We start from the raw sequence: 46,718 nt of genomic DNA on the forward strand, positions 1-46,718 counted from the left end.
CGCGCCGGCGCGGTGCGGTGAGGATCACCGGCTTGCCGTCGAGCAAATACCCAGGGCCAAGCGGGAATCCGCGGGTTCGGCCGTGCCGGTCTTCGAGATCGATACGGCCGTATTCGACTCGGACCACTGCACCGACGTATCCGGTCTGGGCGTCTTCGACGACCATCCCGATCTCGACCGGATGCTCGACCGAGCGGGGTTTGCGCCGCGTTCCGCCGGCGAGCACATCGGTCCCATAGCGATCGTCCACGCGGGCAGTTTAGAAAGTGACTCCCTGGATAAGGGTGGCGGCGCGCCGTCTTGTTATCGAGAATGGTTGCGCCGGTGTTATTTCGGCACGTATTCGTGATCGCTGCCGACACCACCGCGGCCCGCTTCCGGCTCGATGTCGATACCGCCAAGACCCGGCAACGGAATGTCGATGTGGGGGACCTCGACCCTGCCGAGCCCGGGAATGTTGACCAGGCTTGGCGTCGTCAGATGCGGCAGGTGCCGGCCTTCGGCGATCAGGTTGTCCTCGATGAGGCGGCCCGGGTTCCCGCTGACGATCTCGGTCATGCTGCGCAACGATTCGCTACCGACGGTGTAGTAATACGAATGGTCGCTGGGATTCAGACCGTCGGCGCCAGGAACTTCGGCGTGAAAGCGGATCGACCCGAAGCTGTCTGCCGCCGGGTCAGAACCCAGTCCTGCCGAGGCACCCACCAGGTTGCCGAGCTCGTCGTTGAGATAGTTCTGCAGTGTCGAGCCCAGCTCGGGCACCCAGCTGATGGGATCGGTGGAGGCTGCACCCACGTAGACGTGTCCGCCTTCGGAAAGGTGGAAATCGGCTGCGCTGCGGGCCAGATCGGTTCCAGGGCAGCCCAGCAAGATCGCGTTGCTGGCGTGCATGCCGCTGTTGGCGAATGCGTCAGCCACCGTGGTGGATCCGTACGAGTGCCCGATCACGGTGATGTTGGCCGGACCGTTGTGGGTAACTGTCAAACCGTTGACATCTGCGGCCAATAGGTTGCCGCCCTGGCGCGCCAACGTCGTGTTGCCGATGTCGGGGTCGCCAAAGCTGTCCGGTGTTTCATAGCCCATCCAGGCGATCACCGACATGCTGTCCGGGTCAGCCAGTCGGGATTGGTCGTAGAGCACGGCGGCGTCGTTGCGCCCTCCGGCCAGCCAACCGGCCTTCACACTGCTACCGGTACCTGGCACGATCACCGCCGTGTTGCGGGCCCAGTCGGGGTTGCCGATGGCGATGGCGGCCTTGCCGCTGCCCTGAAATGCCAGGGGATCATAGGCCCACAACATGACCGGCCGATCGCCGTTGTTCTGGCCGTCCGCGGTCCAGGTACGGTCGTGTTCCAGACCGTTCCTGGTTTGAATCGCGTTGGTGTATCTGGTGATATCGTCTCCGGTCAACCCGTACTTGCCCGGGTCACCGACGAGGGCGCTGGGGTCGACACCGTGGAGCTTGGCCAGGTCCTGCACCCGGTGCAGGTCGTCGTTGAGCACCGCACGGTTGACCGGATCGCGCACGGCCGCCGGAATACCGTTCAGATTCCCCAGCTTTTGCGGGTGCGCAGCGATGAGCCGTTCCTTGTCCTCCTGAGTTAACGAGTTCCACCAGTGTTCGACGTCTTGGGCACTTGCGCCGTCCGGCGGCAGTTGCGGCATCTCCAGGCGCGCCGTCTTGCCCTGGCCGGCAGTGAGCGGAAAGTCATCGGAGATGGCGTTGAGTTGCTGTGCGGCCCGGGCGAATTCGTGCATGGCATCGCGGATCACGCCACCGGCCTCGCCCAGTCTGATCTGGCCGGCGGCCAGCAGTGCCTGTTGACCCGCGGGTGTATTCGCCAGCCCGCTGAGACTGAACTTGTCGGCCTGCCAGGCCGCAATGACTGCGTCGAGCTGCTTGCGCGCGTGGGTAAGGGTCTGCCCGGCAGCGGTGATGACGGGAAACGCGTTTACCTGCTGGGTGTACAGGCGCTTGCGCTGGCCGTCCAGGTCGGCGCTGCTGATCTGGGCCGCGTCGGACAGATCGCCGGTCCATGGGGGCCAGGGCGGCGGCTCTGCCGGCAGATTAGGGACGCGCGGAGCCACCGGATCACCGGATCCCAGCAAAGCTTTCAACGCCGCCAGAGCGGCATCGATGGAAGTCCCCACTTTGCCAACCTAACCAAGCCCCGCAGCAGCGACAAGGCAGGTAATGTTGGGGAAGCGTTTATGGTGCGAATCAGGGGGCGCGAAGGCATATGACGCAAGCAATGTCCATGGACCCGGCCAAAGTGACGGCCTTCGGCGATGCAAATGACAGCCTCGCGGCCGAGGTGATGACAGCATGCGAACCCGATCCGGCACTGGTGGCCTCGATCCCGGCGTACGGGGCGGCCGGCGCGGTCTTCAGCGTTGCCCTCAGCCAGTACCTGGCAAAGCTGCAGATGAGCGGTGAGCAACTCGCGCAGCGCTACCACACCCATGCAGCAGCGATCCGCGTGGCGGCCCAGGCGGTCGTTACCACCGACCTCAACAACGCCCAACGCGTCCCCCACCGGTAGTCGCTAACGAATCGGCAACAACGGGCTGCTCACTGTGTGGCGCTGCCCTCCCGGTGCTCGCGCCGCTGTTAGGTTGCTTGCCTGCGCCAGAACCCCAGCCGATACTTGGCGCTCCGTTAGCGAGGTGGTCCCATGGCTCTGGCCGACTGGGTGTCCAAGATCGTCGCCTACTTTCGAGCCGGCTACCCCAGCGGCATGCCCCTCACGGGCTATGTGCCCATTGTCGCCCTGTCCCGGCGCCGCTTGGCCGACGCCGAAATCGTCAGTGTCACAGAGCAACTCATTGCGCAAGGCTGCTGGGTGATAGGCAACGCCGATGTCGGGGTCGCCATCAGCCGGTTGACGCAGGAAATGCCCGCCCTGGACGACATCGAACGTGTTCACGATCGCCTCGACACGCTCGGGTGCACACGCGGTCGTCGATGTTAGGCATTGATCGGGCGCATTCGTAAGTCTAGACTTACGGTTCGTGCCCACTTACCAAGGTACGGGTGCGGCGTGGCAGGCCCTGGCTGACGGGACTCGGCGGGCCATTATGGAACGTTTGGCGCATGGGCCGTTGGCGGTCGGCGAATTGGCGCGCGAGCTGCCTGTCAGCCGACCCGCAGTGTCTCAGCATCTGAAGGTGCTCAAGTCCGCGGGGCTCGTCTGCGATCGTTCAGCCGGCACGCGGCGCGTCTACCAGCTTGACCCGGCGGGCCTTCAGGCATTGCGGGCCGATCTCGACCGGTTCTGGACACAAGCGCTGAGCGCCTACGCACAGATCATCGATACAGAAGGAGACGGCGCATGACACAACTACAACCCGAAGCAATCCGGCACCACATTGTGGTCAACGCCCCCATCGAACGCGCCTTCGCCGTATTCACAGCTCGCTTCGGCGATTTCAAGCCTCGCGAACACAATCTGCTCGCAGCGCCGATCGCCGAGACGATATTCGAATGCCACCCCGGGGGGTACATCTACGACCGCGGCGTGGACGGCAGCGTGTGCCGGTGGGCACGCGTCCTGGTTTATGAACCACCGAGTCGAGTCGTGTTCACCTGGGACATCGGCCCAACCTGGCAACCCGAAACCGATCTATCCAAGACCAGTGAAGTCGAAGTCCGCTTCACCGCGGAATCCGCCGACACGACACGCCTCGACCTCGAACACCGCCATCTCCACCGGCACGGCCCGGGCTGGGAGTCCGTTGCCAAGGGTGTCGACAACCAGGCCGGGTGGCCGCTCTACCTACGCCGCTACGCCGACCTGTTCGGCGCCGAGGTGCGACCATGAGCCCGCCAGATTCGACACCGGGAACCACGATGGAGATGGCCCGTACCGAGCGGGCCGAACTCGCGGAATTTCTGTCGACCCTGACTCCGCAGCAGTGGGAGGCCCCCAGCCTCTGCGCCGGATGGAGTGTCAAAGACGTTGTCGCCCACATGTTCAGCTATGAAGAGCTGGACACCAAAGGGCTGGTCATGCGGTTTTTGAAAGGACGCGTAGTGCGGGCCAACGAGGTCGGCGTTGCCGAGTTCGCCGGGCTGAGCCCGCAACAGCTGCTTGATTACGTGGATAAGCATCTCCAACCCCGCGGCCTCACCGCGGGTTTCGGTGGCACGATCGCATTGGTCGACGGCGTGGTCCACCACCAAGACATCCGGCGCGCGCTCGGCCAGCCTCGCACCATCCCCGCCGAACGACTCAAACGCGTTCTCGGGGTGGTACCGGGTAACCCCCGGTTAGGGGCCGGCCGACGCATACGGGGATTGCGACTGCGCGCAACCGACATCGACTGGACACACGGCAAGGGGCCCGAGGTGACCGGCACGGGCGAGGCCCTCCTCATGGCGATGACCGGTAGGCCGGCGGCGATCGACGACCTGTCCGGTCCCGGAAAGCCAACGCTGGCAAAGCGAATCACGTAGCGGACCTTACTCCGGCAGGAAATCGCGAGGTGAGACCCCGAACAGCCGGGCAAGCTCCCAGACCACGTCGAGCCTGGGCGCCGCCTCGCCGTGGTAGTAGCGGTACATCTGCGTTTGGGAGACCGGCAGGTCCGGCGCCTGTTCTTTGAGCAGCTTCTGCAAACGCAGGGGGGTCAACCGGCGCACCCGCGCACTGGCATCGAGCGTGCGAACGTTGGTGGTCGCGGCCAATTCCTGTAAGCGCTGGGCGAAATACGTCGTGGCCGGATGTGGCGGGTCCACCCGCGACCCGTCGTGCAACCGGTAACGCTCGGCTCCATCAGTCATGGCCGACAACCTCGCTCCCGCATGGTCTTCGGGCTCCCCTGCATCCCATTCCCCCATCACTTGTGCGGCATCTATTCGCGCCCCCGCCATCGAACCCGGCGTTCCGGATTGGCCTGTGTCGTGTCGGACTGCCCGTCGGCCGGCGCCGCGGGTGGATCCTGCGGCAGCGTGAACTGGCGGCGTGGCCGCTGCGGGCGTGGCTCGGTCTGCTCAGGTTGAGTACCCGACTCGGATCGTGGGACGCGCGTAACACGTTGTGGCCCAGCAATATTACGCTGTCGCGAAGGCCCGCCGGCAGCGGCCAGCGCCCCGGTCTGCGCGGCTGCCTCCGGTGGTGCGGGCGTGCGGACCGGCGCCGGTTCAGGAGTTTGCGGTTGCGGTTGGCGGGCCGTGCGGGTCAAGGTGGGCTCGGTGGAAACCGAGCGGCGCGGAATGGCTTCGGGCTCACCGTGTGCCAGGTAGCGGTCTTCTTCGCGGCTTCGGATAATGCGCACCAGCTCGGGCTCAGCGGATCCGACGCTGATCTGCAAGGCCTGGCCGTCGACCTCGACCATCGTGACATCGGCGCCACCGACTGCCGGTGCGGCGGGCTCGAGCAGGCGCATCACCGTGCGCGCCGGAACGGTCGTAACCGGGCGTCCGTCGAAAACGGCGATGTCACAAGCGAATGCGCCCGCGGTGGCATAGAACAACCGTGACGTGTCCCCCACCGCGGCCACCAAGTTGTCCCAGTGCGGACGCGAATTGGTGTGAATGCCAACGACCGCGCCCGTCACGATCGCCCGCAATACCAGCTGGTGTGCCAGCGCGACGCTGACCTTCGCGTCGATCCGGCGCCGCTGCGGCTGGCCGCTTTGGTCCCACATCGCCAGGGCAACCATCGTGCCGTCGTCAGATTGGCCCAGGAGTTGCCCCGATGGCCCCACCGGGATACGGAGTTCACTGGGTTGCGAAACACTGATTGAAGGCAGCGCGACTTCGAGACTGCGGTCGCCGGCCGGAATTGGGGCCATCAGCATCAGTCGTTGCACACCGGTGGGCAGCGCGAGGTTCGACCCGGCCAGCGGCCGGTAGGCCTTACCGTGGGTCACATATCGCACCACCGACCCAACTTTGACCGTGCCGGTGCCCATGCCCGACAGCCGAAGCATGACGACCGCATCTTCGGTGCGCCATGACCACCAGCGGTCCAGTTGTTCGGCGCTGAGGGTGGCCGGGTCTCCCACGTAGCTGCTGATGTAGTTGGGACCGGATTCCACTGTGCCCCAACGTTCCCGGTTGCCCGTGGGCCCGATGGGTTGGAGCAGAATCGCGCCGAGATCGTCGAGTTCGGTTGCGGACAGCGCATATGCGCGAATCCGTTCCTGCTGCAAGCGCTGCACCACGCGATGGGTGGCCGACACCAAAGCCTTGGGTGCTGCACTACCCGAGGGCCCGCGGGTGACGATGTCAGCCAGGTTGTCCTTGGCGTCCAGGCGCAGGATGAGCCAGGTACGTCGCTGCCCGACTATCGGTCGCGGACCGACGATTTCGGAGTACACGGTGCGATAGGCCGATCCCGACGGCACATGGCGTCCCGCCGACACGATGTCGATATCGAGGTTGAGATCGTAGTGGCGCATCAGCGACACCACCAGACCCAATGGCAGCGCACTGTCGGTGACCGCGCGGCCGCCGGCTTCGTGAGTCAGCGCCGGCGCGGGAACGATCTCCACAGCCGACACCACGCTGTAGCCGTCCCACCGCACACCGGCACTACCGGCGATGGCATTGACGTCGGTGGCTGTCGGCAATTCGCCGACCAGCGGGCGGTTGCGGCGCCGCCAGAACGCCAGCACCACCGCGATCCACTCGACCAGCAGCACCCGGCCCCGGATCGGCACGAACAATGCCACGAACGCTGCCAGCGCGATGAGCGCCGACGACCATACGAGTAGCCCGTCGCCGTGCGGCCCGGTCGTGGTGGGCACCAGGGCGCAGATCACGAGGGTGAACACCAGCGCCGAGGGCAGGCCGAAGCGCAGCCACCCGGTGCGGTGCGCCTGCACCCGGGCGCGCCGGCTCATCGCGGCCGCCCCGGCCGGCGCACACCGGTCGCCGCGACCAGCACGCCAACGACAACGAGCACCGCCACAACGGTTCCCATCACGATGGCCGCGCCGTACTTGGGCTTGAGGTCGGGGGGGCGAGGTGGCGGCGGCACGGCCAATTGAGCCGCCTGAACCGTCGCGGCGGGCCGGCCCTCAATCGGCATCTCATACGTCAGAGCCGCTACCGGGTCGATCATTCCGCGCCCGACCACGTTGTCCACCCCGCGCGCCGGCGCGTGGGCGGTGGTGATGATGCGGGTAATGACCTGGTGGGCCGTCAGCGTCGGGAAGCGCGACCGCAGCAGGGCGGCCAGGCCCGACACGTAGGCCGCTGCGAACGAGGTCCCGGCGATGGGCACCAGCGGCCCTTCGCTGCCGGGTACTCCGTTGATGACGGTCTCCCCGGCAGAGCTCAGCGACACGATGCCCGAGCCCGGTGCCGCCACGTCTACCCAGGGACCCGACATCGAGTTCTGCGCCCGCACTCCGTCCGGCGATACGAATCCCACCGAGAGTACCTGGTCGTCGAACCACGACGGCGTCGAAATCGACGTCACACCACCCCAATTGCGGGGGTCCTCGGGATGGGCGGGATCGACATCCGGGTTGGCGCGGCAGTTGTTCTGTTGACCGGCCCCGGCGTCGACGCCGTTGATGTTGCCCGCCGCGGCGACCACGACCGCGTCCTTGACGTCGACGGCGTATTTCAGCGCCCCGCCCAAAGTTGCCTGATCGATCGGGGTGGTGGCTTTCACGCAGGACACCACGGACACGTTGATCACCCGCGCACCGAGGTTGGCGGCGTGCACGATCGCGCGCGCCAGCGTGCGGATGTCGCCGGCGGTGCGCGACGCGGTGGGATCGTCAGGGTTGGCCGAGCCGGTTTCGGGAATGTAGGCGGCCGAGGTCTGCCGGATCGCCAGAATCTGTGCGTTGGGTGCCACACCGACCAGTCCGTCGGTGGAAGCCGGTGCGGCGCCGATGATTCCGGCCACGATGGTGCCGTGCCCGTCGCAGTCGTCGAAGCCGTTGCCGGCTGGGTCGACGTAGTCGCCGCCGGGGATCATGCCCGGCAGCCGGGGCTGCGGCCGCACGCCGGTATCGATGACGGCCACCACCACGCCGGCTCCGGTGGAGAACGTGTGCGCCTTATCCAGCTGCAGCGACACCGACGGCGGCGGTGGCTTGGACAGATCGGAATTGGGTAGCACGCCGCCGACGACGCAGGCGCCGTTCTTGCGCATGGACACGTCGGGGCTGGGCGGACCGTCCGGCGGGGCGGCACCGATATCGGGATTCGGTGGGTTCACCGCGACGGCGACGCCGGCCGGCGTCACCGCAACGAGAGCCGCGACGGTGACCAGCAGTGCCAGCCCGCGCGCCAACGTGAGAGTTCTCATTGCGTCAGAACAGATTACGCAGGGCTGCGAAGGTGCCGGTTATCCAGACCACCAACGGCGGCCCGGCCAAAATGAGGAGGAATTCCAGGTTTTCGGTGCGGCGCGCGGTCAACTCGGAGACCTTGGCTCCGGGCAGCCGCAACGCCGCCAGCGCCGCCAGCAGGACGGCGAGGGCGGTCCCAGCCACGACGCTGAGCTGGGCCACCGGATTGGGTGTCCCCAGCACCACCGTGATGGCCAGCCCGGCGGCAACGGCAAACGCGCCAAGGAAAAACGTGACCGCCTGCAGACGGTCGGTCAACGAGCGGCCACGCAGCCCCAGCACCAGCGTGGTGATGATCGCCAGGGCGACTTCGCCGTAGAAGTAGTGGGTTTGCGGGTGCACGGCGGCCACCGCCCCGACGGCGGTGGTGATCACCGCCGCAATGAACAGGCCCGTCAGGTATTTGTTGGAAGCCCTTGAGCGCCGCTCCAATTGGGCGTCTTCGCTTTCGGCCAGCGCCACCGATCGGACCCCGCTGGGGTCATCGAACACCTCGACCACCAGCGCCGCTTCCTCGAGTTCGCTGCGGTCGATGTCCTCCCCCGGCGGCGGCAAGCTCGGAGGCCGCACCCGCGCCAAACCCAATGCCAGCGCCTGAGCGCAGCTGATCAGAACCGCACCGACGAGCACGGCTACCGCCGCGATCTGGCGTCCGTCGAAGCCGGTGTAAACGCGGACCGCGGCGGCGATGGCGCCGGCAACGGACAGGGTGATCACCGCGGTATGGGCGGTGACGCCAAGCCCGGTCAACCACAACACAATCAGCGATACACCACCGACGGTGAAGATGCCGGCGCAAATGTTGGCTGCCGTCCAGTGCCCGGCGACACCGTCATAGGCGGGCACGGCCACCCAACCCGCGGCCAGCGCCAGCGGCAGCGCGGCCAGCCCCAGCATGTAGCTGATCTGGGACGCCCCACGTCGTGCGGCGATGACCGCGCCCGTCACCGTGATCAAAGTCAGCGCCGCGCTCGGCGGCAGCCACCACACGATGCTCGAATTCGCCCACCACGCCCCGATGCTAAGCACCGCCAGCAGCACCGAGCCGGCGATCAACGCAACCAGGCCCAGTGTCCGTGCGGTGGCGGCGCTGAACGACGCGAACTTGGCCGCGTTGAATTCGGCCATGGCATCGGCCGAGTCCTCGATGATCGGCCGGAATACCTCGTTGGAGTGCACCTCCCGCAGGATCAGCCGGGCACCGTCGAGCACACCGGCGTCGGCCAGCGTCGTCGTGCGCGGAAACGCCGTCGCGCCCTCTGCGGCCAGCGAGTAGACCGCCGCGCGATCGAAATCGATTGTCAGGCCTTCATTGCGGAGTGTCTCCACCAGGAATGGCACCAGCCCTTCCATCACTACCGACAACGGCGCGTGCGCCGACACCGATGTGTCGACGAAGTAGTTCCCGACATGGATGCACAGCCGCAGCTGCTCGGGCACCGCGGCCACCGGCCCGTTCCCAGAGCCGCGGTCTGGGGCCGGCTCGGCCGGCAGCGGGGCGGCGGGCAATACGACTGACATCGGTTGTCCCTCTTCCGATTAGCTCAAGCTGGTACCGAGACGGGCGGTTGCGGGACGGTGAAGTCGTCGGCCAGCATGGCCGCAAGTTCTTCGAAGGCCCGCAGTGTCTTCTTGCGCAGTTTGGCCAGGTCCACGGCCAGACCCTCGTCGAGGTGCTTGTCGAACGGAATGCGGTGAATCTTGAGTTGCTGTCGCCGCAGCACGGTCAACAGCGAATTCATGTTGACCCGCGTATTGGCGGTGGACTCGTTGACCACCAGCACCGTGCGGGCCAGCAGGCCCTCGAAGCCATGGAAGCGCAGCCAGTCGATGGCGTTGCCGGCGGCCACCGCCCCCTGTGGCGATGCCTGGACCAGCAGCGCCACCGCATCCGACTTAGACAGCACCTCGCGCACCAACGGCGAGTGCAAGTTGGTGTCCCCGTCCCACAGCAGCAAACTGTAGTAATGCGAGGCGATTTCGTGGACGTCGCGGATGTCCTCGGGTTCGAGTACCCGGTCGTCGTCGGCGCGCCAGCCGTTGGCCAGTACTTGCAGGTCGGTGTCGGTGGTCGACAGGAACCGCATGACGAAGTCGCGCTGGGTGAGATCTTCTTCCTGGATCAGATCGACCATCGACAGGTTCTCGGGGTGCGGCGCGGTGCGCATCGGCAGATCCCCGGAGGACGGGTCGGCGTCGACGGCCATGACCCCGTCGCCGCGGACTGAGGCGAACACCTGCCCCAGCGCCGAGGTCACCGTGGTCTTGCCGGCGCCGCCCTTAAGGGTCAGGACCGCAATGGAATACATCTTCTGCTTGCTGGCCCGGATGCGGCGCAGCACGTCGCGGTGCGCCTGTTCCTTAGCGCTCGGCGGCAGCGTCAAGCCCAGGTTGTTGAGCGCTCCGCGTACGCCGGTGTTGGCCCGCGGGGAACGCTCTTCGGTGGCAACTTGGATGAGTTCCTGACGAATACCTGTGGCAGCGGCCTGAATTGGGGCCGCCGGACGGCGGTATTGATCGTTGTCGGGCGCGGCATCGGGCCGGGGCCCGGGCGCGGGGACCTGCATGCGGGTGTCGACGGCCGCGTTCCTTGGGGGTGCGGGGTGCTGCGCGATCGGGCCGGACGGCGGACCCCACTGCGACGGCTGGTGTTGCGGATTGCCCCACAAGGCACCGGGAGGCGGCGGCGGAATTCGCTGGGCCACCGTCTCGCGCTGCCCGGGCGGCGGAGCCGCCGCGGTCAGCGGCCCCGGCGGCGGGCCCGGCAGCGGTGATGGTGGCTGCACCGGCTGATCGACCGGGACCAGCGACGGCGGTGGCGCACTGTCTTGGCCGTCCTGCACCTGGGACTCATCTGGTCTGGCCAGCTGATGTCGTCCATTCGCAATCTCGAGATCGTCACTCACCAGGACTTATCCTCCTTGTTAGCTGCGCGAGCATACCCCTCATCAGTTCGACCTCGAAGTCGCAGCGAACCAATTCTTAGCCGGAGTCAATTCAACTAAATCGGCCATCGCGGCACGAAACCGCGCGTACGTGCCGGGCCCGAATGTCACATAGAACTGACTGCCTTGACGCCGTACCGCCGATACGACCCTGCCCGCAGCCGTGTCGGCCACACCGACACCGGCCGGCGCCTGGAACGAGGTGATCCCCCGGTCTTGCCGGATGACGAGTTCGGCGCGCTGGCCCGAATACGTCGACATGTCATTGAGGATCTTTGCCGACGCCGCATCCACCCCGTGGTCGCGCAGCCACCGCAGGTTTTTGCCGGGCTCCCCCGCAGCCAGTTCTTTCACCTCCGCCCAGGGCAACGTCACCGATTCCATGTCCGCGGGCGGCGGGGCGAGCTCCTCCTGGCTGACCCGCATCGCCGCCCATAGTGGCGCGCACAGCACGTCGTCTACCGACTGTCCGTGCGACCACACGCCCTGGATGACCACTTCGTCGTTGCGCCGCAACGCCAGGACGTTGTCTTCTCCGCTGCGGGCCAGGACCGCCCGGCGCATCCGTTCGCCGTCCACCGCCCGCAACGACACGTCGATGTCGGGCCGTTCGAGCACCCGCAGCCACCTCAGTAGCGAGGGCTCCACCGCGCCGTCGATGGACAACAGTCCGCTGCCGACTAGCACCGGGACCGTTTGGTCATCGACCACGGCCTGATCGGCGGCGTAGTAGACGTTGTCGAGCAGGGCCAGCACCGCTGGCAGGCTTTCGATGCCCAGCAGCCGTTTGAGGAACAACGCCCCGTCGACGCTGAGGTGCGCCGCCGCCAGCAGCTGCGATCGCTTTGCCATGCGTTGGGATCCTACCGTCGGGTCCGCGTCCAGATGGCCTGCGCGACTTGGCTTTTGGACAGCTTAGGCTCCGGAGAAGTTCCCGCAGGCCTGGATTTCGGTGCTCTGCATGTCCATGGTGCCCGTGGTGAGAGCGTGGATGACGCGTTGCGTGGCGTGCTCGAGGTTCTCGTTGACCCGGAGAAACGCGTTGTATGCGTCGTCGAATGAACCCTGCGTGGTACCCGTCCAGCTTGCGGCCAGCGCCTGGCGGTGCCCTATGCCGGCCATCTTCAGTGCGATAGCGGTGGCGTGGATCTGGCTCATCTCGCCAATGCACGCGTGCATCGCGGGGTAGTTGTACAGAACATCGGCCATGATGTGTTGCTCCTTCAGACTTGGGGGTGATTACGAGTAGATCGAGCCGCCGGCGTGCAGCACCGCGGAGGCGTTGGTCGCTTCCTGGCCGTCAAACTGGCTGTGCGTGGTGGTCAGACCGGTGGTGATGCTGTCGAGGACCTGGTTGTTCTGGTTTGCCGTCGAGTACAAGTCGGCGAGCACCGATTGCGCGACGCTGCCCATCTGCCCGCGGTTGGCTTGCTCGAAGTTGCCGGCCGCGGTCAGCAGGTGCTGGTTGTTGGTGCGGGTCTCCTCGACGAGGCTCATGAGCCCTTTCGTCTGAGCGAGGTAATTGGCGGTATCCACCGACAAGGGGGCTGACATCAGCATCTCCAATCTTGTGATTCCAGGGGTGTATCGCCATTCCTGCTATCTCCGTGCCAACTGGCATGGCGCACTCCGAATAGCGTTGAGTGCAAGCGTGTGATCATCGGGTCATACCGCCTCTTGCCGTTGTTCGACCAGTTCGCCGGCCGAAACGGTTTGCAGTTCAATAGGTTCGGTGCCCCACACCGGAACGAGTTCGGGCGTCGGCCGGGTCGCCTTCGCCTCCTCCTCGTCGTCGCCCCGGTTGTGCAGAGCGTGCAGCGGGGCGATGCCGGAAGTCAGCGGCCGGCCGGTCATCGGCGGTTCGCCCACCGCCGACGCCGGCAACGCGCTGTCCCAGCCGCTGGGGAAGCGGAAGCCGGTCGAGGCGGCCGAGAGACCGCCGAGGCTGGGGACCCGCACCGCGGCCGTCATCGCCGGGACGCCGATGTTGCTGCCGGCCAGCCGGTCCAGTGTCGGCGACGACGGCTGGGTGTCGAAGAAGCCGGGAGAATCGACGCGATGCTCCGGGTTCACCTGCGACATCAGGTTGCCGATTTGGGAGCCGAACTGCTGGACCTGTTGCAGGGGCTGCGTGACCAGTTGCATCGCCTGTTGGGGAATCTGCGCCGCCTGCGACACCCCCTGGGCAAGCTGCTGTGGCACCTGCTGCATCAGCTGATTGCCCATTTTGTCGGCCATGTTCTGCTGCCGGGATTGGGCGTCGCGGTAGCGGTCCAGGGCGTCGCGGGGATCGGCTTGCTGCGCGGCGCCTCTGGCCCATTGGGCTGCCGCGGTGCCTACCGATGCGCCTTGGCCGAACGTCTGGGCCATCAACTGCGCGGTCGACTCGGCCTTGGCCGCTGCCAGCATTAGGGTGTCCCCCGCGCGCTCGGCCGCGACGACGGCTTGTTCGATCACCGGCGGGAGGACGGGCATTCCCACCACGATCGGAACCGCCGGCACGAAGGCCTCGAATGTGGTGTTAGCCATGCTGGCCGCCAGGTAGGTCTCCTGCACGGTGATGTCCTGAATGGTCATCTCGACGTACTGACCCTCCCGGACACCGATCGGAATCGTGTTGATGCCAAGGAAATTGGTGGCGTGCAAGATCGCGGTGGTGACCCGGTTGTCGACGATCTCAACCATTTGGGCCATGGTGGCGTAGGCCGTGGCGAAAGCAGCTGCCTGATCGGCAGTTCGGGCGGCGGATGCAACCAGCTGCACCTGCACCACGCGCAGCCAGACGACATAGCGCGTCACCGCCGAAAGCACCGCCAGCGCCGTCGGCGACTGCCAGGCGTTCATCAGCCAGGCCAGGTGTGCCTCGAGTCGGTCGGCGGCCGCTTCGTAGGCCGCCGCAGCGGCGGTGAACGACGCAGAAGCGTCCAGCATGGGGCCGGCGCCGGCGCCCGACATCAGTCGGCCGGTGATTACCTCAGGCGGAGCGGCGACCATCAGCGGGTCTAAGCCAGCATTGCGGCATTGCCGTCATCGACCACTTCGTAGCCGAGGCCGGTAATCCCCAAGGTGCCCGCATAGTGCCCGAGCAGGAAAGTGCCTTGTGCGGCGGTGGCAAGAAACTCCGCGGTGTGCACGCTGGTGTTCACCGACGCCAGTGCTGACGCCTCGTCGGCCCCTGCGGGCACCGGAGCGATGCCGGCCGGTGCAGCACCAGCAACCACCGATGCCGTGGTGGCAGCGTTGCTGACCACGTCTACGACCCCAGCCAGCAAAGCCTCTGTCTCAACTTGAGTAATCACCAGCAAACCCCCTCGCCCCTCAGCGCATCGACTGTTATTACACAGCTTAGCGGCGATTTTTACCCCTGGTGGTAAATATTGCCTTCTTGATGCTGGCAGCCGCAACTCACCTCGCTGCGCAGCGCTGTTGCTCTGCGGTTGAGCGGTAACCCACTCAAATCAATTAGCTAACATATGTTGAATAACTTAGCTAACGCGTGTTGAATAGCGTCGGCTGACGCATGTTGAATAACCGCCGCGCGCCACGAACGCGAGCCTGTACTTAGCGCGCAAAAGTGCGAGTGGGCGGCACGGTAACGACAGCCTCGCGGAATCCTAGTCCTCGAAGTCGGTGTCCCGGCTCTCCCGAACGCCGGACCACGCGGCCTGAATGCGGTTCTTGCGCCCTAGCGACGCCTCGAGATACCGCGCGCGCCCCGGGAAGGGGAACCGCTCGAACTTCGTCTCACCGATCTGGCCGTCGAACTTGTCGGCCGACAGCAACACCGTGGGCGCGCGATCCTGCAGCATCCGTTTGATCAGCGGGTCCCGATTGCTCGCCAGGTAGAGCTCCTCGGAGCCGCGGGCGATGACGAAGTGGAAGCCCCGGGCCAACGGCTCGTTCTGCAGCCAGGGCGCCATCGCGTGCAAGACGGGTTTCTCTATGGCGCGCGGGTCCACGATCAGGTGGTAGTCGTCGACGACGAAGAAGATCTCCGGCCCGCTCCACCAGGCGCGCGCGGCGCGGGTCTCGGCGTCCAAATCCGGGGGCACGCTGCGGGATGCCAAATTCAGCTCGTGATAAAGCGCCTCGTTGACACCCTGGATGTCTTCTTCTCGATGAACGTGGCCGAACACGTTCTTCATATCGACCCTGCCCAGGTGGCGCCGCCGCGGATCGATCAGGACGATCACCGCATCGTCCTTGGTGGCGAAACGACGGCCGATGCTGTCGCAGACGGTGCCGATGAGCTCGCTCTTGCCGCTCTTCGCCTCGCCGAGGATCAGCAGGTGCGGTTCCCGGTACATCTCTGCGTATGCGGGTCCCAGCGTGTCCTCCCGCACGCCCAGTGCGATCCGCAGCCGGCGCTTGTCGGCCAGCTGAACCTGGCGCGGGTCGGCGGCCGCGGCTTCGTCGGCGGCACCGACCATGGCGGCCAACTGATCTCGGGTCAGCGAAGTCGGCAGAGTCTTGAGTCGTTCGGCTCCGCGGGCCTCGAACCGCTCGGCGACCATCTGCACCAGCGCGGTCATCCCGGACGGGACGGTGGCGGGCTCGGCGATGGAATCCACCCGCGGCAGACTGACCAGGCCCTGCAATTGCGAGTCGGTGGTGATCGCGTGGCCGGGGGCTTTGCGGCGCTGCTTGGCCAACTGAGAACCCACCCGGGACAGCTCCGTTTCATTGTGCAGCTCGACGACGGTGTTCAGGTTCGGCTCGATACCGCGCATCTCGACCACTCGCGCCGTGGTGAGCACGAAGTGCAGCCCGTAGTTGCGGGCACCGACGATCAGCGCCTCGACTTCGCCGCCGCGGAACTGCAACACCTGGTCCTGGGCGACCGCGGCATCCCATCCGTCGATGATGACGAAGACGTCGCCGTACGGATCCTGTTCCAGGAACGGGCAATCGGGGTCGGTGCGCGCCTGCCGATACTCGTCGATCGTAATGCGGTTCTCCCGGAACAGCCGCTCGCGGGCCGTCAACAGGGTGCCCATCTGCATCAAGATCCGGTTGATCGCATCTGGATCGGCGCGCGTCACCACCGCCCCCACGTGGGGCAGATCGGCGAGCGGACTCAAGCCGCCACCGGCGTAATCGACGATGTACATCTGGATCTGCTCCGGAGTATTGGCGAGCGCCAGCGAACACACCAGAGACTTGACGGCGGTGGACTTGCCTGCGCCGCTGCCGCCGAGAATGAGCAGATTCTTCTCGGCGTCCAGCAGCCATTCGGGCTGTTCGTGTCTGAGCGGATTGTCGAACATCCCGAACGGCACCACAAGATTGGCGATCGTCTCGTTCGTCGGAACCTGCCAATCCCGCAGCCGCGGTTCGATGATGTCCAGCGTGGTGGCCTCCAACGGGGGCAGCCACATCCGATACGGCGGCGGGAAGCTGGCGCTCTTCAAGCGGCCGATCATCGTAGTGAACACGGTTGGCGCGCTCTCGATTTCCTCTTCGGTGTGCTCCGGCTCGACGAACTCCGGCTCAGCCAGACCGACGTCGGGCAGCGGCTGGGGGGCGGCGGTGAAGGCTCGCGGTTCCACCAGATTGGGGTCCGTGGTGCTACCGATGCCGCGGTGACCGTTTGAGCCCGCCGTCGGGACTACCGGCGGGAAGTACGCCGCGCCGGTCCAGCCGGCGTAGAAGCTGATCAGATCCCCGCCGGTGGGGCGCAGCACTCCGTGCCCGGGGCTGCCCGAGAGCCGGTAGGCCGCATCCGAACCGTCAAGCAGCGCACGCGAATCCGACGCGGTTTGGGTCTTGAGTCCGATCTTGTAGCCGATGTTGGTTTCCAGACCACTGGCACGCCCGGAATTGTCGAGGTTCTGCGACGCGTAGAGCAGGTGCAGGGCCACCGATCGCCCGACCCGGCCGATGCGCCGGAACAGCTCTCCGTAGTCGGGGTGCATCTGCAGCAGCTCGGCCCATTCGTCGATCACGATGAAAAGCGATGGCAACGGGGGCAAGTCGACCCCGCGCTCTCGTAGCTTCTCGTAGTCGCGCAGATCCTTGACGTCGTAGCGCGCGTTGAGTTCCTTGGCCTCGCGGAAGATGCGGTAGCGGCGGTCGATCTCGCCGTTGATCATCTCCTTCATCCGCGACACCAGGTGAGCCTCCTGCTCCATGTTGGTGATCACCGCGCTCACGTGCGGCAGCTCATCGAGACCGTTAAAAGTGGCGCCGCCCTTGAAGTCGACGAGCAGCCAGTTGAGCACATCCGGAGAATGGGTGACACAGCCGTTGATCACCAGGTTGCGCAGGAATTCCGACTTTCCCGAACCAGTAGTGCCCAACAGCTGTCCGTGTGGCCCGGTGCCGCCTTCGGCGGCCTGCTTGATGTCCAGTTCGAGACGGTCGCCGTTCTGCAGGAACCCGATCGGGATCTTCAGCCGCCGCTTGTCGTCGTAGCGGTTGATGACCGACCACAAGTCCAGTGGGTCCAAGGTGCCCGGGTCGCGTACCCGCATCAGCGTCTGCCAGTCCCGGCCGCGTTCGGCTTGCTTAGCCTGGCGGCCCATGTTGGCCAGGGTGGCGACTTCGTAGCGGGCCAACTGCCGGCCAACGGTCCGCGCGTCGATCAACGAAACATTGTCGGCGACGGCGACTTTCACCGGAGTGGCCAGCGGCCGATCCGCCTCGCTGCGCCACACGCTGCCGTCGGGATCGCAGCGCAATGTAATGCCTTCTTCGGCGTTGAGGGCGTTCTCGGGTGGGCCGATGAGCAGCCAGGTTACGCCGGCGCGGGGGGCGATCACCGAGTCGACGAGTTTGTCGGTGACGGCAGAATCCACCACCACCAGCACGTGGCGGTAGTTGTCGGTGCTGAATTCCGGGTCGGGGTTGAAGTTCATCGTGAAGTCGATGACTTTGTTGGGGTCGTCGGGGTCGGCGTCGTCGCCGCCGAGACTGGCCTGCAGGGTGGACCAGTCGCGGTACATCATCCGGGCGCTGCCCAGCCGATCCAGCTCATAGGGATGCTGGGTGTGGGGCAGCCACTTCATCCAGCTCCACTCCGGCGCATCGGGGTTGTCGGTGAGCACCACCATGGCCAGGTTGTCGGGGCCGTGCGTAACCGCCGCCTGCAACAGCATTGACCGGACCATGCCCAGCGTCGTGTCGCGGTCGCCGGTGAAGCCGATAACCGGAAAGCGGGCCGCCGTCACCACCACGGGCATCGACGACACGGTGGAGTGGTGGCGCAGGAAGCGCACCGTGGACACCCAGCTGACCGGTTCTAGGAACTCCCCCGGCGGCGCTTCGGGCGCGACGATGCGCGCGGCCAACTCGACGTCGCCCAGTCCGTAGCGCAGCGCGGTGAACCCGTCACCGGTCGGCACCACTTCCCACATCCGTTCGCCGCCAATGCGACTGGCCAGCATCTGCGGGTCTGGGTAGGAGCTTTGCAGCCCGGCGTGCATGCTCAGGCCACGGTCGAATACCTTCTCCCGGATCATTCCCAGCCCGCGGGTGGCGGCCTTGCGGTCCTCGAGTACCTGGGCGCGCGAAGTGCCGGTGCCGCCGCGCTGACCGAACGCCATGCCGCCCACTCCCCCGAGCATCATCAGCGGGAAGAGGATCATCAGCGGGCTGAAGGCGCGCCCCGATCGGATCATCAACGCGACCATGCCGACGATGAGAACGATCAGCAGAATGGGCAGACCGACCGTGCGGATTCGCGAGGCCGGCTCGCCCTGCTCGATCTCTTTAGGTGGCGGAACCTCGATTTCATCGCGGATGATCCGGGGCGGCGGCACCGGGTTGGCCGGTCGCAAGAAGCTGATGCGCACTACTTCATCTCCTTGTCATCGATCTTGGAGACCACCCGATCTGCGGGCACGCCGTCGTGTTTGATTCGCGCGTCGCGCTGCGAGAGCGTCGGCCCCGGAGCGAACAGCGAGACCACCACCCACGGCGCAGGCACCGGGTGGCGCAGATTCAGCGCCGACAGCGTCGTGTCCCCGCTTTTGGAGTCGGTGGTGTCCAGGCCGAACCGCACCCCATTGTCGGCGACCCAGAAGTAACTTTCCCGATTCTTGGAATCGGTTGCCGCACCGGTGATCTGAACGAATCGTCCGCCGCCTGAGGGCATATAGACCCGATCGGCGGTCATCCCTTTCGAACTGGCCGCCGAGACCAGCGGCGTCAGCGCGGCGTTCTGTTTGTCGGTCAAGGGCAGCGTCCGGCCCACCATGACCTCGGTGCGGGCGGTCGGTTCCTCACCGATGCGCGACCACGACCAGCAGGTCACCGGTTCGTGGGCAGCCGACACCAACTGGACTTGGGCGGCTGGATAGTAGGACACCTCGAGTTGGTGAGATTTGGGCAGCGACGCCAACTCGTCGGGCCCGATTTCCACCGGCTTGGTGCCCACCTGGGTGTTGGCGGCCCGGATCATGGTTGCGGGCACCAGCCCGACTTCCTGCACACCGTCGGACAACGCCACGTAATACTTTGTGCCGCCAGATAATTCACGTACGTTCAGGATGGTTCCGACGGTCAGCGCGCGGTTGACCGGGAACTTGGGCGGGGCGCCGACTTCGGCGATAGGTGGCGCCACCAACGGTGGCTCGGCCGGGATCGCATTGAACAAGCCCTGCGAGATCGGCAGGATCAGGTCGTTCGCCCGCAGCCCGAGCGCGTCGGCAACGACCGAATTGGTGAGTTCGACGGTAGAGCGGACCACTTCGCCGTCGGGGCGCGCATAGATCAGCCAGGTTCGCTTGTCGTAGCTGACCAATCGGGCCTGGTTATCCGAAAGCTTATTGATGTCATTGCTTTTGGCGAGCTTCCCACCGATCGCGGTGGTGGTGACGGGCGACATCGCCGTCGTCGGCAGACCCGACACCGGGTCCAACGGGACTGCTGCGCCGGTCATGGTCGTGTCACATACCGTCCAGATCGACGATGGGTCGGTGCTGTCGCGGATGTCGGTGGGCGCCCCGACGATGCCAACCAGTGAGCCGTGCGGATATTTCGCGATCTCGGCACCGCTGGCCCGCACCGGATTTTCGGGAGAACCCAGGATGAGCCGGGCGGAGGTGAGATTGGTGACCGGGTCCAGCCGAGGACCGATACGGACATACATCGCGCCGGTGTCGCGGTCGACCACGATGCGCGCGTTGCTGACCAGCCCGGCCGGCGAGAACAGGCCCCAAACGATGGTTCCGACGGCCAGGATGACCGCCAGCAACAGGCCAAGGATCAGCGGAGCGGCCTGGGCCCGCTGCGGATCGTCGATCATTCGGGTGTCGCGACGGACCAGCGCGTGCGCCATTCGCCGGTAGAGAAAGCGCAGACCGGAGACCTGATACTTCGCTGTCATCCGGAATCCGCGCCGGCGCCGCCGGTGCTCAGGCCCTGCTAACTCTGCCATTACCCCCAACCCCCATTACTTCATTCGAACGAAATCCGTTGAGTGGCACAGACTTCACGGAACGCTTCGTCGACGTCGCTGGGCTCCAGCGTTACCAGCGCCTCTTTGGTGGGCGCCGCCCCGGACGTGTTGAGGCGATAGTCGCGGTATTCGGCGGCCTTTTCGGTGATGGTGCGGACGAAGCGGGCATTGCCGGCTTTGTCCAGGGCGGGAACCATCCGGGGCCGTCCGTCGGAGTCGGTGTCGGCGATTTGGATCTCGGCCAGCTTGGATAGGTGGCCCAGCAACAGATCCTGGGCCGGCGCCGAATACAGCGCGTCTTCTTCGATGGCGATCAAATCGGCGATCTTGACCAGATCCGCGGGGCTGTAGGACTCGAACCTGATCCGGGTGGTGAACCGGCCCGCAAGACCTTCGTTCATCGACAGCAGCCGGTCGATGTCCGGTTCGTATCCCGCGATCACGATGGCCAGCTTCTTGTTGGGATCGGCGGCCTTGCGCTCGTTCTCCAGCCGAGCCAACAACGTGTTGACCGCCTCCTCGCCATAGGCATCACCGTCGGAATAGCCACGCGCATAGAGCGAATACGCCTCATCGATGAACAACAAACCACCCAGCGCCTTGTCGAGGACGGCGTTGGTCTTCTGCGCGGTCTTACCCAGGTATTCGTCGACGAACTGCGGGCGTGATGCCTCGATGACGTCGGGTCTCGCAATCAGGCCGAGCCCGAAGAATAGCTTCGCCAGTACTCGCGCCATCGTGGTCTTGCCGGTGCCCGGCGGCCCGACGAAGACGTAGGACAGCGCCAACTCCTTCTTGCTGCCCACACCCATCTCGGCGCGCTTTTGATCCATCGCCACTTTGGCTTCCAGGCGCCGGATCTGGTTCTTGACGCCTTCCATGCCAATCTGCTTGCCCAGCAATGCCATTGCTTCTTGGCGCACCGCGTCTCGGCTGCGGTCACGTTCCGCGGTTTCCAGCGCGGCAGCGGTTTCGCCGGACTCGGGGTCCCAGATGTCGGTGCGGGTAGCCAATGATTCGGCCGTGACGAGGTCGACCACCTTGTCCGGGTCGGCGATGGCGGCGTCGACCTCCGGTGAGGCGATCCAGGCTTTGAGTTCGCGAAACGCCGTCATCGCCTCTTCGCGCTGACCTTGTGCGCGCAGCGCATAGCCACGGGCCAGGCGGAGTTTGGCGTGCATATCCGTTGGCAGGCCTTGTGATTCGAGACCGCTTTCGGCAAAGCGCTGCGCCTCCACCGGATTTCCCATGCCGATCAGCGCCCAGACCTTCCAGACCAGCATTCCGGCGTTGAGGAACTTGACCAGGTCCGGGCGATCCGAGCGCCACTGCTGCGAGTTTTCGAAACTGAGCACATCCGGCCAGCGCCGCGCCAAACCAAGCAAACCCAGGCGCACGTAGTCGAGCATGTCGAGCTCGAAGGCCGTCGAGGTAGAGCGGCGCAGCTGACGCTCGACGACCTCGTTGGCCGCGCTTAGGCGCGGCGGGTTACTTTCGGCCAGCGCGACGGCATAGGCAATGGCGAGATCAGAGTCCCCGTTGAGCGGCAGCCGCAAGGCGATGGTGCCCAGGGTCAGGGTTATCTGGACGCCCAACTGGTCGACCCGCATCTGCGCGTGCCGAAGTGCGGCGCCGAGGTTGCCGCGGTTGTTGTAGGCGCCGGCAGTGACCTCCACGGTTTGCTCACCGGCGGCCATCCGGCCCAGCCAGGCGTCGCACATGGTCGGGTCGCCCTCGGTCGCGTGCGCGAAGGCCGCCCGGGCCTGCTGCGTCTCACGGTTACGCAGGTGCCGCAGCCCGATCGTGAACACGTCGAGCGGCCGGGCGACACCTGTGGACATACCTCACCAATCCTCTGTCCGATCCTTTGCTGGCAGCCGGGATCGTGCGCGCACGCTGGGGCGCAGCTATGTTGCGATACTAGCTGGCCTCCGCGGTGGGGGCCGACGGCGTGAATGGCGCGGGGCGCGGGAACTGTGGCGCACTGATCCACACAACTCCACTAGAGTGTCCGCATGGGCCTGAGATTTGAGCCTGCCGGCGTAGCCACGTTCGCGCAAAATCACGATGCTGTAGCTGGGCGGATTGCAGCCGCGGCCACGCCTGATTCCACGTCGATTTCCGCGACGTCAACGGCATTCGGTCCGGTCGGGGCCGCGCTCACCAATGCTGTGGCCGCGTTCGATGCCGCTCTGCTTGTTGCAGGAACCGACCTATCGAGGGCCTACCACGAATTTGCCGATACGACCCGATCTGCCCTCACCAGCTTTCTTCGTACCGATCAGGTTTCCGGTAATCGGGCCGCCGCAGCCGCCAGAACTCTCATCTAACAGCCGGTGTCGCCATGGCTGCAGTAGATATCGATGGGACGCTTCAGCGATTGCGCGCGTTGCTGGGTTCTGGTGTGCCTCCTGACCGCGAGCCGCGCACGTTTGGTGGTCCAGTTCCTCCCCCAGCAGAGTGGGCCGGTATGGCCAGCACCGCCGCTCGCTCGGCCAGCGACGACCTCGACGCCCGGCGGCAAGTGCTAGCCACCGCCTCAGCGTCAGTGGATCCGATCATCCGAGGCGGCAGAGATATCTCGCTCAGGGCGCGATCGCGGCTCGACGCGATCTATAGCCAATGGCTCGCCGATAAGGCTGCGCTTGCTCCCGTCGGCGCCACGCCCGCCGGCAAGACCGCCCTCCTTCGCACGGGCGCACTGCGAATCAGCGAGGCTCAAGCAGTTGTCAAAGGCGCCCAAGCCCGGTTCGCAAGTCTGGCCGGACAAGTTGACGCCATCACGGCCGGCCTTCCTACCGCCCGGGGCAGCAAATTCGGGAAGGGCGACATTCATGCGGTCGACTACACTCAATTACCCGAGTCCCCGCGTGTCCCCCCTCCGGAGTCACCGTGGGAATACAACCTCGATTTTACTAGTGACGTCGAAGCGGGGAGTTTCAAATACCCTGGCATAACAAGTGCTGGCAAGGTCACCTCCATTGATGACGTGTGGAACGAACTCAACCGATGCTTCAACTGCAATTTTCCCATGGGCGGCGCGCCCAAGAATCTTCCGAAGGTTGGCGACGAACTTCCCCTGGAAATCAGAATGGCTGGTCAAAAACTTCCCGTAAATTTCCCTGTCAGAGTGACTCAAATACAACGAAGCGCGAACGATATCAACATTGAATTCGTCACACTTCCCGGCCACGTAGACGGTCCCGACAGCACAATCCATTTCAGGTTTTACCAAAGCGGTGGACAACTCCATCTGGGCATACGGGGATACATCACGCAAGGTCCCGGGTCAGAAGATTGGCCGATATTCAGTCCGGGCCTACGTGCCGGTTATACATGCGTAGCAATGGGTGTGTGGCAACCTTACATCGACAGGATCACGCGACACGTCGCCGAGGCCAAAGGTCTTATGACCTATGGTGGACGATAAGTCCGCATCTGCCATGGTTAAGGCTGGAACCTTGTACCTTATTTCAGCGGCACTGGGGTGTATTGCAGCGATTGTCGTTTGGGTCCTGTCGGGCTTCGTATTGTTCGTAGCGGGATTAGCGTTTTACGCACCGTCGACCGGGCTCTTCTTGGGTCTAGGGATCGCAATAGCGGGAACGCCGCTAGTGTATCTTCGAACGCGACGATTCCGGCCTAAGGCCACCAAACTCGTCGTGGCCTTCCTGGCTGGAATTCTAGGTTTTCTTCTCTATGGGTGCATCGGCATAGCGATTCGATCCCCCCATACTGTGATCTTCTTGCAGTGACGCGAGGGAATTTCATTGTTCCTCCGCTTGGCCGGGGCTGATGGAAATCGCGGCGATCGCTCAACAGGCAGCGTCGGCTTTGCCAAGATCCGAATCCCCGTCCAGTGGCAGCCGCAAGGCGATGGTGCCCCGGGGTCAGGGTGATCTCGACGCCCAACTGGCCGACCCACACCTGTGCGTGCCGAAGTGCGGCGCCGAGGTTGCCGCGGTTGTTGTAGGCGCCGGCAGTGACCTCCACGGTTTGCTCACCGGCGGCCATCCGGCCCAGCCAGGCGTCGCACATGGTTGGGTCGCCCTCGGTCGCGTGCGCGAAGGCTGCCCGGGCCTGCTGCGTCTCGCGGTTACGCAGGTGCCGCAGCCCGATCGTGAAGACGTCGAGCGGAGGGCGACACCTGTGGACATACCTCACCAATCCTCTGTCCGATCCTTTGCTGGCAGCCGGGATCGTGCGCGCACGCTGGGGCGCAGCTATGTTGCGATACGAGCTGGCCTGCGCGGTGGGGGCCGACGGCGTGAATGGCGGCCGGCTTGGGGTCGGTTCTAAGCTCGTGGTCACAGCAGTTAGCAGGGGGTTGCTCATGACGAAGCCGCTCAGGGTCGATCTGGCGGATCTAACCGCTTCGGCGGGGCTTGTTCGAGATCAGGCGGCCGCCTTTGGCGCCGCACACACGTCCGCTTTAGCCCGAATGGAAGCGTCGCAATCGGGATGGATTGGCACTTCGGCCGCCGCGCTCGTTGCGCTGATCCAGGGATGGGATGCCGAAGCCGCAATGCTCAGCGCTCGGCTTGCCTCGGATGGGACGGGACTGGATGCCACCGGCCGGGCGTATGCGAGCACCGACGCCAAGAATGCCGTTCCGCTGACGACCATCACGGTGTAGCCATGGCGGTGAGCTCGATCGCGGAGATCGACCGGTGGTCGTCCGGAGCTGTGCGCCAAGTCGCGGCCGCAGCACGCGACCGCGCTTCGGCCGCTCAAACCAGCGCCGACACCCTGGGTGCGCTGCCCGCATTTTTCAGCTGGCACGGCGTCGTGCGCGACGCCGCCCACACATCGATCAGCCAGACCCAAGCCGCCTTGCTGCAGCACTACCAGCAAGCACTTAACGTCGCCGCAGCCACTGAAACGGCGGCCGGTCAAATTGACCGGATCAAACAGCGCGTCGCCGATTTGCGCAGCGCCGCAGCCCAGTTAGGGCTGATGATCAATCCAGTCTTCAACCACGTCACATTGCCGCCCGGGGGTACGAGGTCCCCGTTGCTAATGGCGGCCGCCCTGCGCCTGCAGACCCAGCTGATCGCCGCCATTGCCGACGCCAACCGTGTTGACGGCGCACTCACCGAGGCGCTGACCACAAACACCCCGGCGAAGCGCAGCGGCATCCAGTTGGTCGACCATCACTGGAAGCAAGACCCGACGACCACGACGACAACCACAACCACGCCGCCGCCCGAATGCAAATCTGAAGACGTAGCAAAGTTGATGAACAAGATAGAGGAGTGGAATCGCCGGGACGAGGACCTCACCCGCCGGATAATCGAACACAACCGCAAGAAACGTGATTTCGACCTTAACGATCCTGTGCAGGTTCGTCAGGCAGCCGAGTATCAAGCGGAAGAAGACCGCCTTCAGGTGGAAAGCGACAAATTGAAAGATGACCGAAGGAAACTCATTAATGACGCGGTGCAGTGCGGAGCGAAACTATCGGGAAGCAAACTTGATTTTCCGGACGGTACGACTACCCCGACGCCAACCCCTAGCCCGAGCCCAACCCCGTCCCGCTGAGCGCGCGCTGGCGGCAGTAGCTGCTGTCGCCGTCATTGGCCTCGCCGCTCTCGGCGCCGCAGGCTGCGGATCCAAAGCCTCAGAAAGGGCTACCGGAACAGCAACTTCGCACAGCTCGGCAGTCCTCACTTTCGCTCCGCTGCCACCCACGATCGCTGGACCCACCTATGTGTCAGGCCCGGTGAGCAAACTACAGCCCGGATCTCCAATCATGGTTGGCGACGGGCCCGCCACGACGGTTTGCAAAGCTGGCTTTTACATCGATTACCCAGACCCCAACCTTGCCGGCCAGCGATTACCTGGCTTTGTGACCGCGGCGCAATGCGCTCAAGGCGGAATGCACGCACCAGTCGCCGTGATGAAAGGCGAAGGCGGCCAACAGAACCCGACGCGAATAAAGATCGGCGAAATAACTTACCTCGCTCCTGGCGACACTCGTCCCGCAATTGCCGGTGAACCATGGACCGCACCGAACTCATCTCTCGCGGTGTTCAGTTCAGGGCGAGTTGACTGGGCGATGCCGGTCGGCTTCATGGTCAACGACCAGCAACCGACGAACGAGATCACACAGTCGGCACGGCCAGTAGAGCAACTCAAAGCTGCCGCCCAATGGAGCAACGCGTTCGGGGTCGTCACGACTGGGCGCGTGCTCGACCCGGCATCCACCCCGGAGCTGAAGGACATACCGTCGTCGGTGAGCCGGGCCGTCGTGGCTGCCGACGATAAGACTCAACCCATTGAAGAGTGGGTTCGTGGCTCTCCCGTGACAGTGGAGATCAACGGGGCTACCTACAACCTCGGCATCATTACGTCCATCGATGAGTCCAGGCACTGGATCGTGGTCGACCTACTTGCACCCATGCTTGCTGATCAAGGCGCGCGTCTTATCACGACGAGCTGATCCGAATGTTCGCCGGTCCTCGCAGTTGTCAAAACGGCGGCCAAGCAGCCTAGGCTTTGGCGGTACCGAAAGGTGGTTCCTCAGCTTCGATTTCGGGGTTAGCTCCGAAATTCTGCTCGGTGCCTTTCGGCGGATCGTAGATCTTGCTCTCCGGAAAGATCTTTGGATCGCGCTTGACCGATGCGCCGCCCTCACCGGATCCGCGGTGCGCCATCGGCATCATTGGCATCATCGGCATACCTGCGCGGCTTGCCCCGGCCGTGGACGTCGACGCCCCCGCCGCCGCAGCCGGAATTGCACTGGGCGCCAACGCACTTGAGGTTGTCATCGGAGTGACCGGCTCGTCCAGACCCGCTGGCACGGTCACACCCAGGCCGCCACCACCAGCACCCACAGCGCCAGCGGCATCTAGCCCCGCCGCAGCGGCCCCTGCCATGGGCTCGATGCCGCTGGCGCCTGCCTTGCCGGCCTGTGAGAATAGCTGACTCACCTGCTGTGTGGCCTGACCGAACAACTGGCTGAACTGCTGACTGAGCTGACCAAATTGCTGACCGAACTGTCCGCCCATTTGAGCAGCCATCTGCAGCATCTGCTGCAACATCTGCTGCATCATTTGCTCGGGCTTTTCGGCGCCCTGCTTGGCCTTGTCCTGGGCCTGTTGCTCAAGCGACTCCGGGTCACCTGGATTCTTGGCGAGGCGAGCTCGCCCGGCGTTGGTCAGATCCTGACCCTCGATGTTCGACAAACCCGTTTGGACGTCTTGGTCGGTCTGAGTGGCTCCTCCGGTGAGCTGTGGGGGCGTGAGCGCGAGCCCACCGTGCAGACCCGTCAGTAGCGATCCAAGCGCACCTCCGAACGGACTATCGCCCGGCACTGGCGCAAATCCGAAGGTGACTTCCTCGGCTAAGTTGCCCGCCCCAAACCCGTTCTCAGCCAACTGGCCGGATAAATCTCGAAACATCGGGATATCAAAATGCATTGGCTGGTTCACGCGGGTACCGCCTCCCTTCGGTATCGATAAGTTCCAGCAGCATCGACCACGAATACAAGGCGTCAAGTAACGCCTGCCGCGGTGATGCGTTACGCAAAGCCAACACCGTCTCGGTTGCATACGACTGGACCAAGAACGGCCGACTTGCTCCTCCCCCGGTATCTAACCGGCCGATATCGACATTGCGCACATCGATTCTCGCAGCAAAGTCCCTTTCCCACAAAACTTCGTTCTCGTTCGTCAACGCAACCCAGCCAAGACGATCGATCTTTTTAGGTTCCAACAGGTTTGGGTCCGCATTCAGGGCCGCCAGGATCGACCGTCGGACCGAGCTCGCGTCGTCGGCTTTCTCCACCGCATCGTGTGCAATCCACAACGCCTGCCGCCGCTGGTCGTGGGGATCTGTGATTGCGTCGGCCGCTACCAGCCGGGCGGCCGACACTGCAAACGTCTCCCGCCCGGCCGTCGGGACGCCCAACAAATCCGGTCTCGGCCGCTGCACCGCGTCCGCGAACGCGAACGGCACGCCCGCCGCCACACCGGGCGCGCTACTGTGCGTCGATGCCAGCGCCGTGAGCGTCCCCGACGCGGCGGCAGCCGCGTACTCGACTATCACTCGAGCCGGATCCAACAAACCTTCCCAGCGCGCGGAATCCTCGTGTTTCCAAGGTAATACGGCATTCTCTGGCAACAACACGTTCGGCGGAAACCAGCTACGGCCGCGATCGGTGGTCACGACTACCTGGCGCCGCCCCCCCGTCACAACCATTCCCGCGGCCCACCTCACGGTGGATCCTCCGCCGGCGGTCTCCAGCACTGTGCGCACCATCGCCAGATCCATGTCGACCACCTGCCGTTGCGGATCCTCTGCGCCCCGAAATATCAGCGGTACTGGGACAATTGCGGCGTCGTCAACGGGCGCCAAGTGCGGCACGGGGCCCGCTGCCCCTTCCTCGTCAGCGGCCCCATGGGTCTCGTGCGACCCCGGCGAAACACTCGACGATGTCGACGAATGCTGCCCTGAGGGCGAATGCGGCCCGGGCGTGGCGGGTACGGCAGCCGGCGCACCCGATGACGCGGACGCAGGCATATGCATCACGGACTGAGCCGGTGCAGCAGCCGCCATCGGCGGCGGCGCAACGGCCGGCGCGGTCGGCGCCACCGGTGTAAGCGGGGGAACCGCGGCAATAGGCGAACTTGTCGGAGCGACCGCAGCAGCGGCCGTCGTACCTGCCAGCGGCGCTGCGCTCATCGGTGCACCCGCAAGCGGAGTGGCAGCAGCCGCCGCGGCAGGACCTAATCCGGCGGCCGGCGCTGCCAAACCAGTAACCGTCCCGGTCGGCGCTACTATGCCCGCTTGCGTTTCGATCCCTGCGAGCCCACCGGACGGCGAAACCGACGGCAAGGGAGACCCAGCAGTGGCCGGCGCCCCGGCGACCGCCGGCGCTCCGGTCACCGGCGACCCAAGCGCAGGTGCGCCCGGAGCTCCCACAGGCGTAGCGCCGGCGCCAGGGACACTCGATACCGGCGCACCCGATGCGGGGGAAAGTCCCGCCGCCGGGAGTCCAGCCGACGAACCGGTCGCAGGAGCCATTCCGGTGCCCAGAACCCCTGAGGGCGCCCCTGGCATCGCGGCAGCATTCGTGGGCACGCCGCCTGGCGACATTGCGGTCGGATTCGGCAACAGAGGCGCACCCTCAGGCAGTCCCGGCCCGCCAAGTGCGGGTGCACCGCCAACGGACATTCCTGCCGGATTACTAGTCGCCGGTGCACCTTGCGGTATGGCCGCGGCGCCTGGCGGCACTCCACCTGAAGACATCCCGGCCGGATTGCCTCCCGCAAGACCCCCCTGGGGCACCGCGGGAGCACCGGGCGGTGCGCCACCTGAAGACATTCCGGTTGGATTGCCCGGTGCCGTGGCGCCGTGCGGCAGCCCGGTCGGCGGGCCGCCAATGGCCGTAACCCAGCCGGGCAATGCCGCAAGCCCAGCAATGGCAGCTCCCGAGATTCCCGTGACCTGCGTATGAGCCTCGGTGATCACCGTCTGGATCAACTCATCAACGTTCTGGCCTACTAGTTCCAACTCGACTCTTGCCGCCTCAAAAGCCGCGATGGCGGCTTCCGCCCAGTCCACGACACCAGCCATTGCGCCGAGCATCGCGCCGAGTGACTCGGCCCAGGCCGCAACACAAGCGGAGGCCTCGCCGAATTGCGCGGCGCACTTGCCCACATAAACGAAGTATTTGGCCCAGGCTGACGAAATCGCTTCAGCTAATGCCCCTTGGCCATAGCCGAGCAACTGCACCGCCTGCACCTGGCCATCTCCGGCGATGAACCCTAACTCGGCGCCAGCTTTGCCAAGCTGCAAAGACCAGTTGCTCAGACTTTCAGGGGTTATCGACGATTCCCAGTAAGGACCGAGAATCTGGTCAGCATGCGGCGTGCTCGGTTTCGGAGTCATCCTGTGCCGCAAGTGCGATTAAGCGCTAAGCCTGCCCCTTCTACGGCGGCTACGTCACCGTCGTCAATCGGCTGGCGAGCTGTGAGCTTACGAACTTCCACTCGCTGCTTTGCAATGAACAAATGCGCTGCGGCGGCGACGTCGGCCGGTTCTGGGGCGATCTGTGTCTCGAATACATTCAGGATCTTGTTGATCTGCGCCGCCCGAGTATCAGCCAGCTGGTCTATCGCCGGATTGCCATAAACCCATCCGGGCGGCATTCGGGTAACCTGACCCATGTCAATCTGTGCTGTCATCCATGCCGCGCACGTACTCCCGCCGGACGATTTGGTTGGCTTCGTTGTCGTCGTGGCAGCCATGGATGGCTTCGAGAGGTCCGAGCTTTGACCGGCGTCTCTAAAGAAGATCGCTGCAGCTATGAGCGCACCTGCAATCAAGATTGCGGCGATGACCGCCCATGGGAACCACGGAAACCGTGGCCGATTCAGCGGCGCAGGCCCGCCGGGATAAGCGACCTGGCCGTGGCCGGCGTCATTGTGGCCTGTCTGGCCCTGCACAGGATGCTGTGCTCCCCCGGGCGCGAACGCGTCCATAGATGGCATGGTACCTGCAGGAATGGCCTCGCGCGGGTCCCCCGATAAGGTCATCGGAGTATGAGCAGCGTCCACCCGGAAGTCCAAAAGGCCATGGACTTCGCCGACCAGGTCAGCGAGCGGCTGATGGCGTCGCTCGACGAGATGCGCACCTACACCGCTGAACGGTTGTCCGAAGACCGCGAGATCGCCGTCAAGGTCGACATGAACGGCGAGTTGGTCGACCTGTGGCTCAAGCCCGGCGTGCTGGATCGCAAAAGCGCCGCGGCCATCGCCAAGGAGATCTCACGACTGGTGGCCGCAGCCAACGAGGACGCCGCCGCCGCGGTGGCGCGGTTGTACCAAGAGACGACCGCCGACGAGCCGGCGGCTGACGTAGACGAGGCGTCATGACCAATCCGAGCAACGCAGAGACGCCCTTCGAGGAACGCGCCTACGAAGTGTTCAACCAACGCCGAACGGTTGGCGTGCTGGCGGCCCACGGCGGCGCCGTGCGGGGCATATTCCTTCACGAAGACGTCCGAAAAATGACGGAACGCACCCTGACACAAGAGATTTTGAAGGTGGCATCGGTAGCGTCGGCGCGCGGCAGACTGAGCCTGCGCGAGCAGCTGATGGCCGCAGCCGGAGAACAACCTCTACAGCCGTCGGTCTTCGAACTCCTGCCTGAGGCGCCCACCGAAGAGGAGTACGAAGCGTTCAAACGTCAAACTCTGAAGTACTGATGCGACGCCGTCCGCGGACCTACGCTGGGCGGAAGTTTGCGCTGCAGTGGAGTCATGGGACGTTGATCGGTGGTGTGTTGTGACAAGAGAGCCACCTTCGCGCACCCGCTTGTACCTTGTGATCGGCGGACTCGCCGCAGTGGCTGCGGTTGTGGTGGCTGCCGCGCTCGTCCTCACAGGCAGCTCTGGACATGGCGGCGCAAAGTCTGCCGACGAAGCGGTCAGGATCTATCTCGAAGCCCTCGCCCGCGGCGATGCCCGGGGTGCGCTGGCAATCGCAAAAACCCGGCCGGCCGACCGGACGTTCCTTACCGACGAGATACTCAAGATGCAGATCACCAAGGCGCCGATCAGCAACATTCGGATCCTGCAATCGTCCAACCGGGTGTCAGCGCACGTGATCGCCACTTTCGGCGATCAGACATCTGACGAGACGATCGTGGTTGTCCCGCCGAAGGCGGGCGATGGTTGGAAGCTCGACCACGGCGCCATCGCACTCACCTCCGGTAAGGGCAGCCGTTCCGTTGCCGCCCCGGCTCTACTGGACAGCATCACGATTTTCGGCCAACCAATCTCGGGAACCGGTGTCGCCTATGTCTTTCCGGGCTGGGTCGATGTCGGCTCGAGGAACCAGTACGTCGACGTCACGCCGTCGATCGAGCAGCAGACCCTACTGAACGGCATCAACCGGGCGGGCCAAATCAACCTGATGCCGCATTTCGTAGCTAGCACGACGGGCAAGGAAGAGGCCCGGCGCGCAATCGAGGCGGCTCTGGCGAAATGCGCCCAGTCACGGCAATTTTCGCCGCCCAACTGTCCGCAGCATGTTCCACCCCAGGGATTCATCGATGGCACCGCGTCATGGAGCGGGCCCGTCAATTCCGACGCAATCCACGTCGACCGGTTCAATGAGCGCCAGGGGACGATTAACTTCTTTGGCATGGCGGATTTCGGGACCCTCACCGTGCAGCGATCCGATGGCCGGACATTTACGATGCCGCACTTGCCAATTGCGGTAACCGGCGCGGCCGACCTCACGCAGTCACCGCCGAAGATCACGATGGGTCTGTGAGATGTGACCGGCGGCCCCCAGTCCCATAACACCGTGTTGCCCGATGTGTCGGCAGTCCGTGCGATCTCGAATCAAGTGCTGTCGGTTGCGGATTCGCTTGCGACGATCGGCAGGCCGCTGCGTCTGCCGGTGGCGTCGCCGGCGCCGGATCCTTTCTCCATGCGGATCGCCGCGCACCTGACGCACGCGCGATCGACCCTCGGACAAGCGGCGTGCGACGCGGCCGACGAACTGACGCGGATGGCCGAGATTTTCATCGGCACCGCACAGACCATGACGGCGGTCGCCCGCTGGACCTCGGTAGGCATGCTCGGCCTGGTTGCCCCGTCAGCCCATCACCCGGTCGATTTCAGCGGCCGTGTGGTTCGTCGCGCCTCACCGAACTGGGCGCGGCAAGACACCTGGATGCCCGGGAACGCCGACGAGGTGTTGAGTTGCGCGGTGCTGCTCACGATCGGCGATAACGAGGTAGCTGCGCCCGAGCTGGCGCTTTCAGAGCTCGAAGAGCTCGGGACGCGCCTACGTACGCTGGGCGGACAATTGCGCGTGGCGTGGCCAGGCGGAGGCCAACCCGCTGACACGCTGAACAAGTTCGGCGAATGGATCTCCAACGACTACGTCAACGCCCTGCAGCGCATCAATGATTCTGTCCGGCAATGGAATTCAGCTTACCAGTTAGCCCGGACCCGGGTAGCCGGCGCGGCGGCCGCCTATGTTGCAGCACGCCAATCGGCTCTGGACGGCGAAGAACGAAGGGTCGCAAGCGAAGACGCTCAGGCAGCGCTGAACCAGTATGCGACGTGGTCGCTCGGCGATGCGACGCTGGCCGACTTCCCGCGGTTAAGCGACGGGCCCTGAGCCGATCCGTCGCCCGTCCACACCGAAGAAATGCACGTGGCCGGTTTGCGGCTGTAGCAGCACCCGGCTACCCTTCCCGGGCGGGTCATACCCACTCGTGCGCGCGACGATGGGTTTGCTGATCACCTTGTCGGATCCCGTGATTCGGCCATACAAGTACGCGTCGGCACCGAGTTCTTCGACGACGTCGACCTCCATCTCGACGCCGCGACTGCCCACCTCGAAATGTTCGGGGCGCACACCCACCACAACTTCGGATGCCAGGCCCGCGATCTCGTGCGGCACCTGGATGAGCCAATCCCCCAGCGACACCGCGGAATCGGCAATCGGTACGGTGAACAGGTTCATCGCCGGCGACCCGATGAACCCGGCGACAAACACATTGCACGGGTTGCGGTAAAGCTCCCGGGGGGCCGCGCATTGCTGCAGCACCCCGTCGCACAAAACCGCGACACGGTCGCCCATGGTCATCGCCTCCACCTGGTCATGGGTGACGTACACCGTGGTGGTAGCGAGTTGGCGTTGCAATGCCGCGATTTGGTTGCGGGTTTGCACGCGCAGCTTGGCGTCGAGATTGGACAACGGCTCGTCCATCAAAAACACTTGCGGGCGACGTACGATCGCGCGGCCCATCGCGACCCGCTGCCGCTGTCCGCCGGAGAGGTCCTTGGGTTTGCGGTCCAGATAAGGTTGCAAGTCAAGCATTTTCGCTGCGGCCATTACCCGGTCTCGGATCTCGGACTTCGGGGTCTTTGCGACCTTCAATGCGAAGCCCATGTTCTGCGCAACGGTCATGTGCGGGTAGAGGGCATAGTTCTGAAACACCATCGCGACGTCGCGGTCCTTGGGCTCGACATTGGTGACATCGCGGTCACCGATTCGCACCCGGCCGCTGTCAAGCGTTTCCAGTCCGGCCAGCATCCGCAGCGAGGTCGTCTTACCGCATCCCGACGGCCCGACCAGCACGACGAACTCGCCATCACCGACCACGAGGTCCAGCCGATCCAGAGCGGGTCGATCCGCACCCGGATACTGACGGGTGGCCTGCTCGAAACTCACCGATGCCACGGAATCACCCTCCCAGCCCCGTCACGGCAATACCACGGACGAAGGAGCGCTGCGCAACGGCATAGAGGATTATCAGCGGCACCAGGATCAACATAGACGTCGCCATCAGCACCGGCCACCGGGCAACGTATTCGCCCCGCAGCCGGACCAGCCCGATCGTGAGCGTCGACAGGCTATTGCGCTGAATCATCAGCAGCGGCCACAAAAAGTCGTTCCACACATTGACCCAGGTGAGCACAGCCAGCACCATGACCGCGGGCCGCGCATGGGGCAGCAGAATCCGCCAGTAGATCTGCCACGGTGAACAGCCGTCGAGGATTGCCGCCTCCTCGAGATCGCCGGGCAGAGTGCGGAAGAACTGCCGCATCAGATAGGTGCCGAACGCACTGCCGAACAAACCCGGCACGATCATCGCCCACGGTGTGTCCACCCAGCCCAGTGTCCGCATCAGGATGAATTGCGGAATAACGGTCACCGTCAACGGCACCATCAGCGTGCCCAGGTACAACAGGAACAAGGTGTCGCGGCCGCGAAACTCCAAGCGCGCGAACGCGTATCCGGCCAGCGAGCAGAAGAAGACCTGGCCCGCCGTCACGCATCCGGCGTACAGCATGGTGTTGAAGAACATGCGCCAGAACGGCATGAGGTCGAATACCGCAGCGTAGTTGGACCACTGCGGATGCATCGGCAACAGCCGCGACTGACTTACCTCGCCGTCTCTTTTCAACGAGCCGGACAGCGCCCACAGGATGGGGAACAGCGCGCACCACGCGACCGCAGTCAGCGCGGCATAGAGTGCTATGCCGCGAAAGACATGCCGCTGGACCGTCGGCTTAGCTGAGTCCACGAGAAGCCTCCCACGACCGCCGCCGGGTGATCCGGAACTGCAGCACGGTCAACGCGAGCAGGATGGCGAACATCACCCAGGCCAGCGCGGACGCATAACCGAACTCCAAGAAGGAGAATGCGTGCTGGAAAAGCATGATGCCCAAGACGTACGTCGCGGTCTCCGGCCCACCGTTGGACCCGGTGAGCACGTACACGAGATCGAACGACTGGAACGCATGGATGATCGAGATGACGACGACGAAGGACATCGCTCCCCGGATCAACGGCACGGTGATGGAGAAGAACTGCCGGATCTCGCCGGCACCGTCGATTCTGGCTGCCTCGTAGACGGTTTCCGGAATTCCCTGCATCGCGGCCAGCAACACCACCGTCGCGAACGGCACGCTGCGCCACACGCTGACCAGGCACAGTGAGACCATGGCCCACCGCGGTTCGACCAGCCACGGAACGGGGCCGATGCCGATCCAGCCGAGCATGATGTTGAGCAGTCCGTCATCGGTGTTGAAGACGAACTGCCAGACGACCGCCATCACCACCGAGGAAACGGCCAACGGCAGGAAGACGATTGTCCGAAAGATGCTGATGCCTTTGACGTTTCGGTTGAGCAGGCCGGCAACGACAAGGCTGACCAGCAGGGTCGGCACGACGCTTCCGATGGTGAAGACCACGGTGTTGCGCATGGCGATGAGAAACAGCGGGTCAGAGGTGAAGAGGTTCTGGAAGTTCTGCAGACCGACGAACTTCGGCGGCGTGAAGACGTCCCACTTCGTGAAACTCATGTACAGCGAAAAGCCCAGCGGGAAGAGCATGAACACCGCGATCGCGGCCAGGTTGGGTGCGACGAACATGCGTCCGGCCCGGGCGCGCCGGCGCCAGGGACGGGTTCCTGTCATGACCTGCCCCGACGTCATGGACTGCGCAGCACCTCGTCGACGGCCTTGGACAACCGGCTCAGCGATGTCGCCGGTTTCGCCCCGCGCAGCACGGGTCCAAAGTTGCGCTCCATCAGCGCGGTGATCTTCTCCCAAGCCGGGGTGATCGGCAGGCCCTCGGAGACAGCCGGTCCTTCCGTCAGCACGGCGAGGTTATCGAGCCTGCGGTGTGCCGCGGCGAAGCCGTCCGAAGTGATCGCGGACTTGAGCACCGGCACGAAAAGCCGGGATTCGCCGATCAATTCCTGCCCGACGGGTCCCGTCGCGAACTTCACGAATTCCCAGGCCTGTTCCTGGCGCCGACTCGTCGATGCGATGGCCAGTCCGGTGACTCCGATGGCGGAGCGAGCGGCCTTGCCCCGCGGGCCGACCGGCAGTGGGGCCACGTCGAAGTCGAGGCCGGCGGCTCGATCGAAGGTCGAATAACGCCAGTGTCCACTGAGCGCCATTGCCGCCTTGTTCACCGCGAAGGAGTCCACCGTCGACATCGATTGTTGGTCAGCGGTGCTGGGTGCGACCTTGTGCTTGTTGATCAGATCGGCGTAAAACTGCACCGCTTCGATGAACGCCTCTTGATCGAAGTTGAGGTGGGTGGGGTTCATCCGCGGTGTGGACCACGGCACGCCGTTGTTCATGGCGAACAGCCCGGCCGAGTAGAACGAGACCCACGCGTTGACGAAACCCCACTGTTGTACTCTCCCCGACGCATCCCGCTTGGTGAGCGCCTTCGCTGCGTCCAGGAATTCGTCGAAAGACCAGGGCTGTTTCGAGGACTGTTCCCAGCTGCCAGGTGGTGGGGGCACTCCCGCGTCGGCGAACAACTGCTTGTTGAAATACAGGTAGCAGCCCGACCATTGCTCGGGCAGCGCGTATTGACCTCCGTCGTAGGTAAAGGTCTCGTACAGGCTGCCCATGCTTTGCGATTTCAGTTGCGCCGCAAAAGCCTTGTCGCGCGCCAGCAAGCTGTTGAGGTCGAGCAGTACCCCGCGGTCCGCCAGTTCGGCGTAGGTCAATTCCCATGTCATCAACACATCCGGGCATTTACCGCCGGCACAGAACGTCGACAGCTGCTGCATGACACCGGGTCCCGATAGCAGCGCCCGCACCTTGATCTCGGGGTGCCGGCGCTGAAATTCCTCGACGATGTACAGGCGGGGCCGAACTTCGTCCGGATTGGCCGCGAAAAAGAACGTTAAAGCGTCGTCGTCGGACGCACAGCCGGCAGCCCACGGTGCTGCCGAGGCCGCGGTGAGTGCGCCGGCGCCGCGCAACAGGCTGCGGCGCCCGAACGGCTTATCGAACATGGCGCTTGACGATCTCGACCCCTCCCGTCGCCCACTTATGACGTCCTTCTTAGCCGATGGCGCTGAGTCCGTCCTGAGATGACCAAAACGGCAGGGTGAACACCGCGTTAGCGAGGCGTTCCGGATCGCTCAGGATGTCGATTTCGTGTATGCGGTCATCGTCGCCGATCCTGATCTGCAGCAGTGCCTGCACCCGCCCTGCCGGCGCCAACACAATGCCCGGGATGCCGTCGATGAGCAGCACGACGCCCGACGCCGCTCGCTGGGTGAAGCGGCGGGTCTCATCAGCGACCTCCCTGGCGCCGCGCACCTCGGTGGGCACATCGTCGGGAACCAGCGACCGGTCAACCCGGCGCACCACATCGGGCGCCAGCAGCTGCAATAGGACGCCGATGTCGCCGCCGCGTGAGGCGGCCAGAAACGCTTCCACGATCTTGACGTGCTCGGCCGTGCGTTTGGTTCGCACGGCGGGGTCGGGCGTCAGGCGCCCACGCGCCCGGCTGGCGAGTTTCTTGGCGGCCACCGGCGAGCGGTCCAACAGCCCGCCGACGGTCTCGAACGGGACGGCGAATACGTCGTGCAGGACGAATGCCACCCGCTGGGCGGGTGAAAGCCGGTCGAGGACAACCTGCAGCGCCCGGCTGACCGAATCGGCCAGCAGAGCTTCTTCGTCAGCCGCGGCCGCGACGCGCTGATCAAGATCCGCCGGTTCGAGCAGCGGCCGTTCGGGTCGCCGCTGGCGCGCTCGCAGCTGATCGACGGCTTCATGCGCGGTGATGGTGGTGAACCATCCGGTCAAGTTCTCCACTACTGCGAAATCCGAGCCGCTGGCCTTGAGCCAGGCCGATTGCACCGCATCGTCGGCGTCGGCGGCCGAGCCGAGTAGCTGAAACGCCACGGATCTGAGGTGCTGTCGGTCTGCGTCAAAGCGTTGCGCCAGCACGGCGAGATCTTCAGTTGCGTCCATGGGGTCACCTTTCCCGGGCAGAAATCGTCAAGAAGATGACCGCTTCCATCGAACGATTCTGCTGTAAGGAGACCAGCACCATGACCTTATCGAATGCTGCCTACCTCGCGGTCGTGGTGACGACGGCGATCGTCACCGCAGGAATCGCGTTGCCCGATCTCATTCCCGCCGAGTTCGTGCTGGCCAATTCGGCCCGGGTGAACGTGCCGCGCTCGTGGCTGCCGACGCTGGCGGTGTTGAAGCTTGCCGGAGCCGGGGGGCTGGTGGTGGGGCTGCTGGGCTTGTCCGGGATAGGAATCGCCGCGGCGACGGGGCTGGTGCTGTACTTCATCGGCGCCGTAATCGCGCACGTGCGGGCCGGCGTCTTTTCCAACATCGCGTTTCCAGGCTGCTACCTGTTGCTGTCGATCGCATCCCTGGCGCTGATGGTGATGCACTGACTGGCGATCAGGCAGGGAAGTACCGGACCCGGGTGATTGCGTTGCCGCGCCATGCAACGTCGGCGAACAGGATGCCACGTCCATGGTCGGAAAGCAGTGACACCGTGACGGTTGAGCCGGCGCCGATCGTTTTTTGCCAGCGGGCGCCACTGAGCTGCTCGACGAGTTCGGCCATGTCCAGCGGGTCGTCGTCACCCAAAGTTATTGCGGCAGTGGCGGAAAGCGTTCCCATGGCGGCAGCCTTGTCGCCCCGAACCACCGCGCGCAGGAAGGTTTCCACCAGCTTCTTGTGACGGGCGCCGGCCCGACGAAAACCTGTCACGAATCCCGCGGTACCACCCACGCCCTGATTACCCAACAAGCCCCGGGACAGTTGCAGGGCCGGCGCTGCTGCGCGTGTTCCGGTGCGCAGGAATTGCAGCATCATCGCCGGCAACTCCCAGTACGCCCGCAGCTGGTCAATCTGCCAGTCGCCGTTGACTTCTCGAAGGTCATAGCGCAGAAATGCCGGAATGTACATCGTCACCGCGGAACCCATGGCCACCTCGAGTTCGAGGTCGCGCAGCACGACGCGGCCGAAGACGATGTCCAGGTCGCGATGGAAGGTGATGTCGCGCGGAGCGATGAACGTGTCGAAGAACCGGCCGATCGCTTCGTGGCCCACGTGCGGACGTGACCCCACCGGATCTTCGACGCGGCCGTCGCGAGTGAACAATCCGACCCAGCCGGCGCGGTCGTGCGCGCCGGCCGCCTGCGGGGACCGTTCCACCGCCGCCAATAGGTCCTCCCGGTTGGCTGCGACCATCAACGCCCTCCTATCAACTCGATACTGGCCGAACGCATCTCGCCGAGCGCCTGCGCGGTCGAATCCGGCGACACCCCCGCCGTCAGGTCCAGCAGGACCCTGGTGGTCAGGCCGGCCCGGGCCGCGTCCTGGGCTGTATGACGTACGCAATGTTCGGTGGCTACGCCGACGACGTCGACCTCGTCGACGTCATGCTGGCGCAACCAGTCCAGCAGCGCAGTGCCGTTCTCGTCGATGCCCTCGAAGCCGCTGTAGGCCGCGGCGTAGGCGCCCTTGCAGAAGACCGCCTGGATGGTGCTGGTGTCGAGATCGGCGATGAATTCAGCGCCGGCGCTGCCAGCCCGGCAGTGCGGGGGCCAGGATGACGAATAGTCGGGACGATCGGAGAAATGCTCACCGGGATCGATGTGGAAGTCCTTGGTGGCCACGACGTGGTGGTAGCCCGGATCCTGGGCAAGGTAGTCGTTGATGACCGGGCCCAGGGCGTCGGCGCCGGGCACCGGGATCGCGCCGCCCGCGCAGAAATCGTTCTGCACGTCGACGATGATCAACGCTCGCACGCAGTACACCATACGCAGCGACCATCGACCGGGACCGAATCTGGCGGGTTTGTGCCCCGGTTCGCCGGGGAACCCCACCGACCATGTTGATCCGCAGAATCGCGCGGCCCATGTTGTCGGCCGTATTCATCGCCCAGGGTGTGGAGGCGCTGCTCAACCCCAAACCTGCGGCCGAAGCCGCGCAACCCACCGCGGCCGGCTTGCAGTCTTTGCCGGATTCGGTCCGCAAGAGCATTCCGCAGGATGCCGAGACGCTGGCCCAAGTCAACGCCGCGGTGCAGATCGGCGGTGGTTTGCTGTTGGCCACCGGCAGATTGCCGCGCATCGCCTCAGCCGCATTGGCTCTGACGGTAATACCGGGAAACCTTGGCGCCCATATGTTTTGGAGCGAAAGCGATCCGGAGCGCAAGGCCGAGAAGCGGCGTGACTTCATCACCGACGTCAGCCTGCTGGGTGGGCTGATCATCGCGTCGGCCGATACCGCAGGCAAGCCGTCGCTGGGCTGGCGCGGCCGCCGGGCAGCCGAACGGCTCTCCGAGCGGGTCTCGTCGGCGCTGCCCGGGTCCTCCGACGCACTGCTCGATTCCGATCTGGGCGAGCGGATCGCGCACGGCTTGCACGTCGGCGCCGAACGCAGCCGAGAACTAGCCGCTACCGCCGCTGAAAAGGGCCAGCCCTACGCCGAGGCCGCACTCGAACGCGGACGCGAACTGGCCGCTACGGCCGCTGAAAAGGGCCAGCCCTACGCCGAGGCCGCGCTCGAACGCGGACGCGAACTGGCCAGCGCGGCGGCCGAGAAAAGTGCGCCGTACGCCGAGGCGGCGCGCAAGCGCGGGGAACGCTTAGCGGGCACGGCTCGGGTGCGTGGCGTCGAGCTGGCCGAAACCGCACGTCACCGCGGCAGTCAGCTCGCCGAAACGGCCGCCGCCCGCAGTAGCAAGCTCGCCGACGAGGCGGCGGCTCGCGGCAGCCGATTGGCGGACACCGCACGCGACCGGATCGACGAGCAAGTCAATGGTCGCAATCGCTGGTGGCGCTAGCCAGAAACTTCTCAGCGACGGCCTCGGCATCGTCGGCGCCGTCATCCCCGATGGTTAAGACGGTGCCGCGCTCGTCGGCGTTCAGTGGTTCAAGGATGTCGAACTGCGAACGCAACAGAGCGGCCGGCATGAAGTGATCTGATCTGGCGGTCAACCTACGGCCGATCAGTTCCGGCGAGCCGTCGAGGTGCAGGAACCGCGCATGCGGGCAGTGCGCGCGCAGTTGGTCGCGGTATTTGCGTTTGAGCGCCGAGCAACTCACCACCCCGCCCTCGCCGTGGTCGGCCAACCACACTCCAACCCGATCCAGCCATGGGTGGCGATCGTCGTCGTCGAGCGGCGTACCGCCGCTCATCTTGGCAATATTGGCCGGCGGATGCATGGTGTCGGCGTCGATGAAGGGCACCCCCAGCCGCCGCGCCAGCACCTCGCCCACCGTGGTTTTGCCCGAACCGGACACGCCCATCACGACGATGGGCGTGCGCGCCGCAGCCGCTAGAGGTTTCGGTTCCATTCCATCCAGCCCACCCCGCTGCGCCCATCGGCGGTGCTGAGGCTGACCCATGCACGGGCGAACTGGCTTACTCGTCCGTCGGTAGCGGTCAGCCGCACCGGCGCATGACCGCGCGCGTCGATGCTGGCGACAAGCCCGCCCGGGTTGAGCGTCAACGATGAACTCAACGGTAATCCGTTGTCGTCGAAGGCTTCTCGGATGTCGACCTGCTGCAGTTCGGTGACCCCACCGGCCGCGTCCTGGAGGTAGCCAAGACCCATCGCCGGGGTATTCGGAATGCGCAGATTCAGGGCGTGGATGTGGGTGCCGTCGTCCAGATGCAGTGCGCTCCACATCCAGTCCATGGACCACCAGTCGCGCACGCCCCAGGAGTGGTCACGCTGTCCGGGAACCGAATCGAATTGGTAGCGGGCGTCATTCACGGTGACGTTGCCCGAAACGGTGCATGGGATCTCGTAGCGCGTGGTCAGCCGATATTTGTAGGGCGTACCCGCGGTGGCCCACACCAATTGCATGGTGATCTCGACGGGTTCTCCCGGCTCCCCGCGCAACAATGCCGACGGGTCCGCGTACGCCTGGCCTGTCGCACGAATGTCGACGCCATAGGTGCGCAGCGGCGCGCTGGCCGAGTGGTTTGCCTGGATGGCATCGGTGCGCAGTTCCCACGGGTCTGCCGGCAACGGGACCGCAAAGTCGACGACGGCTACGGTCGGCAGCCCCGGACCGCACAGCAGCGCCTGAAACCACGCCGTGTCCTGATTGGGAATCCGGCCGATGCGAAACCAACCGCCCAATCCCTGTGCCGCATCAGCGAAGTCGGCATACCAGCTCTCACTCCACAGCGGTTCCCCGGTCGCGGTATGTGCGAGTTCGTCCGGCTCCAAAGGCCGTAACGGTTCCGGCGAAGACGGGGCCGGCAGCGTCGCCAACGCATCGACGTCCAGAACGTGATCACAGTGCCGCTGCAGCAGCGTCATGAACATCCGGTCGCCCCGCTCGGTGCGCTGCACCAGCATTGACGAGACGATCGCCATCATCACACCGAAAAAGCTTTGTCGGCGTACGCCTTCGGCCGCATCATCCAGACTGATCGGTGCTGCTGGACCCAGCGCCTCATGGTATGCCCGCAGCAGCGCGTCGTAGTGGACGCGCCGATCCCGCGTCGCGAGGGCGCAGCCCAGAAAGTAGGCCAGGTCGGTCAATGCCGGTCCCCAGGACACCGTCTGCCAGTCGACCACGGTCAGCGCCCGGTCGGCCTCCGCCGTGCCGAAAAGCAGGTTGTCCAGCCGGTAGTCGCCGTGCACCAGGCCCTGGATTCCGGTCTGTGCGCCGAGATATCCGTCGAATGCGGCGATCAGACGGTCACATACCATCCGCGACTGCGGCGCGATCTGATCGCCGTAGCGGTCGACGAAATCCGCGTAGAGTCCGCTGATCATCGCCTGGCTCAGCGGCGCGTCGCGGTTGAGCCACGGCGCTTCGGCCAGTGCCGCATCACCGAGTAGCGGGCCGTGCAGCCGGCCCAGCTCGGTCACCGCCAACATGGCCTGTTCGATCGTCGCGCCAGTGATTTCGTCACCGACGACAGCCGGTCCGGCGTCGCCGAGCAGCAGATCGAAGATGCCCGTCGCGGCGTCGACCGCAGCGTGGTAGCAGGGCGCGACGGGACCGCCGAGGCGTGGCGCGATATCGCGGTAGAAGCGGACTTCGCGCTCGTAGAGACCCAGCGCCGCGCCGGTCTGCCGGCTCATCGGATCGGTGGCCGCTACCTTGAGCACCACGGAGCCGGGACCACCGGGCTCTGCGTAGGTCAGCGCGACGCGATAGCACTCGCTCATCTGGCCGGTGCCGATGCGCTCGACGGTGAAATCGGTGACCACCCCGCTGCCGATCGCCGCGGTGAGCCACGGCGCGGTCAGGTCGCCTGGGCCTTCGATCGGTTGCTCGATGTTGCAGTCCATGGCCGTCAGCGTGCCAGGGTGAAGCCGTCCCAGGCCATCCGGCGGTGCTGGTGCGGATCGAACTCGACCCGGCACTGGCGGTCGATCACCAACACGGCGCGGTCGGCCTGGGTGTAGGCCGGCCACCCGTCTCCGGGTACACCGGCTTTACTGAATGACCGCCACCGTCGTTGCACCTCGTTGCTGACCCGCAGCGCAGTGCCGCGGTCGGCTCCGGCGGTTAGCAGTGCGCCGAACTTGGTGCGATACACATCGAAGACGGCCAACAATTCGGTGGCATGGGTGGCTCCGAAACCCGCCCAGCGCAGCGCCCGCGGCGCGTAGTCGTACCGGTACATATAGGTCGGGGCATGGACGCCGTGCGCCTCGGCGATCTGCCACGCGGCCGCGCCGAAGGCGAAATCGCCTCCGATCTGGATGCATGCCTCCGGTTTCGGATAGTTCGGGTAAGCGGCGGTAATGCGTTCGCGCGCACCAGGTTCGGCGTCGGCGAACAGCTCCTCGACCATCGCTTCATTCGTCGGCAGCATCCCGAGGAAGCGGGTGAACAACCGTCCCTCTTCAGCGTTGGTGCCGACGATCAGGGGCACTCGGTGCGCCTTGCCGCATCGCATCGCCTCAACCGGGTCCATGGGCAGTACATCGTCACCGAAGACGGGACCAATTGGGAAGGCGCCCAATCGTTTCTGCATGCCCTGGTCAATCAGGCGGTGTTGGATCTCGACCAGTTGGGCAGCCGGGGCACGCATCAGCGCGTCAGCAGCATCATGGGGGCGCGCGCCGAGCAACCCGGCGAAACGGCTCGCAAACTCTGCGGCGACGTCTCTCGAGCGCACCATGCCGGCCGCCGGGCTTTCCGAAATCGCGCGGGCGAACAGGCCTTCGGTCGCGGGCACAGCCAGCAGCGTCGCGGTGATGTGCGCGCCCGCACTCTCGCCGAAGATGGTGACATTGTCCGGGTCACCGCCGAATTCGGCGATGTTGTCCCGAATCCAGCGCAGCGCCAGCACCAGATCGCGTAGGTACACGTTGCTGTCGAAGGCGATGTCGGCAGTGGACAGCGACGAAAGATCCAGACATCCCAGCGCGCCGAACCGGTAGTTGACCGACACGTATACACATCCGCGGCGAGCCAGCGCCGCGCCGTCGTAAAGGGGCGTTGCCGAGCTGCCCAGGATGTACCCGCCGCCGTGAATGAAGACCATGACCGGCAGCGGCTCGGCCGGCGGCACTTCTGGTGCGACGACATTGAGGGTGAGGCAATCCTCGCTCATGGGCTGGTACTTGCCGAGTCCGAGCATGGTGTAGCGGCGCTGTTGGGGTGCACAGCTGGCGAACCCGTGACAGTGCCGCACCCCTGACCAGGGTTGCGGGGGCTGCGGCGCCCGGAATCGCAGCGGGCCAACTGGTGGCCGGGCGTAAGGGATGGATCGCCAGCGGTTCACTCCGTCGCGGGTGAAGCCTTCGACAATGCCGCTAACGGTGCGGGCGCGGACAGTGCGCTCATGCATAACCCGACGGTAGCCGACACTATGTACGTAGTGCCCCAGCAGAGCCAGAATTCGCCGTGTGGCGGCTAGCCTGACGGAATGCGGATCGCCGTACTCGTGGCCGTGTCGTTGCTGATCGCCGGATGCTCGCACGGTACCGGCGAGCACGCGGGGCACTCGTCGACCGGTGCCGCGCCGTCTGCGACGTCCAGCGCGAATCCCCCGCCGAGCAGCCCACAGCCGGCTGCCGGGCCGGCTGCCGGGGCGCCCATTTCGGCCGTCATCGCCTGGATCGAGGCAGGTCACCCCGCTGACCCCGCGCGCTACCACAGCGCGGCGCGCGACGGCGCCACGACCGAACTCGGCAGCGACGTCGCCTTCAGCGTCCCCGGCGGAGCCGTGAGCTGCACGACGGACGTCAAACACACCGGCGGGCCGCTGGCGTGTCTGGTCAAGTTGACCAATCCGCCGCCTGCGCCCGCGACGGCCTATGGCGAATGGAAGGCCGGCTGGGTCGATTTCGACGGCACCAATCTGCAAGTCGGCTCAACACACGCCGATCCGGGGCCGTTCATTTTCGGCGATGGATTGGAGCTGGCCAACGGCGACTCGTTGTCGTTCGGCGACTATCGGTGCCGCTCCGGTCAAAGCACTGTGGTGTGCGTGAATTACGCCCATCAGTCGGCGGCCCGGCTGAGTCCCGCCGGCGTCGAACCGTTCGGCTGCCTGCGGTCGGTACCGCCACCCGACGGCGTCGGTACAGCGTTGCGCTGCTGAGCTTTTCGTCGTCAGCCAGGCAAGCCTGGGTCGCCGCTGGTGCCCAGAAGGATGCCGCCGGCACCGCCCGCACCGCCGGGCCCCCCGGCGCCGACGGGTGTGCCCGCACCGCCGGCCGCACCGTTGCCTCCGTTGCCACCGACACCGATGAGCTTCGCGTCGCCACCGTGCCCGCCGGCACCGCCCGCCGCGGGGCCGGCGGGCAGAC

Annotated in this window: 47 protein-coding genes (1 of these 47 only partly in view); 17 read left to right on the plus strand and 30 right to left on the minus strand. The window is 65.2% G+C overall.

The window, feature by feature from the left end; translation table 11 throughout:
* Nucleotides 1-250, minus strand: the 5' portion of a protein-coding gene (locus tag AWC27_RS27190) for a DUF3097 domain-containing protein (RefSeq protein WP_085673668.1). It extends 587 nt beyond the left edge of the window; the window shows 250 of its 837 coding nt (coding positions 1-250); the start codon lies at nucleotides 248-250; its stop codon lies off the left edge, out of view.
* A 77-nt stretch (nucleotides 251-327) separates the two neighbouring features.
* Complete coding sequence (locus tag AWC27_RS27195) at nucleotides 328-2,151, minus strand: alpha/beta hydrolase (RefSeq protein WP_245847545.1); 1,824 nt, start codon at nucleotides 2,149-2,151, stop codon at nucleotides 328-330.
* 89 nt (nucleotides 2,152-2,240) lie between these two features.
* Here AWC27_RS27195 and AWC27_RS27200 point away from each other — a divergent pair, with 89 nt between their 5' ends.
* From AWC27_RS27200 to AWC27_RS27220, 5 genes are all read left to right on the plus strand, one after another.
* Nucleotides 2,241-2,543, plus strand: coding sequence for a type VII secretion target (locus AWC27_RS27200; RefSeq protein ID WP_085673670.1), 303 nt, complete (start codon nucleotides 2,241-2,243; stop codon nucleotides 2,541-2,543).
* A gap of 132 nt (nucleotides 2,544-2,675) precedes the next feature.
* Complete coding sequence (locus AWC27_RS27205; protein ID WP_085673671.1) at nucleotides 2,676-2,972, plus strand: DUF3349 domain-containing protein; 297 nt, start codon at nucleotides 2,676-2,678, stop codon at nucleotides 2,970-2,972.
* 40 nt (nucleotides 2,973-3,012) lie between these two features.
* Nucleotides 3,013-3,336 carry an ArsR/SmtB family transcription factor gene (locus tag AWC27_RS27210; protein WP_083113261.1) on the plus strand — a complete coding sequence of 108 codons (324 nt, stop codon included), beginning with the start codon at nucleotides 3,013-3,015 and terminating at the stop codon, nucleotides 3,334-3,336.
* Nucleotides 3,333-3,821, plus strand: a complete 489-nt coding sequence (locus tag AWC27_RS27215) for an SRPBCC family protein (RefSeq protein ID WP_085673673.1) — start codon at nucleotides 3,333-3,335, stop codon at nucleotides 3,819-3,821. The genes AWC27_RS27210 and AWC27_RS27215 overlap by 4 nt, the downstream gene beginning before the upstream one ends.
* Nucleotides 3,818-4,456: a maleylpyruvate isomerase family mycothiol-dependent enzyme gene (locus AWC27_RS27220; protein WP_085673675.1), complete on the plus strand. Its 639-nt coding sequence runs from the start codon at nucleotides 3,818-3,820 to the stop codon at nucleotides 4,454-4,456. The genes AWC27_RS27215 and AWC27_RS27220 overlap by 4 nt, the downstream gene beginning before the upstream one ends.
* Before the next feature lie 6 nt (nucleotides 4,457-4,462).
* Here AWC27_RS27220 and AWC27_RS30620 read toward each other — a convergent pair whose 3' ends face one another.
* The 13 genes from AWC27_RS30620 to AWC27_RS27285 form a co-directional block, all read right to left on the minus strand.
* A complete protein-coding gene (locus AWC27_RS30620) occupies nucleotides 4,463-4,783 on the minus strand; it encodes a helix-turn-helix domain-containing protein (protein ID WP_139837246.1) in 321 nt (106 codons plus the stop codon).
* Nucleotides 4,784-4,854: 71 nt separating this feature from the next.
* The gene (gene eccE / locus AWC27_RS27230; protein ID WP_085673677.1) at nucleotides 4,855-6,849 is read right to left on the minus strand and encodes a type VII secretion protein EccE; all 1,995 of its coding nucleotides are present in this window, start codon (nucleotides 6,847-6,849) and stop codon (nucleotides 4,855-4,857) included.
* Nucleotides 6,846-8,273, minus strand: a complete 1,428-nt coding sequence (mycP, locus tag AWC27_RS27235) for a type VII secretion-associated serine protease mycosin (RefSeq protein ID WP_139837247.1) — start codon at nucleotides 8,271-8,273, stop codon at nucleotides 6,846-6,848. Before mycP ends, eccE begins: the two co-directional genes overlap by 4 nt.
* Before the next feature lie 4 nt (nucleotides 8,274-8,277).
* On the minus strand, nucleotides 8,278-9,837 hold the full coding sequence (gene eccD / locus AWC27_RS27240; RefSeq protein WP_085673679.1) for a type VII secretion integral membrane protein EccD: 1,560 nt from the start codon (nucleotides 9,835-9,837) through the stop codon (nucleotides 8,278-8,280).
* Nucleotides 9,838-9,860: 23 nt separating this feature from the next.
* Nucleotides 9,861-11,222 carry a CpaE/TadZ family protein gene (locus AWC27_RS27245; RefSeq protein ID WP_085673681.1) on the minus strand — a complete coding sequence of 454 codons (1,362 nt, stop codon included), beginning with the start codon at nucleotides 11,220-11,222 and terminating at the stop codon, nucleotides 9,861-9,863.
* 42 nt (nucleotides 11,223-11,264) lie between these two features.
* Nucleotides 11,265-12,113, minus strand: coding sequence for an ESX secretion-associated protein EspG (locus tag AWC27_RS27250; protein WP_085673683.1), 849 nt, complete (start codon nucleotides 12,111-12,113; stop codon nucleotides 11,265-11,267).
* 63 nt (nucleotides 12,114-12,176) lie between these two features.
* Nucleotides 12,177-12,470 carry a WXG100 family type VII secretion target gene (locus AWC27_RS27255; protein ID WP_083113268.1) on the minus strand — a complete coding sequence of 98 codons (294 nt, stop codon included), beginning with the start codon at nucleotides 12,468-12,470 and terminating at the stop codon, nucleotides 12,177-12,179.
* 30 nt (nucleotides 12,471-12,500) lie between these two features.
* Entirely contained in the window at nucleotides 12,501-12,815 is a 315-nt protein-coding gene (locus tag AWC27_RS27260) for a hypothetical protein (protein WP_139801623.1), read from the minus strand.
* 111 nt (nucleotides 12,816-12,926) lie between these two features.
* Nucleotides 12,927-14,255, minus strand: a complete 1,329-nt coding sequence (locus AWC27_RS27265; protein ID WP_085673685.1) for a PPE family protein — start codon at nucleotides 14,253-14,255, stop codon at nucleotides 12,927-12,929.
* A gap of 8 nt (nucleotides 14,256-14,263) precedes the next feature.
* Nucleotides 14,264-14,560: a PE domain-containing protein gene (locus tag AWC27_RS27270; protein ID WP_169726873.1), complete on the minus strand. Its 297-nt coding sequence runs from the start codon at nucleotides 14,558-14,560 to the stop codon at nucleotides 14,264-14,266.
* A 315-nt stretch (nucleotides 14,561-14,875) separates the two neighbouring features.
* Complete coding sequence (gene eccCa, locus AWC27_RS27275; RefSeq protein ID WP_085673689.1) at nucleotides 14,876-19,054, minus strand: type VII secretion protein EccCa; 4,179 nt, start codon at nucleotides 19,052-19,054, stop codon at nucleotides 14,876-14,878.
* Complete coding sequence (eccB, locus tag AWC27_RS27280) at nucleotides 19,054-20,589, minus strand: type VII secretion protein EccB (RefSeq protein WP_169726874.1); 1,536 nt, start codon at nucleotides 20,587-20,589, stop codon at nucleotides 19,054-19,056. Before eccB ends, eccCa begins: the two co-directional genes overlap by 1 nt.
* 71 nt (nucleotides 20,590-20,660) lie before the next feature.
* Nucleotides 20,661-22,502: an AAA family ATPase gene (locus tag AWC27_RS27285; RefSeq protein WP_085673693.1), complete on the minus strand. Its 1,842-nt coding sequence runs from the start codon at nucleotides 22,500-22,502 to the stop codon at nucleotides 20,661-20,663.
* Between the two features lie 174 nt (nucleotides 22,503-22,676).
* Here AWC27_RS27285 and AWC27_RS33395 point away from each other — a divergent pair, with 174 nt between their 5' ends.
* Entirely contained in the window at nucleotides 22,677-22,991 is a 315-nt protein-coding gene (locus AWC27_RS33395) for a type VII secretion target (protein ID WP_085673695.1), read from the plus strand.
* Between the two features lie 140 nt (nucleotides 22,992-23,131).
* Nucleotides 23,132-24,091 (plus strand): hypothetical protein, encoded by a 960-nt coding sequence (locus AWC27_RS27295; protein ID WP_085673697.1) that lies wholly within the window; start codon nucleotides 23,132-23,134, stop codon nucleotides 24,089-24,091.
* Between the two features lie 212 nt (nucleotides 24,092-24,303).
* Here AWC27_RS27295 and AWC27_RS33070 read toward each other — a convergent pair whose 3' ends face one another.
* Nucleotides 24,304-24,996, minus strand: a complete 693-nt coding sequence (locus AWC27_RS33070) for a hypothetical protein (RefSeq protein ID WP_342744589.1) — start codon at nucleotides 24,994-24,996, stop codon at nucleotides 24,304-24,306.
* Between AWC27_RS33070 and AWC27_RS31390 the strand changes: the two genes are divergently transcribed.
* The 3 genes from AWC27_RS31390 to AWC27_RS32490 all read left to right on the plus strand — a co-directional run bounded on the left by AWC27_RS31390 (nucleotide 24,995) and on the right by AWC27_RS32490 (nucleotide 27,103).
* On the plus strand, nucleotides 24,995-25,297 hold the full coding sequence (locus AWC27_RS31390; RefSeq protein WP_169726875.1) for a WXG100 family type VII secretion target: 303 nt from the start codon (nucleotides 24,995-24,997) through the stop codon (nucleotides 25,295-25,297). The genes AWC27_RS33070 and AWC27_RS31390 overlap by 2 nt on opposite strands.
* A gap of 2 nt (nucleotides 25,298-25,299) precedes the next feature.
* Nucleotides 25,300-26,202 (plus strand): hypothetical protein, encoded by a 903-nt coding sequence (locus AWC27_RS27305; RefSeq protein WP_085673701.1) that lies wholly within the window; start codon nucleotides 25,300-25,302, stop codon nucleotides 26,200-26,202.
* Between the two features lie 211 nt (nucleotides 26,203-26,413).
* Complete coding sequence (locus AWC27_RS32490) at nucleotides 26,414-27,103, plus strand: hypothetical protein (protein ID WP_245847546.1); 690 nt, start codon at nucleotides 26,414-26,416, stop codon at nucleotides 27,101-27,103.
* Nucleotides 27,104-27,152: 49 nt separating this feature from the next.
* Here the strand turns inward: AWC27_RS32490 and AWC27_RS27315 are convergent, their stop codons facing one another.
* The 3 genes from AWC27_RS27315 to AWC27_RS30625 form a co-directional block, all read right to left on the minus strand.
* On the minus strand, nucleotides 27,153-28,064 hold the full coding sequence (locus tag AWC27_RS27315) for a hypothetical protein (RefSeq protein ID WP_085673703.1): 912 nt from the start codon (nucleotides 28,062-28,064) through the stop codon (nucleotides 27,153-27,155).
* A gap of 7 nt (nucleotides 28,065-28,071) precedes the next feature.
* On the minus strand, nucleotides 28,072-28,935 hold the full coding sequence (locus AWC27_RS27320; protein ID WP_139837249.1) for a hypothetical protein: 864 nt from the start codon (nucleotides 28,933-28,935) through the stop codon (nucleotides 28,072-28,074).
* A gap of 1,616 nt (nucleotides 28,936-30,551) precedes the next feature.
* Nucleotides 30,552-31,148 carry a hypothetical protein gene (locus AWC27_RS30625; protein ID WP_139837250.1) on the minus strand — a complete coding sequence of 199 codons (597 nt, stop codon included), beginning with the start codon at nucleotides 31,146-31,148 and terminating at the stop codon, nucleotides 30,552-30,554.
* A 60-nt stretch (nucleotides 31,149-31,208) separates the two neighbouring features.
* On the opposite strand from AWC27_RS30625, the gene AWC27_RS27330 reads away from it, so the two are divergent.
* The 4 genes from AWC27_RS27330 to AWC27_RS27345 all read left to right on the plus strand — a co-directional run bounded on the left by AWC27_RS27330 (nucleotide 31,209) and on the right by AWC27_RS27345 (nucleotide 33,803).
* Nucleotides 31,209-31,541, plus strand: coding sequence for a YbaB/EbfC family nucleoid-associated protein (locus AWC27_RS27330; RefSeq protein WP_085673709.1), 333 nt, complete (start codon nucleotides 31,209-31,211; stop codon nucleotides 31,539-31,541).
* A complete protein-coding gene (locus tag AWC27_RS27335) occupies nucleotides 31,538-31,873 on the plus strand; it encodes a hypothetical protein (protein ID WP_085673711.1) in 336 nt (111 codons plus the stop codon). The genes AWC27_RS27330 and AWC27_RS27335 overlap by 4 nt, the downstream gene beginning before the upstream one ends.
* 154 nt (nucleotides 31,874-32,027) lie before the next feature.
* The gene (locus AWC27_RS27340) at nucleotides 32,028-32,945 is read left to right on the plus strand and encodes a hypothetical protein (RefSeq protein WP_139837251.1); all 918 of its coding nucleotides are present in this window, start codon (nucleotides 32,028-32,030) and stop codon (nucleotides 32,943-32,945) included.
* 3 nt (nucleotides 32,946-32,948) lie between these two features.
* Entirely contained in the window at nucleotides 32,949-33,803 is an 855-nt protein-coding gene (locus AWC27_RS27345) for a hypothetical protein (RefSeq protein ID WP_085673715.1), read from the plus strand.
* On the opposite strand, the gene AWC27_RS27350 is transcribed toward AWC27_RS27345, so the two are convergent.
* From AWC27_RS27350 to AWC27_RS27370, 5 genes are read right to left on the minus strand one after another with little or no spacing between them, the layout of a single operon-like run.
* Complete coding sequence (locus tag AWC27_RS27350) at nucleotides 33,786-34,871, minus strand: ABC transporter ATP-binding protein (protein ID WP_085673717.1); 1,086 nt, start codon at nucleotides 34,869-34,871, stop codon at nucleotides 33,786-33,788. The genes AWC27_RS27345 and AWC27_RS27350 overlap by 18 nt on opposite strands.
* A gap of 4 nt (nucleotides 34,872-34,875) precedes the next feature.
* Entirely contained in the window at nucleotides 34,876-35,718 is an 843-nt protein-coding gene (locus AWC27_RS27355) for a carbohydrate ABC transporter permease (RefSeq protein WP_085673719.1), read from the minus strand.
* Entirely contained in the window at nucleotides 35,705-36,613 is a 909-nt protein-coding gene (locus AWC27_RS27360; protein WP_085673762.1) for a carbohydrate ABC transporter permease, read from the minus strand. The genes AWC27_RS27355 and AWC27_RS27360 overlap by 14 nt, the downstream gene beginning before the upstream one ends.
* Nucleotides 36,614-36,627: 14 nt before the next feature.
* A complete protein-coding gene (locus AWC27_RS27365) occupies nucleotides 36,628-37,956 on the minus strand; it encodes an ABC transporter substrate-binding protein (protein ID WP_085673721.1) in 1,329 nt (442 codons plus the stop codon).
* 49 nt (nucleotides 37,957-38,005) lie between these two features.
* The gene (locus AWC27_RS27370) at nucleotides 38,006-38,923 is read right to left on the minus strand and encodes a sigma-70 family RNA polymerase sigma factor (RefSeq protein ID WP_085673723.1); all 918 of its coding nucleotides are present in this window, start codon (nucleotides 38,921-38,923) and stop codon (nucleotides 38,006-38,008) included.
* Between the two features lie 80 nt (nucleotides 38,924-39,003).
* Here AWC27_RS27370 and AWC27_RS27375 point away from each other — a divergent pair, with 80 nt between their 5' ends.
* Nucleotides 39,004-39,363 carry a DoxX family protein gene (locus AWC27_RS27375; RefSeq protein ID WP_085673764.1) on the plus strand — a complete coding sequence of 120 codons (360 nt, stop codon included), beginning with the start codon at nucleotides 39,004-39,006 and terminating at the stop codon, nucleotides 39,361-39,363.
* A 7-nt stretch (nucleotides 39,364-39,370) separates the two neighbouring features.
* Here the strand turns inward: AWC27_RS27375 and AWC27_RS27380 are convergent, their stop codons facing one another.
* Entirely contained in the window at nucleotides 39,371-40,168 is a 798-nt protein-coding gene (locus AWC27_RS27380) for a nuclear transport factor 2 family protein (RefSeq protein ID WP_085673725.1), read from the minus strand.
* Entirely contained in the window at nucleotides 40,168-40,740 is a 573-nt protein-coding gene (pncA, locus tag AWC27_RS27385) for a pyrazinamidase PncA (RefSeq protein WP_085673727.1), read from the minus strand. Before pncA ends, AWC27_RS27380 begins: the two co-directional genes overlap by 1 nt.
* Before the next feature lie 71 nt (nucleotides 40,741-40,811).
* Between pncA and AWC27_RS27390 the strand changes: the two genes are divergently transcribed.
* Nucleotides 40,812-41,768, plus strand: a complete 957-nt coding sequence (locus tag AWC27_RS27390) for a DoxX family membrane protein (RefSeq protein WP_085673728.1) — start codon at nucleotides 40,812-40,814, stop codon at nucleotides 41,766-41,768.
* Here the strand turns inward: AWC27_RS27390 and AWC27_RS27395 are convergent.
* Genes AWC27_RS27395 through AWC27_RS27405 form a run of 3 tightly spaced genes read right to left on the minus strand, consistent with a single transcriptional unit; the run spans nucleotide 41,740 to nucleotide 45,754 of the window.
* Nucleotides 41,740-42,282 (minus strand): gluconokinase, encoded by a 543-nt coding sequence (locus tag AWC27_RS27395; RefSeq protein WP_245847547.1) that lies wholly within the window; start codon nucleotides 42,280-42,282, stop codon nucleotides 41,740-41,742. The two genes, AWC27_RS27390 and AWC27_RS27395, sit on opposite strands and share 29 nt — an antisense overlap.
* Nucleotides 42,264-44,243: a DUF7064 domain-containing protein gene (locus tag AWC27_RS27400; protein ID WP_085673732.1), complete on the minus strand. Its 1,980-nt coding sequence runs from the start codon at nucleotides 44,241-44,243 to the stop codon at nucleotides 42,264-42,266. The genes AWC27_RS27395 and AWC27_RS27400 overlap by 19 nt, the downstream gene beginning before the upstream one ends.
* Nucleotides 44,244-44,248: 5 nt before the next feature.
* Nucleotides 44,249-45,754 carry a carboxylesterase/lipase family protein gene (locus AWC27_RS27405; RefSeq protein WP_085673735.1) on the minus strand — a complete coding sequence of 502 codons (1,506 nt, stop codon included), beginning with the start codon at nucleotides 45,752-45,754 and terminating at the stop codon, nucleotides 44,249-44,251.
* 78 nt (nucleotides 45,755-45,832) lie between these two features.
* Here AWC27_RS27405 and AWC27_RS27410 point away from each other — a divergent pair, with 78 nt between their 5' ends.
* Nucleotides 45,833-46,510 (plus strand): hypothetical protein, encoded by a 678-nt coding sequence (locus AWC27_RS27410; protein WP_085673737.1) that lies wholly within the window; start codon nucleotides 45,833-45,835, stop codon nucleotides 46,508-46,510.
* A gap of 11 nt (nucleotides 46,511-46,521) precedes the next feature.
* Here AWC27_RS27410 and AWC27_RS31395 read toward each other — a convergent pair whose 3' ends face one another.
* Complete coding sequence (locus AWC27_RS31395) at nucleotides 46,522-46,716, minus strand: hypothetical protein (protein WP_281255929.1); 195 nt, start codon at nucleotides 46,714-46,716, stop codon at nucleotides 46,522-46,524.
* Nucleotides 46,717-46,718: the final 2 nt, after the last annotated feature.

Source organism: Mycobacterium szulgai, from assembly GCF_002116635.1.
Lineage (GTDB): Bacteria > Actinomycetota > Actinomycetes > Mycobacteriales > Mycobacteriaceae > Mycobacterium > Mycobacterium szulgai.

Excerpts from the sequence above, each read along its gene's own strand:
- AWC27_RS27400 (WP_085673732.1), bottom strand. The coding sequence starts at position 44,243 with ATGGACTGCAACATCGAGCAACCGATCGAAGGCCCAGGCGACCTGACC.
- AWC27_RS27255 (WP_083113268.1), bottom strand. The coding sequence starts at position 12,470 with ATGGCCGATGTTCTGTACAACTACCCCGCGATGCACGCGTGCATTGGC.
- pncA (WP_085673727.1), bottom strand. The coding sequence starts at position 40,740 with ATGGTGTACTGCGTGCGAGCGTTGATCATCGTCGACGTGCAGAACGAT.
- AWC27_RS30625 (WP_139837250.1), bottom strand. The coding sequence starts at position 31,148 with ATGGACGCGTTCGCGCCCGGGGGAGCACAGCATCCTGTGCAGGGCCAG.
- eccB (WP_169726874.1), bottom strand. The coding sequence starts at position 20,589 with ATGACAGCGAAGTATCAGGTCTCCGGTCTGCGCTTTCTCTACCGGCGA.
- AWC27_RS27370 (WP_085673723.1), bottom strand. The coding sequence starts at position 38,923 with ATGGACGCAACTGAAGATCTCGCCGTGCTGGCGCAACGCTTTGACGCA.
- AWC27_RS27205 (WP_085673671.1), top strand. The coding sequence starts at position 2,676 with ATGGCTCTGGCCGACTGGGTGTCCAAGATCGTCGCCTACTTTCGAGCC.
- eccD (WP_085673679.1), bottom strand. The coding sequence starts at position 9,837 with ATGTCAGTCGTATTGCCCGCCGCCCCGCTGCCGGCCGAGCCGGCCCCA.
- AWC27_RS27305 (WP_085673701.1), top strand. The coding sequence starts at position 25,300 with ATGGCGGTGAGCTCGATCGCGGAGATCGACCGGTGGTCGTCCGGAGCT.
- AWC27_RS31390 (WP_169726875.1), top strand. The coding sequence starts at position 24,995 with ATGACGAAGCCGCTCAGGGTCGATCTGGCGGATCTAACCGCTTCGGCG.
- AWC27_RS27200 (WP_085673670.1), top strand. The coding sequence starts at position 2,241 with ATGACGCAAGCAATGTCCATGGACCCGGCCAAAGTGACGGCCTTCGGC.
- AWC27_RS27260 (WP_139801623.1), bottom strand. The coding sequence starts at position 12,815 with ATGTCAGCCCCCTTGTCGGTGGATACCGCCAATTACCTCGCTCAGACG.
- eccE (WP_085673677.1), bottom strand. The coding sequence starts at position 6,849 with ATGAGCCGGCGCGCCCGGGTGCAGGCGCACCGCACCGGGTGGCTGCGC.
- AWC27_RS27330 (WP_085673709.1), top strand. The coding sequence starts at position 31,209 with ATGAGCAGCGTCCACCCGGAAGTCCAAAAGGCCATGGACTTCGCCGAC.
- AWC27_RS27360 (WP_085673762.1), bottom strand. The coding sequence starts at position 36,613 with ATGACAGGAACCCGTCCCTGGCGCCGGCGCGCCCGGGCCGGACGCATG.
- AWC27_RS27390 (WP_085673728.1), top strand. The coding sequence starts at position 40,812 with ATGTTGATCCGCAGAATCGCGCGGCCCATGTTGTCGGCCGTATTCATC.
- AWC27_RS27315 (WP_085673703.1), bottom strand. The coding sequence starts at position 28,064 with ATGTTTCGAGATTTATCCGGCCAGTTGGCTGAGAACGGGTTTGGGGCG.
- AWC27_RS27405 (WP_085673735.1), bottom strand. The coding sequence starts at position 45,754 with ATGCATGAGCGCACTGTCCGCGCCCGCACCGTTAGCGGCATTGTCGAA.
- AWC27_RS27395 (WP_245847547.1), bottom strand. The coding sequence starts at position 42,282 with ATGGAACCGAAACCTCTAGCGGCTGCGGCGCGCACGCCCATCGTCGTG.
- AWC27_RS27285 (WP_085673693.1), bottom strand. The coding sequence starts at position 22,502 with ATGTCCACAGGTGTCGCCCGGCCGCTCGACGTGTTCACGATCGGGCTG.
- AWC27_RS27295 (WP_085673697.1), top strand. The coding sequence starts at position 23,132 with ATGGCCAGCACCGCCGCTCGCTCGGCCAGCGACGACCTCGACGCCCGG.
- AWC27_RS27265 (WP_085673685.1), bottom strand. The coding sequence starts at position 14,255 with ATGGTCGCCGCTCCGCCTGAGGTAATCACCGGCCGACTGATGTCGGGC.
- AWC27_RS27335 (WP_085673711.1), top strand. The coding sequence starts at position 31,538 with ATGACCAATCCGAGCAACGCAGAGACGCCCTTCGAGGAACGCGCCTAC.
- AWC27_RS27365 (WP_085673721.1), bottom strand. The coding sequence starts at position 37,956 with ATGTTCGATAAGCCGTTCGGGCGCCGCAGCCTGTTGCGCGGCGCCGGC.
- mycP (WP_139837247.1), bottom strand. The coding sequence starts at position 8,273 with ATGAGAACTCTCACGTTGGCGCGCGGGCTGGCACTGCTGGTCACCGTC.
- AWC27_RS30620 (WP_139837246.1), bottom strand. The coding sequence starts at position 4,783 with ATGACTGATGGAGCCGAGCGTTACCGGTTGCACGACGGGTCGCGGGTG.
- AWC27_RS32490 (WP_245847546.1), top strand. The coding sequence starts at position 26,414 with ATGGTTGGCGACGGGCCCGCCACGACGGTTTGCAAAGCTGGCTTTTAC.
- AWC27_RS27410 (WP_085673737.1), top strand. The coding sequence starts at position 45,833 with ATGCGGATCGCCGTACTCGTGGCCGTGTCGTTGCTGATCGCCGGATGC.
- AWC27_RS27375 (WP_085673764.1), top strand. The coding sequence starts at position 39,004 with ATGACCTTATCGAATGCTGCCTACCTCGCGGTCGTGGTGACGACGGCG.
- AWC27_RS27215 (WP_085673673.1), top strand. The coding sequence starts at position 3,333 with ATGACACAACTACAACCCGAAGCAATCCGGCACCACATTGTGGTCAAC.
- AWC27_RS33070 (WP_342744589.1), bottom strand. The coding sequence starts at position 24,996 with ATGAGCAACCCCCTGCTAACTGCTGTGACCACGAGCTTAGAACCGACC.
- AWC27_RS27220 (WP_085673675.1), top strand. The coding sequence starts at position 3,818 with ATGAGCCCGCCAGATTCGACACCGGGAACCACGATGGAGATGGCCCGT.
- AWC27_RS27250 (WP_085673683.1), bottom strand. The coding sequence starts at position 12,113 with ATGGCAAAGCGATCGCAGCTGCTGGCGGCGGCGCACCTCAGCGTCGAC.
- AWC27_RS27320 (WP_139837249.1), bottom strand. The coding sequence starts at position 28,935 with ATGGATCTGGCGATGGTGCGCACAGTGCTGGAGACCGCCGGCGGAGGA.
- AWC27_RS33395 (WP_085673695.1), top strand. The coding sequence starts at position 22,677 with ATGGGCCTGAGATTTGAGCCTGCCGGCGTAGCCACGTTCGCGCAAAAT.
- AWC27_RS27380 (WP_085673725.1), bottom strand. The coding sequence starts at position 40,168 with ATGGTCGCAGCCAACCGGGAGGACCTATTGGCGGCGGTGGAACGGTCC.